Source organism: Anaerovorax odorimutans, assembly GCF_024459955.1.
GTDB classification, from domain to species: Bacteria; Bacillota; Clostridia; order Peptostreptococcales; family Anaerovoracaceae; genus Hominibacterium; species Hominibacterium odorimutans_A.
In genome coordinates, this window is record NZ_JANFXK010000003.1 from 172,825 (window position 1) to 230,495 (window position 57,671).

General features: G+C 45.7%; 48 protein-coding genes and 2 CRISPR repeat arrays (2 of these 50 only partly in view). Of the genes, 7 read left to right on the forward strand and 41 right to left on the reverse strand.

Going from position 1 to position 57,671, the window contains the following annotated elements; genetic code table 11:
• Nucleotides 1-22: a CRISPR direct-repeat array (repeat unit 31 nt); it begins 341 nt to the left of the window's first position.
• 843 nt (nt 23-865) lie between these two features.
• From cas2 to NE619_RS04445, 11 genes are all read right to left on the reverse strand, one after another.
• On the reverse strand, nt 866-1,156 hold the full coding sequence (gene cas2, locus NE619_RS04395) for a CRISPR-associated endonuclease Cas2 (protein WP_256131152.1): 291 nt from the start codon (nt 1,154-1,156) through the stop codon (nt 866-868).
• Nucleotides 1,157-2,155: a type I-B CRISPR-associated endonuclease Cas1b gene (gene cas1b / locus NE619_RS04400; RefSeq protein ID WP_256131153.1), complete on the reverse strand. Its 999-nt coding sequence runs from the start codon at nt 2,153-2,155 to the stop codon at nt 1,157-1,159.
• 15 nt (nt 2,156-2,170) lie between these two features.
• Entirely contained in the window at nt 2,171-2,659 is a 489-nt protein-coding gene (locus NE619_RS04405) for a CRISPR-associated protein Cas4 (RefSeq protein WP_256131154.1), read from the reverse strand.
• A complete protein-coding gene (cas3, locus tag NE619_RS04410) occupies nt 2,656-5,187 on the reverse strand; it encodes a CRISPR-associated helicase Cas3' (RefSeq protein WP_256131155.1) in 2,532 nt (843 codons plus the stop codon). The genes NE619_RS04405 and cas3 overlap by 4 nt, the downstream gene beginning before the upstream one ends.
• A gap of 57 nt (nt 5,188-5,244) precedes the next feature.
• On the reverse strand, nt 5,245-5,970 hold the full coding sequence (gene cas5b, locus NE619_RS04415; protein WP_256131156.1) for a type I-B CRISPR-associated protein Cas5b: 726 nt from the start codon (nt 5,968-5,970) through the stop codon (nt 5,245-5,247).
• 9 nt (nt 5,971-5,979) lie between these two features.
• Nucleotides 5,980-6,951, reverse strand: a complete 972-nt coding sequence (locus tag NE619_RS04420; RefSeq protein ID WP_256131157.1) for a type I CRISPR-associated protein Cas7 — start codon at nt 6,949-6,951, stop codon at nt 5,980-5,982.
• A gap of 2 nt (nt 6,952-6,953) precedes the next feature.
• The gene (locus NE619_RS04425) at nt 6,954-8,735 is read right to left on the reverse strand and encodes a type I-B CRISPR-associated protein Cas8b/Csh1 (protein ID WP_256131158.1); all 1,782 of its coding nucleotides are present in this window, start codon (nt 8,733-8,735) and stop codon (nt 6,954-6,956) included.
• 2 nt (nt 8,736-8,737) lie between these two features.
• Nucleotides 8,738-9,445 (reverse strand): CRISPR-associated endoribonuclease Cas6, encoded by a 708-nt coding sequence (cas6, locus tag NE619_RS04430; protein ID WP_256131159.1) that lies wholly within the window; start codon nt 9,443-9,445, stop codon nt 8,738-8,740.
• A 126-nt stretch (nt 9,446-9,571) separates the two neighbouring features.
• On the reverse strand, nt 9,572-9,787 hold the full coding sequence (locus NE619_RS04435; protein WP_256131160.1) for a DUF3791 domain-containing protein: 216 nt from the start codon (nt 9,785-9,787) through the stop codon (nt 9,572-9,574).
• 229 nt (nt 9,788-10,016) lie between these two features.
• The gene (locus tag NE619_RS04440) at nt 10,017-10,493 is read right to left on the reverse strand and encodes a DUF3990 domain-containing protein (protein WP_256131161.1); all 477 of its coding nucleotides are present in this window, start codon (nt 10,491-10,493) and stop codon (nt 10,017-10,019) included.
• The gene (locus NE619_RS04445; RefSeq protein ID WP_256131162.1) at nt 10,490-10,717 is read right to left on the reverse strand and encodes a DUF3791 domain-containing protein; all 228 of its coding nucleotides are present in this window, start codon (nt 10,715-10,717) and stop codon (nt 10,490-10,492) included. The genes NE619_RS04440 and NE619_RS04445 overlap by 4 nt, the downstream gene beginning before the upstream one ends.
• 546 nt (nt 10,718-11,263) lie before the next feature.
• A CRISPR array of direct repeats spans nt 11,264-12,612; the repeat unit is 31 nt; unit sequence GTTTAACAGTAACAAGAAGTTGTTTTTAAAT.
• 196 nt (nt 12,613-12,808) lie between these two features.
• Here NE619_RS04445 and NE619_RS04450 point away from each other — a divergent pair.
• From NE619_RS04450 to scfB, 3 genes are all read left to right on the forward strand, one after another.
• Nucleotides 12,809-13,057: a hypothetical protein gene (locus NE619_RS04450; protein WP_256131163.1), complete on the forward strand. Its 249-nt coding sequence runs from the start codon at nt 12,809-12,811 to the stop codon at nt 13,055-13,057.
• Between the two features lie 328 nt (nt 13,058-13,385).
• Complete coding sequence (gene scfA / locus NE619_RS04455) at nt 13,386-13,532, forward strand: six-cysteine ranthipeptide SCIFF (protein ID WP_148395035.1); 147 nt, start codon at nt 13,386-13,388, stop codon at nt 13,530-13,532.
• A gap of 101 nt (nt 13,533-13,633) precedes the next feature.
• Complete coding sequence (scfB, locus tag NE619_RS04460) at nt 13,634-15,007, forward strand: thioether cross-link-forming SCIFF peptide maturase (RefSeq protein ID WP_256131164.1); 1,374 nt, start codon at nt 13,634-13,636, stop codon at nt 15,005-15,007.
• On the opposite strand, the gene recQ is transcribed toward scfB, so the two are convergent.
• On the reverse strand, nt 15,008-16,837 hold the full coding sequence (recQ, locus tag NE619_RS04465; protein ID WP_256131165.1) for a DNA helicase RecQ: 1,830 nt from the start codon (nt 16,835-16,837) through the stop codon (nt 15,008-15,010). It abuts the gene before it with no gap.
• Nucleotides 16,838-16,984: 147 nt separating this feature from the next.
• Here recQ and NE619_RS04470 point away from each other — a divergent pair, with 147 nt between their 5' ends.
• Nucleotides 16,985-17,758 carry a CehA/McbA family metallohydrolase gene (locus NE619_RS04470; RefSeq protein WP_256131166.1) on the forward strand — a complete coding sequence of 258 codons (774 nt, stop codon included), beginning with the start codon at nt 16,985-16,987 and terminating at the stop codon, nt 17,756-17,758.
• Nucleotides 17,759-17,873: 115 nt separating this feature from the next.
• On the opposite strand, the gene NE619_RS04475 is transcribed toward NE619_RS04470, so the two are convergent.
• The 7 genes from NE619_RS04475 to murI all read right to left on the reverse strand — a co-directional run bounded on the left by NE619_RS04475 (nt 17,874) and on the right by murI (nt 26,748).
• Nucleotides 17,874-18,803, reverse strand: a complete 930-nt coding sequence (locus NE619_RS04475; protein ID WP_256131167.1) for an MBL fold metallo-hydrolase — start codon at nt 18,801-18,803, stop codon at nt 17,874-17,876.
• Nucleotides 18,804-18,808: 5 nt separating this feature from the next.
• Nucleotides 18,809-19,696 carry an EamA family transporter RarD gene (gene rarD / locus NE619_RS04480; protein WP_256131168.1) on the reverse strand — a complete coding sequence of 296 codons (888 nt, stop codon included), beginning with the start codon at nt 19,694-19,696 and terminating at the stop codon, nt 18,809-18,811.
• Between the two features lie 112 nt (nt 19,697-19,808).
• Complete coding sequence (locus NE619_RS04485; RefSeq protein ID WP_256131169.1) at nt 19,809-22,256, reverse strand: ABC transporter ATP-binding protein/permease; 2,448 nt, start codon at nt 22,254-22,256, stop codon at nt 19,809-19,811.
• A 2-nt stretch (nt 22,257-22,258) separates the two neighbouring features.
• On the reverse strand, nt 22,259-24,496 hold the full coding sequence (locus tag NE619_RS04490; RefSeq protein ID WP_256131170.1) for an ATP-binding cassette domain-containing protein: 2,238 nt from the start codon (nt 24,494-24,496) through the stop codon (nt 22,259-22,261).
• 553 nt (nt 24,497-25,049) lie between these two features.
• A complete protein-coding gene (locus NE619_RS04495; protein ID WP_256131171.1) occupies nt 25,050-25,235 on the reverse strand; it encodes a hypothetical protein in 186 nt (61 codons plus the stop codon).
• Between the two features lie 71 nt (nt 25,236-25,306).
• Nucleotides 25,307-25,924: a hypothetical protein gene (locus NE619_RS04500; protein ID WP_256131172.1), complete on the reverse strand. Its 618-nt coding sequence runs from the start codon at nt 25,922-25,924 to the stop codon at nt 25,307-25,309.
• A complete protein-coding gene (gene murI / locus NE619_RS04505) occupies nt 25,921-26,748 on the reverse strand; it encodes a glutamate racemase (protein WP_256131173.1) in 828 nt (275 codons plus the stop codon). Before murI ends, NE619_RS04500 begins: the two co-directional genes overlap by 4 nt.
• A 138-nt stretch (nt 26,749-26,886) precedes the next feature.
• Between murI and pepF the strand changes: the two genes are divergently transcribed.
• From pepF to NE619_RS04520, 3 genes are read left to right on the forward strand one after another with little or no spacing between them, the layout of a single operon-like run.
• Complete coding sequence (pepF, locus tag NE619_RS04510; RefSeq protein ID WP_256131174.1) at nt 26,887-28,686, forward strand: oligoendopeptidase F; 1,800 nt, start codon at nt 26,887-26,889, stop codon at nt 28,684-28,686.
• 2 nt (nt 28,687-28,688) lie between these two features.
• A complete protein-coding gene (locus tag NE619_RS04515; protein ID WP_256131175.1) occupies nt 28,689-29,498 on the forward strand; it encodes an NAD(+)/NADH kinase in 810 nt (269 codons plus the stop codon).
• Between the two features lie 21 nt (nt 29,499-29,519).
• Nucleotides 29,520-30,410, forward strand: a complete 891-nt coding sequence (locus NE619_RS04520; protein ID WP_256131176.1) for an RluA family pseudouridine synthase — start codon at nt 29,520-29,522, stop codon at nt 30,408-30,410.
• A gap of 21 nt (nt 30,411-30,431) precedes the next feature.
• On the opposite strand, the gene NE619_RS04525 is transcribed toward NE619_RS04520, so the two are convergent.
• The 22 genes from NE619_RS04525 to NE619_RS04630 form a co-directional block, all read right to left on the reverse strand.
• The gene (locus tag NE619_RS04525) at nt 30,432-32,174 is read right to left on the reverse strand and encodes a putative bifunctional diguanylate cyclase/phosphodiesterase (protein ID WP_256131177.1); all 1,743 of its coding nucleotides are present in this window, start codon (nt 32,172-32,174) and stop codon (nt 30,432-30,434) included.
• Between the two features lie 4 nt (nt 32,175-32,178).
• Complete coding sequence (locus tag NE619_RS04530) at nt 32,179-33,228, reverse strand: cobalamin B12-binding domain-containing protein (protein ID WP_256131178.1); 1,050 nt, start codon at nt 33,226-33,228, stop codon at nt 32,179-32,181.
• A gap of 152 nt (nt 33,229-33,380) precedes the next feature.
• Complete coding sequence (locus tag NE619_RS04535; protein ID WP_256131179.1) at nt 33,381-35,063, reverse strand: APC family permease; 1,683 nt, start codon at nt 35,061-35,063, stop codon at nt 33,381-33,383.
• Nucleotides 35,064-35,149: 86 nt separating this feature from the next.
• Nucleotides 35,150-35,527, reverse strand: a complete 378-nt coding sequence (locus tag NE619_RS04540; RefSeq protein ID WP_256131180.1) for an ArsR/SmtB family transcription factor — start codon at nt 35,525-35,527, stop codon at nt 35,150-35,152.
• A 15-nt stretch (nt 35,528-35,542) separates the two neighbouring features.
• Nucleotides 35,543-36,196, reverse strand: coding sequence for a nitroreductase family protein (locus NE619_RS04545; RefSeq protein WP_256131181.1), 654 nt, complete (start codon nt 36,194-36,196; stop codon nt 35,543-35,545).
• An 866-nt stretch (nt 36,197-37,062) separates the two neighbouring features.
• On the reverse strand, nt 37,063-38,436 hold the full coding sequence (locus tag NE619_RS04550; protein WP_256131182.1) for a sigma-54-dependent transcriptional regulator: 1,374 nt from the start codon (nt 38,434-38,436) through the stop codon (nt 37,063-37,065).
• A complete protein-coding gene (locus NE619_RS04555; RefSeq protein WP_256131183.1) occupies nt 38,429-40,399 on the reverse strand; it encodes an ATP-binding protein in 1,971 nt (656 codons plus the stop codon). Before NE619_RS04555 ends, NE619_RS04550 begins: the two co-directional genes overlap by 8 nt.
• A complete protein-coding gene (locus NE619_RS04560) occupies nt 40,400-41,821 on the reverse strand; it encodes an APC family permease (RefSeq protein ID WP_256131184.1) in 1,422 nt (473 codons plus the stop codon).
• 95 nt (nt 41,822-41,916) lie between these two features.
• Nucleotides 41,917-43,359: an APC family permease gene (locus tag NE619_RS04565; RefSeq protein WP_256131185.1), complete on the reverse strand. Its 1,443-nt coding sequence runs from the start codon at nt 43,357-43,359 to the stop codon at nt 41,917-41,919.
• Nucleotides 43,360-43,499: 140 nt separating this feature from the next.
• On the reverse strand, nt 43,500-44,849 hold the full coding sequence (locus tag NE619_RS04570) for an aspartate aminotransferase family protein (protein ID WP_256131186.1): 1,350 nt from the start codon (nt 44,847-44,849) through the stop codon (nt 43,500-43,502).
• 239 nt (nt 44,850-45,088) lie between these two features.
• A complete protein-coding gene (locus NE619_RS04575) occupies nt 45,089-46,534 on the reverse strand; it encodes an APC family permease (protein WP_256131187.1) in 1,446 nt (481 codons plus the stop codon).
• Between the two features lie 401 nt (nt 46,535-46,935).
• The gene (locus NE619_RS04580; protein WP_256131188.1) at nt 46,936-47,412 is read right to left on the reverse strand and encodes a flavodoxin domain-containing protein; all 477 of its coding nucleotides are present in this window, start codon (nt 47,410-47,412) and stop codon (nt 46,936-46,938) included.
• 31 nt (nt 47,413-47,443) lie between these two features.
• Nucleotides 47,444-48,721, reverse strand: a complete 1,278-nt coding sequence (locus tag NE619_RS04585) for a chloride channel protein (protein WP_256131189.1) — start codon at nt 48,719-48,721, stop codon at nt 47,444-47,446.
• Between the two features lie 11 nt (nt 48,722-48,732).
• Nucleotides 48,733-50,247, reverse strand: a complete 1,515-nt coding sequence (locus NE619_RS04590) for a Mur ligase family protein (protein ID WP_256131190.1) — start codon at nt 50,245-50,247, stop codon at nt 48,733-48,735.
• Nucleotides 50,244-50,966, reverse strand: a complete 723-nt coding sequence (locus tag NE619_RS04595; protein WP_256131191.1) for an aspartate/glutamate racemase family protein — start codon at nt 50,964-50,966, stop codon at nt 50,244-50,246. Before NE619_RS04595 ends, NE619_RS04590 begins: the two co-directional genes overlap by 4 nt.
• Nucleotides 50,967-50,990: 24 nt before the next feature.
• Nucleotides 50,991-52,196, reverse strand: coding sequence for an ATP-grasp domain-containing protein (locus tag NE619_RS04600; protein WP_256131192.1), 1,206 nt, complete (start codon nt 52,194-52,196; stop codon nt 50,991-50,993).
• Between the two features lie 57 nt (nt 52,197-52,253).
• On the reverse strand, nt 52,254-53,360 hold the full coding sequence (locus NE619_RS04605; RefSeq protein WP_256131193.1) for an ATPase: 1,107 nt from the start codon (nt 53,358-53,360) through the stop codon (nt 52,254-52,256).
• 148 nt (nt 53,361-53,508) lie between these two features.
• Entirely contained in the window at nt 53,509-53,760 is a 252-nt protein-coding gene (locus NE619_RS04610; RefSeq protein ID WP_256131237.1) for a cysteine-rich small domain-containing protein, read from the reverse strand.
• Between the two features lie 45 nt (nt 53,761-53,805).
• Complete coding sequence (locus NE619_RS04615; protein ID WP_256131194.1) at nt 53,806-54,642, reverse strand: DUF975 family protein; 837 nt, start codon at nt 54,640-54,642, stop codon at nt 53,806-53,808.
• Nucleotides 54,643-54,764: 122 nt separating this feature from the next.
• The gene (locus NE619_RS04620) at nt 54,765-55,118 is read right to left on the reverse strand and encodes a DUF4190 domain-containing protein (RefSeq protein WP_256131195.1); all 354 of its coding nucleotides are present in this window, start codon (nt 55,116-55,118) and stop codon (nt 54,765-54,767) included.
• 170 nt (nt 55,119-55,288) lie between these two features.
• Nucleotides 55,289-56,413: a 4-hydroxybutyrate dehydrogenase gene (locus NE619_RS04625; protein ID WP_256131196.1), complete on the reverse strand. Its 1,125-nt coding sequence runs from the start codon at nt 56,411-56,413 to the stop codon at nt 55,289-55,291.
• 62 nt (nt 56,414-56,475) lie between these two features.
• Nucleotides 56,476-57,671, reverse strand: the 3' portion of a protein-coding gene (locus tag NE619_RS04630; RefSeq protein ID WP_256131197.1) for an acetyl-CoA hydrolase/transferase family protein. 121 nt of this gene lie beyond the right edge of the window; 1,196 of the gene's 1,317 nt are visible here — the last part of the coding sequence; its start codon lies beyond the right edge, outside the window — the gene reads right to left on this strand; its stop codon occupies nt 56,476-56,478.

Below are 57,671 nucleotides of genomic sequence, written 5' to 3' on the forward strand. Positions count from 1 at the left end.
CAACTACTTGTTACTATTAAACCATCCATTTCTCACCATTCCTACCAACCTAAAATCCTCAAACTGCTCTAAAGGAGCCCTTTCTCACACAAATTTCCAGGCGGACCTTTCGTTCTCAATATGCTCCGATTGATTCAAGTGATTCCTTGGTATTTCAAGGCCTCTCCAGTTTTATGCAGCTTTGCCACTTGGTAAAACTCGATTGGCATTGTTCAAAGTACAAATTGATCATTTTATGCAGCTTGCCATAATGCAATACCCTTCATGTAGCACTTCTATATCATATACATCATCTGATATTTACCAATTAAGTCGGCTTCGCTACAAGGTTGAATATACGTGAAACTTACTCGACGTGGCTCGTAAGTTATAACTTGCGAACTGTCTGGCAAGAAGATGGCCTGGCTCTTTTTGCTCTGAAATTGGACCAGAGCGGATAAAACCTGTGGGTTTGCGGGTATTACGGATTTGTTTTTGTGAAATTTCCACTTAAAATTGACCAGCAACGGTAAGAAACATTGGAAAAAGATCCGCTTTTGCCTATTTTTTAAAATAAAAGATCCGGAAACAATTTAGTGCGTTACAATGTGAAATCAGATAAAGATTTCTTCTTGGCTGAACGCAGTCCGAATGCAACTGAAAGCAGAGAATGGTTTTGGTTTCGCGACCAAATTCCAATTTTACCAGCAAATCCCACAATCATTGTCCCTAAAGACGATATTCACCAATTCAACCGGCTTCGCCGAGAGGTTGAATATACGTGAAACTTACTTGGCCTAGCTCGTAAGTTATGCCCTTGTGACCAGTTGAGCTGGCTTTGCCGCAAGGCACAGAATGGTGAAAGACGCTCGACCTGGCTCACAGCTTATAGAATCAGCGCCTCACCTGTCTCATGATCCGACTTCCCCAGCGTTTCCTCGCCGAACACATTATCGTTCATCAATTTGATAATACAAACAAAATCCTCATTCTCATCAATTACTTTTTTCAAATCGTTTCGCAGAGCAATGAATTTTGATGGCGTCATTTCGCCTCGAAACACAGAAAATTGAAAATGAGACAAATACTTTTTACACACCTTGAAGACTTTCTGAACGCGTTTTTCTCCCACATCATAAAATACAAAAGCGTAATTGTAATTCACAGATTTCTTCACCTACATTCCCTCCTTCAGCGAAAACGGCACAAAATCTTTTCCCTCCAAAATATATTTAATCAGCTTATAACAGTCCAATTTTATAGCGGTCCGATAGCTTACCTTCCTATTCAATTTTCCGTGATTAAAAACCCCATCAATCCTTGACTCGAAGGCCTCTATAAAAATTTTACGTCCTTCTTCATTCAACAAACAATAGTTCACCTTTTTATCAAAGTGCTTCTGCACTTGTATTTTTCGATTATTGACCAGGTCGAAAATTGTTCTGTAAACGATGACCGGCTTAAAGACCTCACTGATATCCAGGCTCAACGAAAACCTGCCTTCGGATGGTTCGTGGAGAAAACTGATTCTTTGATCCAGATGCGTCCGATAAATAGCAGAGATCGTTTTTGCATATAAAAGAGAATTTCCAAAAGAGATCATTGCGTTAATCGGATTATCAGGTGGCCGTTTGACTCTTTTATTCATCACAAAATCTTCCGGAAGAAAATGTTTGAAATCTCCATAGAACCTGGCCCATGCTTCACCCTCCGCAGCCATCAGCTGTGGAACATCATCTGCATTTTCAACCTGACGTAAAAAATCAGTCCTGAGCCAATCGACGGTCTGCTTAACTTCACTTTTATTGTGCTTATAATAATGATATAACACTTCTTGCAAATTAACTCCGATTCCTGCGACAAAGGCTTTTGCGACAATAAGCCTGGAGGTTTGAAAACACTCAACCTGCTTCACAAGCAATTTTCCACTGTTATACTGATTTCGGGGATAAAAGGTTCCGCTATAACCTTCATAATAATTAAAAAAATGAACAACAATCGAATTTTGCGCAAGAAAATCGAGCAGCTTTGAATTGATGGAAACCTCAGCCATACAATAGATTTCTTTTGTGTTTTCAACCGGTATGTAAACATTCTTATCGCCCTTTCGAAAACACAGTGAATTATCTTTTCGAGTCAGCTCTCCCATAGACATAATGTATCGGGTACTTCCCATTTTACAGCCTCCTTATCAAATAAAACAATACTCGTAGTAGGCGCACTTACTGCAATGTTTCTTTTTTACAGCAAGCGGCACCTCATTCTGTCTGATCAAACATTCAATTTCTTTCACATACTGCTCAATTTGTCGTTCATCAGCTTCAGTCAATTCATAAATCATCGTTTTCTTGTTCTGTTTGTTTTTCTCCACAAACTCCAGCTTCCCTTTTCGGATAATTCCTTTTTGCTTCAACACCCATAAGTAATAGAGCAATTGCCACTTGCAAGCTTCTTCATCCGCATCCGATTTTTTAATTTCCGTCAGATATTCTGATGTCAGTTTATCAAGCTTTATATTATCAATCGCGATTTCCGTACCAGCGCTTTTATCAGCCTTTTCCTCATGAATCGCTTTTCCAATCTTTACTTCTTCGCTGTTATCTTCCAGGTTCAACCTGTTCCCATGCAAATAACACTGTCGCTTGCAGTGAATATAATAATTCATCAATGTTCCGTTCATTGGACAAACAGCGCTCCTTCCTTTTTAAACAAGTCCATATTCAGCTTTCCATTTTCAAAATACTGCTCCCCGTCTTCGATATAATATAGTTCTCCAACATGGTCATTTGTCAGGAAATCAGCCATTTTGTCAATTTCATATATGAAAAAGCTCATTTCGCTGCGAGCAATGGAAAGATGGTACTGCTTTTCAGCATAATCCATTTTCTGATCTGCCAGCAGGGTCTTGTACCGTTCCCAACAACCCTTGCCATCTAAAATACGGCCATCCTCCAGCACAATCCGGCGATTGAAAAATACGGACACCTTCCAGTCTTCCTCATCGATCAGCTTCATCCGTTCCTCCACCTTGGGAAATTGCAAAAACTGAACATCTTCCGAAAAAAACAGCGGAAGATTGTCATCATTACAGGCGTTATTCCACTCATCTTTCAATCGCTGCAGAATCGGTCCGTAATACTGCGAAAAATCTTTGCTCTGTAAAATTTCTCGCATGGCTTGACTTTTCAATGTAAATTCCCGATTTCTTCGTATATCGTTTTTATAAATCTTATCCGCTGAATCGAGATCAAAAAAGAAGGCTTTTCCCAATCGAAGACAGGAGCGGTTGAGCCTTCCCAAGAACTGCTCCTCACTGTCCAGCTTGGAAATATCTTTATATCCGATATCCATATCAATGTCCACTCCCGCTTCAATTACTTGCGTTGCCACAAGAATCACATTTTGCTCTGTTTCTGCCTTAATGGAAGCAAGGATACGTTTTCGCTCGGCCTGATTATCATCGCCAGTGATCAAAAATATTCGCGTGTCAGATGGTTCCTGCTCCTGCAAAAATCCATAAAATTTGTACGCGGATTTCTTATTGATAAATTCAACCAAAACTTTGGTCGGTTTCTTCATCTGTGATCTCATATGATTAAACAGCGTTTCAAAGGTTATGTTTTCATCCAGAAGTTCATAAGAAACCTGGACACGATTTTGAAACAGGGGATTGGAAAAATATTTAGCTCTGTCTCTGACCAGCCTAACCACATCTTCGGCTTCGTCCGTTAGATATGCAAGATCCGGTAATGTCGCTGACATAATGATCACCTTAATATCCAAGAGTTCTGCAAAAGCTTTGAGAAAGATAATGATTTCCGACCAAATAAGATTTTTGTAGCTCTGTATCTCATCCAAAACAATGACACTCCCCGCAAGCTGCATAAATCCAAAGACATCCTCTTTCTTTTCCCCAAACATGGTTTGGAACAAACTCACATGCGTAGAAAGAATAAACGGATAATTGAGGAACTGTCGATTCAGCAAAGATTTTTGATAAAAGTCCTCTGCGGAGTCCGTTTCTTTTTCACCTTTGATCGGGGTAATCGAATTTATAACAGCTATTTTTTCCAGGATGCCTTTTGCATCACCAAAGGTAGCAAGCAAAGTGTCTAAATTTTGTTCTACCAAAGTATTGAAGGGATAAATGTAAAAGATTTTTCGCCGGTATTCATTGAGCATCTGAAAGCTCAGATTCATAGCAGCGTTACTTTTCCCGCTTCCTGTTGGAGATTCCAGAAAATAAATAGAACCATTTTGGGATTCAAAAAAGGCTTTTTCCGCATCCAAAAAAAGTTCGTTCCGCAGTATATTGATGTCGGTTTGGGTAGAAAAGCTGTTGACCGTTCCATAAGACTCCTTTTCATAACATCTGATTTTTTCGGTCCTGGCTGCTCCTTCGTAAGCTGCTTTTAATTTCTCCACTTGATCGAAATCGCCGAATTGCTTTATCCTAACCCCGTTCCCATACTCGCTTGTCGCATAATAATCCGAAGCCACCAGCAGCGAATAGACCAGCCTTGCATAAATGAACACACCGATCTGCTGCTTCCGATTGTTTCCCCGCACAGCCCGTTCAAAAAATTTCGGACAGCTTTCGCTTTTTCCTTCTGACAAAGAAACCAGCCCTTTATAGCTTTGGATTTTTCCCTCAGAAAGTTCGCCAATCAGCTCGCACGCCAGACCGCTAGGAGCAAAGGCATCGGAAAAATCCTGAAGGCTTGCAAGGTCGCTATGGTGTCGGGAAATTACATACGCATTTATATAAATAAGCCCTTTTAATAATTTCTGCGCGCTCTTTGAAAACCCTTTCTGTTTCAGCAGCCCTAAACAAAAATCCAAATAAATTATTGCAGAGAGCAAAGAGTGGTTTGTACCACAGAGAAGTTTCCCCTTTCCTACAGCCGAGTTTTCCATTTTTTCTCTCTGGAAACCAGGATTGCTTTTCCCCACATCGTGAAATAAGATCGCATACCGCAGCAATCGTAAAGCAAACGCAAGGATCTCCGAATTTGTAGAGGAAAAATAACATTTCCACAAGTTGTCCAGCGGTATTTTCATCTGTTTTTCTTCCAGCAGACGTTGAAAATAGGCTAAACACAAATTGCTATGCTCTTCCAAAGTCTCTTTTTCCTGATTATAGCCCTTACCATTCGGAATGTGAGCATACAGCGGCACATCTAACTTCAGCACTTCATCAATTCCCATTATTCTGCCTCCATAGACGGGCAGGGCTCACCCAGATCAGGTGCGCCCTGTCAATCATTAAAAGAATACAATATGTTTTCCCTTTACATCGTATATCTCACAGCTATATTCCTCCACCGGAAAATTGGAAAAAAAGAATCTTTCCAATTGATATTGATTGGAGGTTTCGTCCAGTGTCAGTGGTAAAAACTCCTGATACAGATATGGATATTCGGAATCTCCATCAAAATCCAAGACCACGGTTCCGTTTGGGAACAAGCTGTCAATTCGCTCCTCTTCCATGTCTTTTACCGGCTCTGCCCTGCAAACCTCAACACAGCGAATATCCGCTGGATGATCGTTGCTGCCCAGATATGGAAGGTATATGCTTTTTCTGTTCAAAAGAGATTCTTTAAGTTTCAGGCTTTCCTCCGTATCCAGTTTCACATAAATATCCCAGCAAGGGTTTTCCAGCCATTGTTGTTTAACAATCAAGTTTCCACCCTTTTCATTGGATGCATACCCTACGGAGTTATTAAAACTCTGTATTTTTCTTGAAAAGCTTCCGCGACCTTTTTCATCCGGCGCGATGGAAATCCTGAGGCGCTTTAGTTTCCTGTAAAACTCCGGATTTATATCGCTCTCTTCCATCTGCCGATAGCCGCCATAACCCAAAACTGCTCCAAAAATTCCTAGAAGCGCCACTTTATGTATGTTGCCATAGGTAAAATAGTAGTAGCTATTTACTTCCGGTTTTTTAAAAAAGGCGTCCTTTCCTGATAAGGTAAATTTTAAAATATCCATAGCCTACTCCTAAATTTCATTTTGGGTAAAGATATTAAACAATTTCGCTCCCTGGATGTCCTGATTCAATTGGGTGGTGTAGGGGTTATAATAAATCTCAACCGCTTTGGTTTGTTTCTTTACCTCATTGAGCAGCTGGCTGCAATTCAAAGTGATCAAATTCTTATCCTGCCCCTTTTCAAACTGAACAAATTCCGCCAGATTGGGCAAATACAAATCCTCTTCCGTTTCTACAAAAAGTCCGAATTCGTTTTCGCATCCCGCTTTGGAGTTGGTGGCAAAGGATGTGGTTGCCGTCAACGCGGTTTTTTTGAAATTCTGGTAATCCTCATCCGTATAGCCGTCGGTGACGCCCAGTTCCACAAATCCTTTGTAGGCCATAGGGTTTATATTGAAGGAGTAGAAATAATGGGCCTCATCGCTGACAATTTTCGATCCCAGAGTAGAATTCTTTGCTTCTTCGCCTTCTTCTGCTTCTTTTCCTTTTTTCTTGGCTGACTTTTCTTTTGCTTTCGGATCCCGGAATGGTGAAAGGATCGGCTGCTCAAAGGCCTGTGAGTTATCATATTTGTTAAACCCCTGACCGAATTGAACGGCTCCGGCAATAGATATATTGTTATCCGCCTCAGCAAAGGTCGCTCCGAAATTTTTAACGTCAATCGCCTTGAAAAGATTGGAGAGAACGATTTTGGCATCCTTTTCTTCCTTTAAATCTTTTACATCAAATAATTGTTCATAACGCTGTTTCAAAGTCTTTGGAATTAACCGAACTCCATTTTTATCTTCATCAAAGCACATGGACTTAATGTAAAGTACCTTTTCTCCTTGGTCTTCCCACATTTTTTTCATCGGGTATTTGAAGGCCTTGTCGCTGCCAAATACCTGACCTTCGCTGGTCGTTTTCGGATAGCCGGAAAAATCCGCATTCCAATTTGCCATAACTGCCGAAACACCTAAGACACCGTATACTCGCTTATTCATTACTATTTACCTCCTTCTGTCTTTGCCTCATTCTTTTTCTCTTTATCTTGCTTTTCAAAGAGCACATTGTCCTCCATAAATCCTGCTGCAATTAAAATACGATTAATGTCTGGTGAGATGGGCTCATATCGAACAACTCTGCTAAACAGACGACTTGCGTAAATTTCCCCAATTAACATATTATATCCATATTTTTCTAGAAGCCGTATCAATTCTTGTTTTATCTGTCGGTCGTTGTTCATATTTATGAATGGATGGATAAAAGACCGTGACTTCTTTGCGGCCTTGCTTTTAGCCATAAAATAGGAAACCAACTGTCCAACCGCGAAATAGTATTCCTCATCACTAGTAAAATCCCACTCTCCTGCTTTCTTACGAACAAGTTCTTTTATCACATTTTCAAGCTTCTCCATTGTTCCCTCCATTTCATCTTTTTCCGTAAAGTAGTCATGTAACGACCACCTCAAATTTAACTGCTTTTTAGCTTTTTTAAAGAATCCCTCGGTTATTGAATGATAGATCATTTCTTCAGAAACCCGATCTAATAGTGCGGCTACATCTGTCCCATCCTTTGTATATAGCCAGGAATGGAGCCGTTCCCGTGCCATCAGCAGATTGTTTGACAGAACTCCGTCTTTAATCATAAGATCGCCCGGATCTGTAAAGTAATTGCTGCGAAGGCAGTTATTGAAAAGGATTTCATCAATCAATGCCTCTAAATCGTTCCGCTGATTAATCCGACAGTCCTCATCCTTTTCATCTACCTTTAGAAACGCCTTATAGGAAAAAGGACGCTCTAAATTGGGGCTGTGATAGGCCACGGTCTGAAAGTCAAGTATGGCTACTTCATTTTTTTCTTTACGCAGTCTCATATAATAGCCTGTGGTGGCCCTGTCCAAAGATTCACCTGGCCGCAGACCTTTGATCGTTTGTTTGGTGGTATCAAAATAGATATCATATTTGCCGACAGAGACCATACACATGAGATAATCAAAAAACTGAGCCTGCATCAAAACCTCTTCTCTATTCAGCAAATACGGCAGTTCTATTGGGCCTCTTTTCCGATTGGCCAAATAAGGTTTTTTTGAATTCATTCCCATATTGTCGTTGGGAAGGCCAAAAGTAGTTTCATCGATTTCAAGGTTAAAATCATTGTTATTGTAAATGTTGACAGTATTATAGCGTTTGCTCTCCTGTTTATACAGTTCTTTTGTCCGTATTGGATCCTCCAGCGCAAAATATAACTTGAGATAATCTTTTTTCTCCCAATCGATGTCTAAGGAAAAAATATGTTCTATGATCCAGCCTTTAATTTCATTTAGAAGCTGAGTATCGACAGTTCCCAAGTCCTGCTCTACTTCCATGTATAACGCTCTGCTTTTGGCTTTTTTATATTTCTGCGTTGGATCTTCCAACGTTTGAAAATATCCTTCAATGATTTCTTCCTTTAATTTTCCGGCTTTTACACTTTCTTTTTTTACAGCAAAGGACAGATAGTTGTTGCTGTGGATAATCTTTCCAGAATCCATCGGCTTGTTCATCTCAATGAGTTTACTGTAATAATCAAAGAAACAAACTTCCCTGAACTGGCTGTGATCACGGCCCATCAATGTTTTGCTCTTTTTATCATATCGTATATCAAATGGTTCCTCTGCTCTAAAACCATCTGCGGTTTTACGTACGATAATGTAGGTGCCGTCTTTTGGTACATAATTATCCAGTATATAGGCTTCCCCTTCCTGTTTAAAATTTTCCCGGAAAATCTCTATGCAATCTTTTAGCAAAGCTACACCCCCTTTATCGGACGATAGTTCACATATCCGGCGCCGCGCGATCCCATTTCTCCCAATCCTGTTGCCAGGGCCAAATAGGCCAGGTTCTGAGCCGGTTGATTATCCGCAATTTGCATCTCTATTTTATCTCCCAGCAATTTGATACCTTTATAAGGGAATGCAATCGGCTTATTGTTTTTCAGCTCAAACCGGGTCCAGAGGTCAAAATCTTCTTCTAATTTTTCTTTCAGAAAGAAATTCCACTTTTTTATTAGATTGACAAAGATTCTCTTTTGATAAGCCTGAAAGCCAAAGTTGTTTTCTTTCCAGTAGTTTCCTTCTTCACACTTTATGATTACCGGGTTTAAGGAGTATAACTTCTCGATTGGCTTTTGGGGAATCGTCCAAACTTCTGCTATCAGTCCTTTTAATTTGGATGTCTCTATATGCGGGAGAGTTTTCACCAGGTACTCTGCCAGGTCTGCATCCAGTGTTCTGAGCGTAAAGGTGCGCAAAGTATCCTTTTCGTAGATTCCACTTTTGCTGATGGGACACAGGGATGAAAATGAATATTGCTTATAGTGATTCTCCTGGTGGTATTGTTTCCAGCGTTCATCAGCGCACAATGCTTTGTCTACAAATTCTGCAATTGCCGCTAAGGTATAGGGATATGGAATGTTGTCCAATAAATACAAACGCACTTTTATAGATATGACTTGCACTATGTATCACTTCCTTTCATATTTTTTACAAGATTCGATCCTTTCAGTGTATATTTATGTTAGCATAAAAGTTCTATCCAGTCAATCATATTTTCATTTACTTATTCTTGATATATGTTTGTGCAACTATTTTTGTTGCTTTACATATTCCCGCTGCAGCTCTTCCACTAAATATATATCGCTTCTGCAATGCATGTCAGCTATTCCCTGGCTCATTTCCTGATAAAGATCGGAATGATAAAAAAAGTCCAGAGCTTCTTCTTTAGAAATATTTTGTGATGATGCAAACGCCGCAACGACTCTTGCATATTTACGCTGTAATAATACCCTGTTTGCCTTCATCAAAGTTCCTCACTTCGTACTTCTAACTTATAATTACTTATTCTTGATTAGTAATTGTAAACACAAACTTACATCTCATGTTAAGGTTCAAAAAGTCTCTAATTTCAGTTACTTATTCTTTTTAAATACAACTTTTGTTACTTTTCATATTCTTTTTGCAGCTTTTCCGCCAAATATATAGCGCTTCTGGAACTGCCCCTGTCCTGCATTAATATTTTGTCTGCCTTCATCAAAGCTCCTCACTCCCCAGAAAGATTAGATGCTTGCGTATCACATCCTGGCTGCAAAAGCAGACCTGCAAGTTCGGTCTTTCGTATTGCAATCTTCCTATCGCTGCCTGTTTATCAATCAGCTGTTGCAAATAGAGTTCGATTGTGTCAAAGACTTTATCATTGGCAACTCCGCCTACAACTATATCATAACCCTGCACCGGCTGTCCACTGCGGCACGCCACAATGTAATCAAGCCACTCTTCTGTATAGCCCGAAAAGCGTTTTACAGAAGGTCCATTTTCCAACAGTGTATTGTCGCAATCGTAAATAGTGACGATTGCAGAATCGCCTTTTCTTTTATATCTGGATGCCCAACGAAACGCCTGCTCCCGGACTGGCGTTGTATAAAAGCCTCTGCCAAAGTCAGTATTAGATCGTGAAAAAGAAATATCCGGCGTTTCAATGACCCTGTTAGAACCGTGGTAAAGAATCATGAAAGCACTCCCTCCTGTTTCATATAGGAAACAATATCATTCACAATATAATCTTTGCCCTGTGTATGCAGAATCCCAAAACAGGGAATTATATAACTCTTTAAAATATCGCTTTTTCCCCTCAGCAAATCGTATGCCGCATCGCCTCGAATCCCGAGTCTTTCCGCAACGTTTTCGATGCAGAAAACAGCAAATTCCAACTGCTCATCGCTTATTTCTTTCATAGCTGCCCTACACCTCCCTCAAACCATTGCCTAAATAGCTATTTTTAAATTACTTGGGCTTTTTGCAGATCGCCGCAAACTCTTTTCTTTAATAGTGACGACACCTGTATTATAACATATTCGCTTTATATTTGTAATTATAGATGGGGTTTCATGTAATGAAATATAATCAAGTTTTCTCTATCTTTGAATCATGTTCATATGAGATTTTTTATAAATTTTTCACTATTTTCTACTTTACAGCAACGCCGCTTTTGATTAGGAAAACAATATACGATTCTAACCGAATTTGTATCGGCGTTGCCGAAAGGTATAGAAGAAGTGAAACTTACGTTAACGCCATTTCCAATCGAAAAAATAGTATAGCTCTAGTTTTCCCAAGCTATATTTGTAAACCAATACCACAAGTGTTGAGATTTCAACATTATTGCTTACTTATTATGATTTTTACTTCTGAGAGTATTTGGCTGGTAAAAATATGCATCTACGTTGATTTTTTAAGGTGTTCTGTATTATAATAATTAGGAAAAGCTGAATATTCCGATGGTTTAACAGTAACAAGAAGTTGTTTTTAAATTTTTGTCAAAACGGTACAGATCATATTTTTTCATGTTTAACAGTAACAAGAAGTTGTTTTTAAATTTGATTATACGAATCCAAAGGTGCAGGAAATGGCGTTTAACAGTAACAAGAAGTTGTTTTTAAATTCGGCTTTTTGATGCGCAGTCACAACCGGTATGAAGTTTAACAGTAACAAGAAGTTGTTTTTAAATATGAATTAGATTTCCTGTTTGGGCAGGTGGAAGTTGTTTAACAGTAACAAGAAGTTGTTTTTAAATAAAAAAGTTGGAAGGGATTAATGAGAAGGCAGGAGTTTAACAGTAACAAGAAGTTGTTTTTAAATACATAGCCAACAAGCTTTGTGGGTCTGCATATGTCGTTTAACAGTAACAAGAAGTTGTTTTTAAATATCTTTTCTCGAACCATTTTGCCGCCCTGATCTAAGTTTAACAGTAACAAGAAGTTGTTTTTAAATTTTGCTTGCTTACAGTGAATTTATTTATAATATGTTTAACAGTAACAAGAAGTTGTTTTTAAATAAGTTTTTCCAATATCTGGATATGGGGGGTGCTTAAGTTTAACAGTAACAAGAAGTTGTTTTTAAATTGGATAAATGAAGAATATATGGTTGACTGGAATGAGGTTTAACAGTAACAAGAAGTTGTTTTTAAATAAATATCCTCCTGTTGCTCTGGTGATAAATTTTCTAAGTTTAACAGTAACAAGAAGTTGTTTTTAAATGAATATAATTGGTATCGTGAAAATATCGTTTTTGTGTTTAACAGTAACAAGAAGTTGTTTTTAAATATCCCTTGCCGCATTTTGTGTAGTCTTCGTTCCAGTTTAACAGTAACAAGAAGTTGTTTTTAAATTCGTAATTGGCGCTGTAATTGGCATACTTCTTGCGTTTAACAGTAACAAGAAGTTGTTTTTAAATTTGTTCTCCTTCCCCGCTCCCGGAAAGGAGCGTTTTGTTTAACAGTAACAAGAAGTTGTTTTTAAATTCACTAACATAACCGTCGGCCATAATGCCATGTAAGTTTAACAGTAACAAGAAGTTGTTTTTAAATTGTTGTGCTGGAAGGCGAGTGGAAGGAGTTGGCAGGTTTAACAGTAACAAGAAGTTGTTTTTAAATGGAAAAGCATTGCATAGAGTCTCCCGGTCTACTGGTTTAACAGTAACAAGAAGTTGTTTTTAAATTCCTCTCTGATCTTTTTTGCATATTGCAGAATTTTGTTTAACAGTAACAAGAAGTTGTTTTTAAATGACGTATTATCTACATTTCCAAGACCAACCTGATCTGTTTAACAGTAACAAGATTTGTTTTTTAAATTAATCACACCAACGGCGATCCTTCTGATCGCATTTGAGTTTAATAGTAATCAGAATGGTCTTTCAATGAAGAAAATAATATAGCTTGTAACAACAGGCAGAGCCAACTCATATAAAAACAAAATACCTATTGTTATTTTTATCAACACGTAGCGAAAAATCAGGTTCTTGTTGACCTTTTTTCAAGGATACAGAGCATGGTGGAACAAAAACTCAAGCAATATGCGGATTTGAACAGGAGCAACGGCCTTCAATCCTTGGAAATACATCAACAACGAATTCAAAATGAACCGGATGTTGAACAAATATGCATATTGCTAAAAAATCTGCGACTAGGGTGTCTTTTGCCAGTCAATGGTGGCGAGATTTATCCAGAGAATCAGAATTTGGTCGCAACCCCTCAGTTATTCCCTGCTGTAACCGCATTGTATGGTACAGAGTACTAGAATACGTGAAACTTACTCGACGGGGCTCGTAAGTTATCTTCCAAACACAAGCCGGCAGCACAAATTTTCATTTTCTACGGTTTTGAGCGCCCGCAAATCCACAACTTTGCGTAACTTTGCGCCGATTTTTTCGAAAAGTCACCGCATTGCAGCCTGCCGATAACTTCTTAATCTAAGATTCCCGGCTGCAGGGGCATGAATGCGAGCAGCGCCACATTCAACAGCACCTGCCGCACAGCCACCCTTTACAACCGCACAAAAATATGTTATCATTGCTCATGTTGAATACATAATTATGAACATATTGAACAGAAAGGTGGAATTCCAAGTGAAAAGAATTAAGACTTTAGTATCCCGCGATCTTGCAAAGTCCGCTAAGACAGGCGGCTGCGGCGAATGCCAGACATCCTGCCAGTCCGCAAGCAAGACTTCCTGCAGTGTTGCCAACCAGCAGTGCGAACAGTGCAAGAACTAGTACAGAGATATTCGGCCCTGCCGAATCTGTAGAATTGCGATATTGCTGCATTTCCTTCTGGAAGGGATGCAGCTATTTTCTTGTTACGAAAGGATAAAATTATGATCCATCAATATAAAATGAACGGCTACAATATTGTGCTAGATGTGAACAGCGGCTGCGTCCACACAGTAGACGATGTAGCCTACGACATCATTGAACTTTATGAGAATATGCCAGCAGCAGAACTGATCAAAGTCATTACTGCGCGCCACGGCATCACGGCCGATGAAGTCCGGGAGGTCATTGACGATCTGGAAGCCCTGAAAAAAGAGAAAAAGCTATATACGGAAGATATTTTTGCCGGGCAGGCAGATCTGTTCAAAAAACGCCAATCCGTTGTAAAAGCTCTCTGTCTCCATGTCGCCCACGCCTGCAACATGACCTGCGGCTATTGTTTTGCCGGCAAAGGCGAATATCACGGAGAAAAAGCGCTGATGAGCTATGACGTGGGCAAACGGGCGCTGGACTGGCTGATTGAAAACTCCGGTTCCCGTCAGAACCTGGAAGTGGACTTTTTCGGCGGTGAACCCCTGCTCAACTTCGAAGTTGTAAAGCAGCTAGTCGCTTACGGCCGCTCCCGGGAAAAAGAATGCGGGAAAAAGTTTCGCTTTACGCTGACCACCAACGGAATCCTGCTAAATGATGAAGTCATTGAGTTCGCAAAAAAGGAAATGAGCAACGTGGTTATCAGTCTTGACGGCAGAAAAGAAGTCAACGACAAAATGCGCCGGACTCTGGACCTGGGCGGTACTTACGAAGCAATCCTGCCAGCCTTTAAAAAGCTGGCGCAAAGCCGGGATCAAAAGGACTATTATGTCCGCGGAACCTATACCCATTACAACACGGATTTTGCCAGCGATATCCTGCACATGGCCGATCTGGGATTCAAGGAGCTTTCCATTGAGCCGGTGGTGGCACCGCCCGATGCTCCCTATGCCCTGACCGAATCCGATCTGCCGAAGCTGCTCAGCGAATATGAACGGCTGGCCTGTGAAATGCTGGAGCGCAAACGGGAAGGAAAAGGCCGCGATTTTACCTTCTACCACTATATGATCGATCTCACCGGCGGACCGTGTATCGTAAAACGGATATCCGGATGCGGCGTTGGCACCGAGTACATGGCAGTAACCCCTTCCGGCGATTTTTATCCGTGCCACCAATTCGTTGGCGATGAAAAATTCCTTTTAGGAAACATTTATGACGGTATCACAAACGGCGCTGTCTGTGAAGAGTTCCAGGGCTGCAATGTCTATTCCCACGACGAATGTAAGGATTGTTTTGCCAAGCTTTACTGCAGCGGCGGCTGCGCTGCCAATGCCTATCACACTACAGGCTCCATCACCGGGGTCTACGAGATGGGCTGCGAGCTGCACAAAAAACGGATCGAATGCGCGATTATGCTGAAAGTGGCGGAAATGTGCGAAGAGCTCTAACTATTTATAGTTTTTTATCACTTCCAGGAACGCCTGCCCGTACTTTTTATACTTGGACTCTCCCACCCCGGAAACCGCCAGCATCTGCTCTTTGGTTTCCGGCATCAGTGCGCACATTTCCTTCAAGGACTTGTCGGTGAATACCACGTAAGGCGGTACGCTCTGGGTTCTGGCGAACTTCATGCGCAATTCCCGCAGCTCTTCGAAAAGCTGCGGGTTTTTAATATCGTAATCCACGCGCCTGCTTTTGGCCGGCTTCTGCGCAGGCTCTCTATCCTTAGCCACCTTCATAGTCAGAGTTTCCTCTCTGGCTAAAATCCGGCGGGCATTGGGTCCCAGCCGCAGTACGCTGTACCGGTCGTCGGTTTGCTCCAGATAATCGTTTATCAGCAGAAAGTCCGCCACTTGCCGCAGATAATGGACGGATTTGTCCGATTCCATACCGTAATAATCGTTTTCATCCAAATAATAGCGTCTGATTTTCTCCGTATTGTTTCCGTGAACCGCATCGATGATTACATTGAGGCCGTATCGCTGACCACAGCTGTCCACACAGCCGATCAAATGTCTGGCGGTTTTTGTCACATCCTTTTCCTCAAACTGAGTCAGACAGTTGATGCAGTTGCCGCAGTAACCCTGGGCTTTTTCACCGAAGTAACCGAGTATGTAGCTGCGAAGGCAGTCATTGGTATGACAGTAAAAGGTCATCTTTTTCAGACGCATCCTGTCCCTTTCCCGAATCAGTTCCCGCTCTTCTTCGTCGATCTCCTCGTTTTCACTGTCCTTCTCAATGAAAAACTGATTGGTAATCACGTCTTTGCCTCCATAAAGAAGGATGCAGTCCGCCTTCTCACCGTCCCGGCCGGCCCGGCCCGCTTCCTGATAGTAACTTTCAATATTCTTGGGCATATTATAATGAATGACGAAATTAACATTGGATTTATCGATTCCCATGCCAAAGGCATTGGTGGCCACCATGATGGGCTTTACGTCATAGATGAAATCGTCCTGGTTTTTTCGCCGCTCCTCATCGGAAAGGCCCGCATGATAGCGTGTAACCGCGACCCCTTCCGCATCCAGGCGCTCGCAGACCTCTTCCACCAGCTTGCGTGTCAGGCAATAGATGATCCCGCTCTTACCGGGGTGCGTGTCGATATAATTCTTGACAACGCTGTATTTGTTCCCCGGTTTCTGTACGGAGAAAAACAGGTTTTTGCGGTCAAAACCAGTGGTCAGCACAGTAGGATCTTCCAGCTGCAGGATACGCACTACATCCTCCCTCACCTGCCTGGTGGCGGTGGCGGTAAAAGCACTGATAACCGGCCGATAGGGAAGCTGCCGGACAAAGTCCAGGATCTTCAGATAGCTGGGGCGGAAGTCCTGCCCCCATTGGGAAACACAGTGGGCTTCATCGACCGTAACCATTGCGATCTTTACAGACTGGGCAAAGTCCAGAAACTCTCTGTTCATCAAACGCTCCGGCGCTACATAGACAATCTTGTACGTCCCCTGCTTAGCCAGGGTCAGAGCCTTGCGGTATTGTCCAGGAGTCAGCGAACTGTTGAAATAGGCACCTCGAATACCTGCTTCTTTAAGTGCCGCCACCTGGTCTTTCATCAGTGAAATCAACGGAGTAATCACCAGAGTGATGCCTTCCATCATGATTCCCGGAAGCTGGTAGCAAATGGACTTTCCCGCTCCCGTAGGCATGATGCCGAAGGTATCTCTTCCCTGCAAAATGCTTTCGATTAGAGTCTCCTGCCCTTCGCGAAAGGAATCATAGCCAAAATATTTTTGAAGTAAAATCTGTTTTTCGTCTTTTATATCCATTACGTCCCCTTTTTCAAATTTACATTTTATTCCATAATACACGAATATTTCTTGCCTTTCAACTGAAAAATCACACAATCTTAATTGAAATCTGCGAAGAATAGGTTTATAGTTAAATAAGTAAGAGAAGAAAGCTGGTGTTGCACATTGAAATTTGATTTACATTGTCACACAAAAGAAGGCTCCATTGATTCAAAAGTAACATTGGAGCGATACGTCGAATTACTGAAAGAACAGGATTTCGACGGTTTTATGATCACCGACCACAACTCGTATAAGGGCTGCAAAGCCTGGGACAAAATAAAGAATCGGCCTGAATTCACAGACTTCGTGGTTCTCCGAGGCGTAGAGTACGATACAAAAGACGCCGGGCATATCCTCGTAATCATGCCCGATAATCTGTATCTGCCGATTTTGAATGTCCGCGGCATGACTCTGCGGCGGCTTTTGAAAATCGTCCATCGCTTTGGCGGAATACTGGGCCCTGCCCATCCATTCGGAGTCAGAAGTTCCAGCGCCATGTATTTTAAAAAGATGAACATGGAGCTGTTCGAACGTTTTGATTTCGTTGAAACCTTTAACACCTGTGAATCCTCAAGATCCAACGAACTGGCCCTGCAACTGGCCGAACGTTATGATCTGCCGACCTTCGGCGGTTCCGATGCCCATGAGGAGCGCTATGTGGGCATGGCCGAAACAGTCACCCATGATGTGATCACATGCAACAACGATCTGATTCATGCGGTAAAGGCCGCCCATCCATTCTATTCAGGAGGGATTGTCCGCGAGTATACGGTCAAAGCCAAGTATAAGGACCACTGGACCGGAGTCTGGGGCTACAAGCTCTACAACCGAGGTTTGGCTAAGCTGATCTCGCCGTACCGCAAGTATCACCATATGAAATTACCGTTTCGTTCCTAGTAAATACCAATGCCTGTCATGCGGCTGTCTTTTTTCGGACATGGAACCGAAAAAGCAGCCAGAAAGGTATTGGTATTTTTTTGTAAAGCGGTCTGGCCTGACGCCCTGTCCTTCCTTAGTCCAGGCTTTTTAACAGCACCTTTACGATATTCTTCGAGTTAATCATAAAGGCTTCATAGGGCTGCTCCTGTTCCTTGATCGGATCCCAGTATTTGGCTGCGTACTGCCGGAAAATTTCATCCTCGGAAAGGCCCTCTTTCACCAGGCCGCGCAGATACACCCTTTTATTTTCCACTTCCTTTTCAAAGAAGTTCCAGTAGGTTTCGTTGAAATCCTCCGGGATCATTCCAAAATGCGGTAAAACGATGGTTTTAGGACCGTATGCTTTACATTTTTCAAAGGATTCCATGGCATCCTCATAGCTTTTAAGAATCGGCGTATGGACGTAATCGATCTTTTCCAGAATTCCCGTGCTTTCACTGGCAAACATCATACCCATGGGTTCCAGAACAAAGGTCAGAGAGCAGTCCGTGTGTCCTTTCGTTTCCAGTACCACAAATTTTTCATTGCCCAGAGAAATCTCATCGCCTTCTTTGATTACCTTTTCCACTGCCAGTCCGTCGGTAATGATCTCCCTTTGGGATCCGGGCTCATATTTGTCGCGGGCAGTCTCCCCCAGATCCTTCATCAGCTGGCGTGCTCCGGGACGGATCAGAATGGACTGTGCTTTTTCCGCACCATAGACAACAGCTTCCGGATAGGCCCGTTTCACATAAGGCAGTGCTCCGATATGATCGTAGTGGCTATGGCTCAGCAGGATATAGTCCAGCGTTCTGCCGGAAAGCGACTGCCGCAGGTTCTCCACCAGCTCGTCTCCGCAATAAGCCATCCCGCAGTCCAGAAGCGCCGTTTTCTCACTGCCGCAGATCAGGATCGCTTCTCCGCCGTGACCGGCCGTCACTCTATGTATGCCTTCCGGAAATCCAAACCGATCGTGTCCGGTACCAAATATATCAAAAAAGTCCGTTTCATGTTTCTTATTCAATGTCATCACCTCTTACTTTCTCTATACTCGCCCAGACTGAAAACCGCCAGCCCGATCCAGATGACGGCAAAGGACAGGAACTGGATCATATCAAACGGTTCTTTCAGCAGGAAAATGCCGATAACCAGTGAAATGGACGGGGAAACGTATTCAAGAATTCCTAAAGTTACCATGGGTATCTTATTGGCCGCTGCCGCGAACAGACCCAGAGGAACCGCTGTAACAAAGCCCACCATCAGCAGCAGAACATACTGGTATGGCTCTCCTGTGCCCAAAGCACCCTTTCCTGTCGCTTCCAGATAAATGACTACTACCAGGGCCGCGGGCGATAAGAACATGGTCTCATATAAAAGGGACAGCAGCGCCGGAAGTTCGATACTCTTTTTAATGGCCGCATAGATGGCAAAGGTCAGGGCCAGGCCCAGCGCAATGAAAGGCACCTCCATAAAATGAACCAGAATAATTACCACCCCGATGCAGGCCAAAAGGAATGCCACCAGCTTGTGCCGCGTCAGTTTCTCCCTGAAAAAAATAATGCCGAACACGCAGACCATCAGAGGTTCTATGTAATATCCGATGCAGGTCTGGATTACGTGGTCCGCATTGACAGCCCAGATATAGATGCTCCAGTTGGCGGTAATCAGGACGCCCGCTATAAAATACTTGAGCTTGGCTCCGGGAACCCGCAGCGGCTTTTTAATTTCTTCCATGCCGAAGATTTTCAGGGCAGCAAAAAAACAGACCACCCCTACCAGAAAAATTCGGTAGAATATGATCACGGATGATTCAATGGGCCTCAGCGCCTGCCAATAGATGGGGAGCACGCCCCACAAGACAGAACAGGACAGCGAGCAGAAAAGCCCGGTCCGGTATTTCTTCTTTTCCTGATCCATTTCCGTTTATCTCCGTTTGTTTTGCTGAAATCGCACGAATCCATCATACCATTTCGAAAAAACAAAAGCAAGCGCAGGGCTTGCTTTTGCCTATCAGTATTCTTTTCTGAAATCAATTAATATCCGTTCTGCTGAGAATGGCTGCCGGACGTTTTCTCATGGTTCTGAACACAGGCAGCAATCCGAAAATGAGGTTGAACCCATAAAGGAGTATCACGCACAGCCCCATGACCGTCGGCGTCACCTGGAACATGTCGGAGAAGATCGAAAAACCGGCGAGTTTTTTCAGTATGTAGGCCATGAAGAGGAATCCCGGCATGCTGGCTATAGTCGTGATAGCCAAAATCTCACCCAGGAACATCTTGTAAATATCGCTCTTCTTTACTCCGATCGCCCGATAGACCCCGACTTCCTTGACCCGGGAAAGGAAGGACGCACGGATAATCAGAAAGATTTCGATAAAGGAAATGGCCAGCACCACGCCTGCCATGACCAGTGCCGAACGTACGGAGGACCATGTTTCTTTCTTATAAGCTTTTTTGCTGTCCGCATAGATGTCCTTTACATTTACCTGCTCTTCCTGAAGAGCCACTATGGCTTCGTCCTTATCCTTCGGGCTTGCCGTAATGTTTGACTTGGTTTTAATCAGGTTATATTTGATCGTATTATTGTTGACCAGCATAAAATCACTGTTTTCTTTATCCGTATAATATCCCACTACTTTCAGCTTTTTGTCGTTGACCTTCTCGGCGATTTCCTTATTGAGAGGCATCTCTTCCTTATGGCTTTCGCTGACCAACACCTCATAATCCTTGGTAGGCCAGCTGCCCTTTTTCAGTTCCACGGATTTTTTCTTCAGCTTATAATCCAGCAGAGTGGCTTCGCTGCCCTCATCATCGCTGATTCCCGACATTTCCTCTCCCATGCTGTCTTCTGCCTTTGCGTTTGCCAGCAGATTGATGAAGATCTTCTGGTCCGCATAAATGCAGGGGCTCTGGCGGTCTGTAATACCGACGATGGTCATATCGTTCATCTCCGGAACAGTAACCTTTTGATCCAGGAAATCCTTTGCCTCGCCGAATCCTGCCATCTTCGTCTGCTGTTCATCAATGACTCCTTTGAGAACCATTTTATCCACTGCGATCTCTTTCTTATTCTCCGGCAGGCGGCCATAGGCCAGATCCGATTCATTCAGCTTCCCGTAAGAGGACAGCGAACCGCCAATCATTGCGGAATTATCTTGAAGCTGAAAGTACTGATCGTATGGCATGGATAGGGATACCTTAGAATCTCCCGGCATAATATAGTCAAAGAGCCCATTTTTTTCATACTTTTGATAGCTCTTTACACTGACGTTTTTTCCCACAATGGTCACATAGGACTTGTCGGCGGTCACAAACTCATCGTCCGTAACGTGAAGCACGCCGAAAATATGGCTGACGCCGTAAGTGATGAACATAGCGGCGATGAGAAATCCCAAAAGCAGTATTTTTTTCAGGATCGGATAATTGAACACCGTTTTGAAGCCCCGCTTGAGCATTGTAAAAGGATTGAGTATGGACGTATATCTGCGCCGTCCTCTGGGCGCCAGTTTTTCCAGATCAAACTTGTTTTCCAGAGACTCTTCTTTCGTCATTTCCCGATAGTGCTCATCCACCATTTCAATACTGGAATTTTCATCTACAATCTCCAGCCGGTCCTTGGATTCGTCGGTACGGATGTATATGTTTCCGTTTTTTACGACAATATCCAGTTTCAGCGGACTCTTGCTGTCGTTATAGAAATCAATGTTATACAAGTCCGTTTTCAATCGTTTGTGATCCGAAATGTCTTTCAGATAGATTTTATTTTCCAGCCGGTAATCCAGGTTATTGGCATGCTGGTTTTCTTCGTCGGAAATCACTTCGCCGTCGCGGATGCGGATGATTCTGGATGCGTAAAAATCGGCCAGCTTTTCCTCGTGGGTAACCAGAATAACCAGGCGGTCCTGGGAAATGGAGCGGATGATATTCATGACTTCCAGGGTGTTCTTGCTGTCCAGATTTCCCGTCGGTTCATCGGCTATAACGATCGCCGGATTTTTGACAATGGCTCTGGCGATGCCCACCCTTTGGCGCTCGCCGCCGGAAAGCATATCCGCGTATCGATTTCTGTACCGGTACATGCCCACCTTTTCCAGCACGTAATTTACTTTTTCTTCGATCTCCTTTTTATCTTTGACGCCGACCATTTTCAGCGCAATGGCAACATTGTCGAAAACCGTCATGTTATCCACCAGATTATAGTTCTGGAAGATATAGCCCACATTCAGGTTACGGATCTGATCCACCTTTCCGGAGCGTCTGCGGGTGATTCTCTGGCCGTTGATGAAGATCCTGCCGCTGCTGACCTTGTCAAGGCCCCCGATGGCGTTGAGCAGCGTAGTCTTTCCGCATCCGCTGGGACCCAGCAGCGCCACAAGGCCGGTCTGCTCCATTTCCAGGGAAGTGTTATTGATTACATGGATCGCGTTCTTTTTGCGTTTGTTAAAATATTTGTTTACATGTTCCAGTTTTACCATGACTACGCCTCCTCTCTAAACGATCCCATTGCCGTCTTTTTAAACAGATTTCTTGCGAATTTGCCGGAAATCAGATAAGACATGACAAGGAGGACAGCGTAAAGGATTATATAATCCGTCACTTTCAGATATTCGATCAGGGTTTTCAGATATTCAACCCGGATAACATCGTAATTTACCAGAAGAACCGCGATTAAAAACAGTCCGAAGGCGATATTGACAATGGCGAACAGCTCCACATCCAGAATTCTGCGGATATTCTTTTTCGCCAGTCCCAGCATTCTCAGAATGCTGAAATAGGAAACCCGCGATCTCAAAATCAAGCGGATAACAAAATAGGCGATAAAGAATACGGCAAAGAGTATGATGACAGCGATCGGCACCTGCACGATCGAGGTCAGATCATTGGACATATCATAGATTGTATCTTTGACAGCCAAAGTCTCATAGCCCATGTTATTCAGCGCGGCGACCGTACTGTCGATTTCCTTCATATCCTTTACATAAACAGTACTCTGATAATTTTTCGCTTCAAAGAGCTTGTTGTAATCCGCTTTATTGATATAGATGGCGCCGTCGTTATCCTCGAAATCCTTGATGCCGGTCTTGGCGGTGAAGTTTTTCTTATTATAGGTATCCTTAACTTTCAGCTTTATGGATTTGCCATAAAAAATATTTTTAGCTGAAATAGTAATATCCTGCCCTGCAGCCTTTCCCTTTTTATAGTATCCGTTCAGCTCTTCGGAAACCAGGCAGTCGCCTTTTTCTACGTTGCTGTTGGCTACGGGCCGGTACATCATGCCGCCCATATCATAGGGAAGGACCGTGTCCCCTGCTGTGGTCTTTACCTGACTTCTGTAGCCGTAGGTTTCCCGCAGCAGCTTTTCAATACGGCTGTCCTGCATGTAAATATTGCCTCCGTAGAAGGACATGTCATTGGCCAGTTCTTCATAAGCCACGCCGACCACCTTCACCTTCATTGTCGTTTCCGTAGGCGTCATAATCGAAAAAGTATGATCGATAAGTCCATCTACGTTATCGGATCTCAGATAGTAATCCTCGGAGGGGCCGCTTATAACTACTTCGTTTTCCTTTTCCGGCAGTCTCCCATGTGCCAGCTTTCCCTTGAAATCGCTTAGCGATCTGGGGAAGGCATCATAGGCAAAATCATTATTCTCAAGACCTTCAATATAAATACTGTTATCCATCAATATATCTTCACGCACCACAGACTTGACGTTTTTCGCAGCCCGCAGCTTTTGGTAGTCCTCGTCTGTGAATGCCTTTCCGTCGGCTTTTTTCAGTATGATCCGATCCTGGCTGTAATTCTGGAAATAGTCGTTATACCCCATTTTAGCCGCTTCATCGTCACTCTGTTTAAAGGTGGTGTATTCCGAAGTGACCGCAAGCACTACAAAGAGAAACACCACTAAAAGCAGCAGGAATTTGGGAATGATGTTGAAGGTATTTCTCAGCCCCAAACGCAGCTTGCTTCCTGCGGAAATATTCCCTACCGGGATATCCTCCTGCTGAACCGGGCCGGCGAAGTGAGTCTGCCGCAGCTGCTCGTCTTCTACGATTTTTCCGTCGTGCATTTTGATCTTCCGCGTGGCATAAGGCGCGAACTGATCGTAGTTATGGGTAACGACGATCACCAGTTTGTCCTTGGATATTTCGCTGAGAAGCTGGGTAATCCCTTCCGCGGATTTACTATCCAGGTTTCCGGTAGGTTCGTCGGCCACGACAACAGACGTGTCCTTGGCCAAAGCTCTGGCTATGGAAACTCTCTGCTTCTGTCCTCCTGACAATTTGGAAACCTTCGTTTTGGAATATTCGCTGAGACCCACCCGCTCGATGATGGCGGGAACCTTCTCCCTGATCTGGCTCTTTTTATAGCCGTTGATCCGCAGGATCAGCTCAACGTTCTGATAAACGGTATAACTGTTGATTAGATTGAAATTCTGAAAGATATTGCCGATATACTTTTTTCGGTATTCTTCAAAGTCCGCGGCCAGATAATGACTGGTCTCCCGGCCGTTTATGTAAAGCTCTCCTTCTTCGTAGGAGTCCAGCCCGGAGATCACATTGAGCAGAGTGGACTTGCCGCTTCCCGACTCTCCTGTGATAACAACAAATTCGCCTACGTCAAATTCAAGATTCACCTTGGAAAAACCGCTGGCGATCATGCCTTTGCTGTAATAGAATTTGGATACGTTTTTTAAGCGAATCAAAAAATTCACCAACCTTTCTTCTATTGATACACTACGCTACACTATCTTATTACTTTACCATAACGCATCGGCCTTGTCATCAGCTGTTTTGGGAAAAATGGTCTTTGCAGAAGGTTATAATAATGCTAGATCTTACATCTACTTGCTTTCCTTCCCCAGCCCCTTTAAGATAGATTCAAAAAAATTCCAATTATCATTTTATGTTCCAGATAGCACTCTGTGGTCATTTTGCGAACACACTTTTTTAAAATTGTACAGGAAGTTCAAACAATTTTGCGTGTTTTTAAATAGAGATGCGCAAATTCATCTGCACATCTGTCAATATAGAAGCAAAGTAATAAGTTTAGAGGGTTGAATAAGTTTACTTTATGTTCCTGTCCGCTGAAAAAGGGTCCGTACGGAACATAAATTGCGGCTTTTTCAAATTTTCTCTCCATCCGCAGCTGCAGATCTCCAGCATTTAGCAAGTTGCCTCTTTTCTCCCGGCTCCCGGAAAGCAGCCGTGGAAATTGCAGGCAAAAAAATAACCGCGCCGTTTTACTGGCGCGGCATTCTCCGCTGCTTAGAACAGGCCGCCGAACAGACCGCCTTTTCCGTGACCGTTGTTATTGTTACAGAAGAGTAAGTATACCAGAATTAAGATCCAGATGATATTTCCGCTGTTATTGTTGTCACAGCAGCATTCCTCAAAGCATTTTTCCTTGCAGTCCCGCAAACATTCCCGTTCGCAGCATTCTCTTTCATCCATAAAAAAACCTCCATAATACAAATTGTTTAATTCATACTATGCAGGTCATCGGCAAACTGTGAAAACTGTGATTAGTGGAGTTTTTCAGGAGTGAACACATAGTCCGTGTACTTCAGCTGAGGATCCTCTTCTTCGTCCTCATCCTCCGGTTCCTCTGCCAGATCGTCCGCCGCCAGATCAGCAAAAGACATACTGTACTGGTCCATCTCAAAATCCAGCGCTTCATCAAAAATATATTCGTAAGATTCCCCGCCCAGCTGTTCCACACGGGAAAGAGTCAGAGCGTCCCTGAGGGGCATACCCTTCTCGCGTCCGCCTTCTCCGATCTCACGGACCCATACCACAGAATCCAGCGAGTACCAATTGCGGAAACGGGTAAATTCATCGGCCAGAAGCACCAGATCGCTGTCTTCCTCAATATTGCGGGACATGCCGATCAAAGCCATTTTCACCGAGTCCAGAAGCGTATAGAGTTCCACTGTGTCCTCCGGCACGGACTTAAGCATTTCTTCAAAGTAATTCTCTAAAAGCTCCCCCAGAATTTCCATCTCCACGCCTTCAAACAGCTGATAGACCGCTTCCGGCAGAATTTCCGCGTCCGCCTCCACAAGATCTGCGAGATTTTCAAAATACTCAAATTCGTCCGCGCTTTCCAGCTCCAGAAATTCCAACAAGGTTTCAAAATTCATTTCTTTTCCTCCACTGCTTCCAGTTCCAGATTTTTAAACTTTACTTTTATATCTTCCTCATGGAAGATCCTCTCAATCATATTGACAAAGTTCTCAGAAAGGTCGCTGGCATAAAAAACGTTCTCAAATTCAAAGTCACCGGCCAGCATATCTTTTTCTCTGAGAATTTTCTCAATGCTGTGAATGATCTCTTCCGAAGGATTTATGATCCTGAGAGAAGGATAAATCCGTTTGATGTTGGAACGGATCAGAGGATAATGGGTGCACCCCAGCACAATGGTGTCCAGTCTGTTTTCCAGAATAAAATCATCCATATAATATTTGATGGTCAGGTCCATGATATCGTTTTGTATGATTCCTTCCTCGATGAGCGGAACAAAAGCGGGACACGGAGTCTCATAGATGTCCATCTCGTCATTGAGGCTATGTATCTGCTCTTTATAAGCGCCGCTCTGGATCGTTACTTTCGTTCCAATAATCCCGATCTTATTCATGGTAGAACAGCTCCTGACAATTGTCTCCGCCGCCGGACGAATGATTCCCACCACAGGCACATCGGGAAACCGTTCCTGCAGTTCCTCCAGACAGGTCGCGCTGACCGTATTGCAGGCAATGACGATCATCTTTACATTGTTCCTCACAAGAAAATCCGCGATCTGCATGGAAAAGCTTTTAATCGTAGAGGTGGCCTTGGAACCGTAGGGCGTCCTGGCCGTATCCCCAAAATATATGATTCGCTCCTTGGGGAATGTCTTCATCAAATTTGGGATGCAGGTCAGCCCTCCAAGTCCCGAGTCAAAAAAACCTATAGGTCGATTATCCATCCTGGTGATTTTCCTTTCCTTTTTGTGGTATAATAAACGCATTATGTATAATACGCTTTATTATACGCCAAAGTCAAGAGACTCGCAATGCGCTTACCGAGATTTTTCTCGATACAAATTTATAGGAGGCTAACAAATATGAGTGACAAATCACTGAAAACGAGGGATCAGATCGATCAAAAATACAAATGGAACATAGAGGACATGTTTCCTGACGAAGGGACTATCGAGGCCGACATTAAAGAGGTTCTGGCTCAGACTGAGAAATACGGCCGCTTTGCCGGACATTTGACGGAAAGCGCCGATACGCTTCTGGCCGCGTTTCGCGAACGGGACGCCATCTGGCAGAAGCTGGAGAAGGTCTTTGTTTATGCCAGGATGCGCCGCGATGAGGACAACCGGGAGACAAAATACCAGGCAATGACTGACAGATGTCAGAGCATTATCGCTCAGGTTTCCGCCGCCATGTCCTTTTTCACGCCGGAGCTTTTAGACGCTTCTGAGGATACCCTCCTCTCATATATTGAAGAAGAGGCCGGACTCAAGCAGTACGAATTCGTGATCCGGGACGTGCTGCGGGAAAAGGAACATGTACTTTCTAAGGCAGAAGAAAACATCCTTGCGCAGATGGGCGAAATCACTGGCGCTACCAACGATATCTTTACCATGCTCAACAATGCGGACCTGAAATTCGGAACTATCACCGATGAGGACGGCGACAAGGTAGAACTAACCCACGGCAACTATATCACTTTCATGGAAAGCCATGACCGCAGAGTCAGAAAAGAAGCCTACGACCACATGTACGCCGCTTTCAAATCCATGATTAACACCATCGCGTCCGCTTATAATTACAATACGAAAACCGATGTCATCAGCGCCCGCATTCGTAAATACGGCTCTGCCCGTCAGGCTGCCCTTTCCGGCGACAATATCCCGGAAGAAGTCTATGACAACCTGGTCAAGGTGGTTAACGATAACCTTCCTACGGTCCACCGCTATATGGAAACCCGTAAAAAGCTGCTGGGCGTAGATCAGTTGCAGATGTACGATATCTATGTACCCCTTGTGGAGCTGCCCAAGAAAAAGATCCCTTACGAACAGGCTCTGGATATGATGCGCGAAGGTCTGGCGCCGCTGGGCAGTGAATATATCCAGCGAATGAACAAAGGAATCAAAGCCGGCTGGATCGACGTTTATGAAAACGAAGGAAAGACCAGTGGGGCTTACAGCTTTGGCAGCTATGACAGCATGCCCTATATCCTGCTCAACTATACGGATACCCTCAAGGATGTCTTTACCATTGTCCATGAAATGGGACATTCTATGCATTCCAGCTATACCCGGGAGGCTCAGCCTTATATCTACGGCAGCCACTCCATTTTTACCGCAGAAGTTGCTTCCACAGTAAACGAGTCTCTCTTGATGCGTCACCTTCTGGACAAGGAAACGGACCCGCAAATGCGCAAATATCTGCTGAACCTGTATATTGAAGAATTCCGCACTACCCTCTTCCGCCAGACCATGTTCGCCGAATTTGAACATCTGACCCACAAAGCCATCGAGGATGGTCAGGTATTGACTGCGGAATGGATGTGTGAAGAATACCAGAAACTCAATGATAAATATTTTGGCCCTGCCGTGGAAAAGGATGACACCATCCGTTACGAATGGGCGCGCATTCCGCATTTCTACAATGCGTTCTATGTTTACAAGTACGCCACCGGCTATTCCGCCGCCACGGCCATATCCGGCAAGATTCTGGCGGAAGGGGCTCCTGCGAGAGATGCCTATATTGAATTCTTAAAAACCGGCGAAAGCGATCATCCCATCGAGCTGCTCAAGCTGGCAGGCGTCGATATGAGCACGCCCGCGCCAATTGAGCAGGCCATGGAAATTTTCAAGGGTCTTGTGGATGAATTTGAGAAGCTGGTATAAAAATGAGAAGCATTAACGTATTTACAAACGGCACCAATCTGTCGCAGAAAACAAAAGAAATCCTCGTTGAAAAATTTGAAAAAAACGGCTTTACTGTCCGGGAAGAATATTCCCCGGACAGTGAGCTGATCGTATGTATCGGCGGTGACGGAGCGTTTCTCCAGGCCGTACATACCTACGATTTTCCGGCCAGTCCTTTTGTGGGGATCAATACCGGCCACCTGGGATTTTTCCAGGAAGTGGCACCGGAAGACCCGCAGGAGCTGGATGCGTTTATCCGGGATTACCAGGCTGGAAAATACACATTGCAGCAGCTCAATACGGTACAGGCTACCGTCACCACACAGGACGGAACAAAAGAGGTCCATCGGGGACTCAATGAGATCGTCATCAGAGGAAACCATTCCTATTCGGTCCATCTGAATATCTCCATCGGCAGCAGTCCCATTGAAAAGTTCAGCGGCGACGGCATTCTGGTAGCCACCTCCGCAGGCAGCACAGCCTACAACTATTCCCTGGGCGGGTCCATCGTAGATCCCCGGATCAAACTGCTGCAGGTGACCCCTATCGCGCCTATGAATACCACTGCGTATCGGTCCTTCACCTCCAGCATCCTCCTGCCTTCGGAGCTGTCCTTAGGCGTGGTGCCGGAGATTTCCAAGAATAACCGCATCTTTCTCATGAACGACGGAATCGAGCACGCATACACCGCTGTCCGGGAAATCAAAGTAGAATTTTCCAAAACCATCATTAATCTGCTGCGATTCGAGTCTTACGATTTTTGGGACAAGGTTAAAACAAAATTTTTATAATACACATATTCAGGGAGAACTATGAGCCAATTCAAATATATTGTTACAGAAGAAGATAAAGACTTAGATGTGAAAGGCGTACTGCGTCATAAATTCGACTTTTCCGCACGTACGCGGGGCAAGATCAAACGGGAGAAGCTGGTTTATCTCAACGGAGAGCAGACAGCCGGATGGCTGCCAGTAAAAACCGGCGATGTGATTACCATAGAGTTTCCCCGGGAAACCAGCAATTTTATTCCTGAGGATATTCCCATCTCCATTGTCTATGAGGATGACAGCCTGCTGATTGTCAACAAGCAGCCGGGTCTTGTGGTCCATCCCACCAAAGGACATTCCAACCATACCCTGGCCAACGGCATTATGAAATACATGCTGGACAGCGGCCAGAACTACAAAATACGCTTTATGAACCGACTGGATATGGATACTTCCGGTCTGGTTGCCGTGGCCAAAAATTCCCACTGCCAGGCCAGTTTTATGAAACAGAGTCAGGCCGGTCTGGTGGAAAAGCGCTATCTGGCCATTGTCAAAGGGCTTGTAGAGTCCGACACCGGAACCATCGACCTGCCAGTGGGCCAGCCGGATCCTGAGCGCGTGGAACGCGCCGTCGTGGAAGGCGGAGCCCCGTCTCTCACCCACTATAAAGTAGTGGAACGTTTTCGGGCAGGCTTTTCCCTCGTGGAGCTGGCCCTTGAAACAGGCCGTACGCATCAGATCCGCGTCCATATGGCCCATATTGGGTATCCCATTGTCAGCGACCATCTGTATGGTGAAACCAACCCGTTTCTTATTGAACGCCAGGCGCTCCATGCGTTCAGGCTGGGTCTTTCCCATCCGGTCACAGGAAAACCTGTCACCTTTGAAGCGCCGCTTCCCCAGGACATGGAGACACTGCTGGAAAAGCTGCGTTAAGGGAACGTTCAAACTTTAGCCCTATGCATAGATGCCGGTTAAATAGCGCAGAAACGCCTCTCTGTGCATAGGCTTGCCGTACAGATACCCCTGGGCGTACTTACAGCCCATTCCCTTCAAAAGATCCCTCTGCTCCTCCGTCTCTACCCCTTCTGCGATTACCTGCAGCTTCAGTCTGGTGGCCAGATCAATGACCAGCCGCATGATTTCCCGCCTGCGCATAATATTCTTCCCCGGTTTCAGAAATTCCATATCCAGCTTCAAAATATCGATGGGCAGCTCCGATAGGGTATTGAGCGAGGAGTATCCCTTTCCGAAATCATCCATCTCAATGACAAAGCCAATCTGTTTCAATTGCCCTATGACAGCAAGCAGCTGGTGGGAATCCGCCACATAGGCTGATTCGGTTATTTCCAGATGCAAATCGGAAGGATTCAGATGATAGTTCGCCGTAAGCTTTGTCAGCACGTCCGGCAAATCTCCATGGTAGAGATCTTTTCTGGAAACATTCACCGATATCGGCACAAAGGAGCCGAACTTGTTTTTCCACATCTCTATGATTTGACAGGTCTTATCCCACATAAACCGATCCAGATTATAGATGAAATCGTTTTTTTCAAACAGCGGAATAAAATCCGCAGGCGATATCATTCCGTATTCCGGATGATCCCAACGCACCAGTGCTTCGGCCCCGATCAGTTTTCCCGTGCCGATTTCCACTTTGGGCTGTAAAAACACCTGAAAATTCCCCTGCTGCAGAGATTCTTCCATGGTGTCGATAATTTTCTGCTCCCGCATCATTTTTTCGCGCAGAGAATCATCGTAAAACGCCATCTCCCGGTCATAGATTCCCTTGATACTGTCCGCCGCCAAAACAGCCCGATCGCACATCCGAACGATTTCCATTTCCCTGTCTTCAACCGCGTAAACTCCGATTTTGATCTGAAGACGCATGGGCAGAGGATAAGTCTCTTCAAACAGAGCCATCTTTTTTCTCAAGATACCATAAAACTCCTCCGACCGGCGAACCATGGCATAGAACTTATCGGCCCTGGCTCTTGCGAATAAAGCTTCCCCTTCTGCGGGAACGCTCTGCAGAAAGTGGGCCATTCTGACCAGCAGCTCATCCCCCTGGGGAGCACCAAAGGCATCATTTACAATTTTAAATCGCTCGATGTCCACAGCAACGATATCAAAATCCTGCTCCGGCTTTTCCCTCAGCAGCTTTTTCGCATTCTCGAAAAACGCCGTCTGCGTAAGAAGGTTGGTCAGCGGATCCCTGCCGAGAACATCAATCGTACTCTTAGCCTCGCGGGTTTCCTCCAAAAGCTGTTTCAGTCGTTCATTGGCCCGCGCCAGCCCTCTCTGATAATTAATCAGTTGATTGTTGATCTTTTGGAGCTGATCGTAGTCAGAAGGTTTCCCTTTATCCGCATGTATTTGGGCGGCCGCCGAAAGGTACAGCTCCATCAGCCTGGTAAGCTGTTCGTTCTCTTCAATATCGCACAGCAGAAAAAGAATCCGGTCGCCGACGTTCTTTGCCGCCGCATAGGCGTTCCTTTGTCCCTCTCTGCCTGCGTATTCCGCACAGACAGAAACAGAGACCACCCTGCCATCGCTTTTTTCCAGCAGAGCGCTCTGCTGCTCCGTCTGTTTGAAAAGCTGTCCCACATTCTCAACTCTGACGGCCAGCTCTGAAGGAATGCTCCCCATCACCCGGTCAACATTTCCATATATGTCACATACTGCAATATATCCTAGCATATCCTCATCCCATTGCCTTATCTGCCCATTTTACAAGGTCCCTGGCATCCTTCGTATAAACGTCAACTTCCCATTCTTCCCATATGTCATCGGTATGCGAAAAAGCATTGCCGCCGACAGCCAGCCGCATATCAGGAAACCGCCGGCGTGCCTGCCTGACAGCCTCCCTGCAGTCCAGCAGGTGCTGCGGCAAGGTTACCGAAAGCGCAAGAAGATCCGGCCCGCTTCGTTTTGCCTCCGAAAGAATGGAATCAATAGGAACTTCGGCCCCCAGATAGATACTGTCCCACCCATCGTACTCGAAGAGATCCGCGACCATCCGTGCTCCCATTTCGTGCAGCTCGCTTCCGACACAAGCCACCAGAACCTTTCTGCGTTTTCTCTCCTGCCTGAAAATAACCGGATAGAACTGAGCCAGCGCCAGCTGAGCAGTAGCCGTACAGTAATGCTCCTGCGCCTCCGATATCGCATACTGATGCCACATGTCACCCACTCTGCGCATGGACCCGGCCGTAATGTCCACATAGATGTCCTCCAGGGGGATACCTCTTTTTCTGTATTCCGAAACCAGAAAGATTGCATCCCGGATTTGGGAGCTCAGAAGGCAGTCTAATAACTCCTGGATTTCTTTTCCATAGCTATCCTCTGTATCATTGCTTGCGCAACTGCTGTTTTCATGCTCCCTTCCCGCCGCAGCGACAGCTGAGCGCATCCTCTCCTGCAGCTGTTTCTGCTTTCCGGGGCCGATTCGCTTCCCGGCATACGCGCCGAACATGTCATAGCCCTTCAAGATCAGATCCTTTATCGCTTCTGTGGTCCGCGAGGGCATCCGCGGGCAGAGCAGCCGGTAAAACCAGCCTGTGCTGTATGTGAACAGCTTATTATCCTCCAGTTCCAGGGCGGCGCAGATATCTCCCAGATTACATGCGATCGCCTGACGTATATTCCTTTTCGCAGGTTCATCCAATTGTGGCATTTGTTGAAACAGCTGCCGAAAAATCTCATTTGCTATACCTTGAAGTTGCGGGTCGTTATCCAGTTGCAGCAAGCTCATCTCCAGTCTCCTTTTTAAACAGCAATTATATTCTGCATCACAAATTATAAATATTATACAACTTTTATCCTGGAATGAAAAGAAAAGAACGGTGATTCTGTCTGCCAGAACACCGTTCTTTTCCGTAAATAAGGCTTTAAAGAGGTATAGTTCTAATCCAGCCTGTTTTTCTTAGGCTCCAGCTTAAGACTCAGAAGCCCCAGCACTACACCGATAACGGCAAAGATGATCGCTGCGATCCCGATTGCGTGGATCATAGCGTCGAAATTGCCCAGGAAGCCGTTTCCATATGTTTCCTGATAATATTCAGGACCCCAATCGCCTTCGTACCATCTGAGCCAAGGTCCCGCCAGACCGCCCATTACAGCAAAGCCCAGGAACATACCGCACATCTTCCTCAAATCACCGACTGCCAGCTTTGTTTTCGTATTGATCGGAAATCTCTGCGGATCTTTTTTCGCAAGACCGCCGTACATCCACTTCCAGATCACGTACAGCACCGGACCGGATACAATACCGATCATGCCGCCGATGAAATAATCCGTGCCGTTTAAGAAGAACAGCAGCAGAGCAATGATGATCGGCATGATACAGATGAAACAGAGGAAACCATATCCGCCGGGGATTTTAAATTTGTACTCCTCCTTCGGTATCCGCTTTCTGAGAATCATTGCTGACAGATATACCATGATATAGGATGCTACCAGCATAAATACGTCCACAATTACAACCTGCGCAAAACCAAACTGACAGAGGATAAGATTAACGATTCCTACCGACAGTACGGCTACGTAAGGAACGCCGTGTTTCTTGTCGCATTTGACCATGATCGGCGGGGCCAGATGATCATCAGCCAATGCGAAGAAGCCCCGGGAGCCGGAAGCAATATACGTATTGAAAATAGAACAGTTTGCTACTACGGCTACGATTACAAAGAACACGCCGAATGCCGGACCCCAGAAATGTTCGGCTACATCTGCGTATCCGACAGTTCCTGCTTCTGTTCCCCACTCTTCCCAGCGGCCCAAAGAACCGATACTTGCCGCAGTAGGTAAAATATAAGTGGCCATAATTAAAGGTACGGTAATTATGGTTGCCCTTGGAATAATCTGAGGATTCTTCACCTCGCCGGCGATGGTAGACATGGATTCGTACCCTGAATACATCCACATGCCAACCGCAAGTCCGGCACCTATGTAGTATACCCAGTCTCCGAAAGCAATGCCATGTACTCCCATGATTTCTCCATCCGCGGTAAACGGTACAAACGGATTATGATCCATATTGGTAAATCCACATACTGCGATCATAGCGAAGGCCGCAATAACGAAAATGGCCAGAATTGTACTTACAACACCAACATCCCTTATACCTCTGATATTGATCCAAATAAAAAATACGATAATCACGACTTTAATGATTAATTCCGTAGTCGAAGACAGGTTCCAATGTCCCGCAATGTATCCTCCGGCCAGAATGACATACAGGGAATTATCAATATAAATGGATACGGTTCTCCACCAGCCGGCCTGGAATCCCCAGAACTCGCCCAGAGCCTCCTGAACCCACTTATAATAACCGCCCTCCTGCGGCCTCACTGAACCCAGCTCCGCAGCTACCAGCCCGAACGGCATCCCCCATACGAACGGCAGAACGATCAGCATAACAATCGTCAGCCCGGGTCCGGATTCCGGAATCATTTCTTCTATCCCATAGCAGCCTGCGGCTACCAGACAGAAGATCATGAACACCACGGTCGATGTTTTTATATCATGCTGCTTTAGCCCATGTTCTCCAACATCTACCATAGCTGAGCTTTTCTTCATTTCGCTCATGCTAACACCTCCTTACAAAATTACAATCAGTGTTCATTAAGTTCATCCTAATTATAATCCTTTTTCAGAAAATTCGCAATTGTTAGTTATTTAACAGAAAATGCGTTTTGTTCTGGAAGGGGCTGCTTTGGTATCATTGCGGTCAGATTTCTTGCTCTAACGAATACATCCACAAATCGGTCAAAAGTATCCAAATCCGGGGCATAGTAATAGTAAATCTTTGTTCCTTCTTTTCTAATCTTCAATAACCCGGCATCTTTTAATATCTGAATCTGATGCGATACTGCCGGTCTGGAAAGATTCGTTTTTTCTGCGATCTCCTGCACGCGCATCCCGTCACACCTGCCGGATTTCATCATGATCAAGAGTAAATATTGTCGTGTCTCATCGCCTATTGCGGTCAGCACCTTTTGAAATGACTGAAAGTCTTCTGCCAATTGGTCAATTTCTTTCTTCGCGTCCATGAATTCCGTATCTCCTTATTCACACTTATGTCCGGATGCGGCTTCAAAATGATACTTAACGATCCCTAAATCTATAAAGGCAAAAGACTTATTCTCCGCAGTAATCTTTGCGGACTCTTCCTTTAACTCAATATGAAACCTCTGCTGATTTGTAGCTGTCGGCGCAAGAAGCGCAGCCTCTACACCGGACGCATACCATTGCGGCATGTTATTTGATATGTTTGAAATCTCCGATATAGATTTGTTCTTATGCGCTACGCCTTGATTAGCGCCATACCCCAGCGCAATTATAATTACCTGTTTTTCATCCGTTTCCACCTTTGCTACACCTTTACCATGCGTAAATCCAACCCAGCAAGTATTTAATCCAAGTTCCTGGGCCTTCAATACAAGTTGTTCGCCATAGTATCCTGCCTTTTCATCCAGATCTGGATCTGATTTCTTGCCAACGATTGAAATATAGTTTGCGCAATTCTTGAATTTTGCGACTTTTGAAAAGAACGCTTTAAAACACCTAGGCTCATCATATATAATCTGAATGTTAAGCCCGCTCTTTTTATTGCACTCTCTGGCTAATGCATTTAATACTTCACGTTTGTCATCCTCGATCCTCTTATCAGTATACTGACGAACACTGTGGCGACTTCTTATAATTTCCAAAACTTCCATAAAGCAATCTCCTTTTGTTTATTTGTTTAATCGGATTATATCATTTCGTTAACAAAAAACAACATCCGTAAAGTAAATCAAGATGGACCCAGCATGTCACTAACGTTTTATTAAAGTTCGGACCAACTCGACCGGTAAATCAAATATAAAACCTGATGCTGACGCTATTTATCTTAAAACGCCAGGCCGAGAAACATACTGGTAACTATTCTTATTTTTTTCGAAAAGTTACGCACTTTTCAACGTTCCCGCGGCCTCCCAACCAATCAGCAGCACAAACTTTCATTTCTTCACAGCCCCAACCCCTCTCAAACCCACAACTTTGCGTAAACGCACCCCCTTTTTCAAAAAAAGTTACCACATCCGCCCCTCCAAAACAAAAAAGGGCGGATGCTCCCCCAACCAAAGCCTCATTTTCCCAAAGGCAGAACCCCTTTTGCGCAGGCAAACCCCGCAGCGGCAGCGTATCGCAAAGCGATACAACGCTGTCCGAGAACCTTGCCGAAGCCTCCCCCACACATCTCCCAAAACAATCCGCATCCGCCCCGCCAAAGCAAAAAAGGGCGGATACCCTCCCCAACTAAAGCCTTACTTTCCCAAGGCAGACCCCCTTTTGCGCAGGCAAACTCCGCAAGCCCGCAGGTCGCACCACAACCAAACGCAATCTGAGAACCTTGCCGAAGCCTCTCCACACATCTCCCAAAACAATCCGTATCCGCCCCCAGGGCGGATGCTCCCCCAAATCAAAGCCTCATTTTCCCAAAGGCAGAACCCCTTTTGCGCAGGCAAACTCCGCAGTGGCAGCGTATCGCAAAGCGATACAACGCTGCCCGAGGACCTTGCCGAAGCAAAAGGGGTTCTGCCTTCTACTTCAGATCATACTCCACCAACTTATTAAACAACTGCCGCCTGGATATATCCAATATCTCCGCAACCTTATTCATATCCTTCGGGTAACGTTCCAAAAGGCCTTCGATATATTCCTTTTCCACCTTGCTGCGGTAATCCCGCAAAGAAACCGTATAATCGATTTCCGCTGCTGCTGCAGCCGGGCGGTAATTCTGATTCTTGACCACATCCGATGGAAGGTACTCCTCGAGAATTTCCCCCTTTTCCGAAAGAACCACAAGCCGCTCGATAATGTTTTTTAATTCGCGGACATTGCCCGGGTAATGGTATCCGTTGAGCAGCTCGCTGACTCTCGGCTCGACATTGGATATGACCTTATTCATTTCCCTCTGGTACTTATCGAAAAAGTATTCGATGAACAGCGGAATATCTTCCGGGCGATCGCGGAGCGGAGGCAGTTCCAGAACAATGGTACTGATCCGGTAAAACAGATCGTCTCTAAAGCAGCCGTCGCTCATATCCTGCTGTAAATTGTGATTGGTCGCCGTAATCAGGCGAAAATCCACATTGATGGGCGTGCTGCTGCCCATCCGGTAGATCTGCTTGTTTTCAATAGCCTTCAAAAGTTTTGCCTGCAGATTGATGGAAACGCCGCCGATCTCATCCAAAAACAGAGTTCCGTCGTTGGATGCTTCAAAGAGTCCGATCCGACGCTTGTCCGCGCCGGTAAAAGCCCCCTTTTCATGGCCGAACAGTTCGGATTCCAGAATGGATTCCGACAGAGCCTGACAGTTCAGTTCCATAAAGTTAGCGTCACACCGCTTGCTCTTTTGATGGATAAAGGAAGCCAGCACCTCTTTTCCTGCCCCGGACTCTCCGAGGATCAAAATATTGGAATCGCTTTGAGCCGCCCTCTCCGCCAGTTCCAGCATCTGCCGGTACTTTTTATTCTGGCTTTCCAGCATGAACTTTCCATTGACCTTCTCCTTGAGAATCGCATTATCTCTGCGGATTTTCTTTGTATCCCGGATTTTGCGAATCTCCAGAAACAGCTCTTCCGGATCTCTTCCCTTAGTAACATACGTATACGCTCCGGCCTTCATGGCATCCACGGCTTTTTCAATGGTCCCGTGGGCTGTCAGCATGATTACTTCCGTATCGTACTCCCGCTTCTTGATCTCTTCCAAAAGCTGGCGCCCGTCCATCACCGGCATGCACAGATCCGTAATCACCAGATCAAAGGGCTTTTTCTCCAGTCTTTTCACCGCTTCCTCACCGTTTCCGCAGGTATCCACCTTGTAGCCCTTTCCGGTTAGAATCATTTTCAGCACATCGCAATAGTCTTTTTCATCATCAACTACTAAAATATTAAAATTATTACCTTTACTCAAGATTATCTTCCTCCGTTCTGATCGGCAGAATCACCTTAAAGGTGGTTCCTTCTCCCACTTTGCTGTCAACTTTGATTTCTCCATTCATCTTTTGCACTTCATTGTATACGATGTAGAGGCCCAGTCCGTTTCCTTCCGTCATACTCTTCGTAGTAAAGAAAGGATTGAAGATATCTTTTATGATGTCTTCCTCGATTCCTGTTCCCGTATCCTGTACCTCCACATAGAATTCATCTTCTGTCCGATAAATCTCTATGGTCAGCTGTCCCATCTGGTCCATAGCATCAATGGCATTGGACACCAGATTAATAAAAATCATGTCAAAGGATTCCACAGCCATTTTCACCTGAAAATCCTCGCCGCACCGGACAAAGATGCCGATCTGTTTCTTTTTCATCATTCCCTTGTTGAGAGAAATGACTGAGCTGATATGTTCTTTTATATATACTTCCTGAACCTGCTTCTTTGATATACGGGAAAAATTCAACAGATTGTCGATGATGTTCCCCGCCGTATCCACGGATTTTTCAATAACCTGTACGGCCTGTGACTGGGATTCTTCATCCTTCATGTTTTTGAGAACATAACAGTAGTTGCGGATCACTCCCAGAGGATTGCGGATTTCATGGGCTACGCCTGCCGCCAGCTGGCCTACTGCGATCATCTTATTATCCTGCAGCATCTGGCGCTCAGCCATTCTCTCCCGCGTCACATCACTGGCCATGAAGAGCAGTTTTTCCGTTTCCCCCTTGGGATTCAGTATCGGAAAAATATTCACTTCTAATATGTGATTCTTCAATGTAAGCTCCCTGGAAGTCCCCCTGCCCGTGTCCCTGGTATCCGCCAGCATTGTTTCCAGGGTTTTCTCCAATTCAGACGGCAGCTCCAGCGCTTCGGCAATGGTACTCCCCATAACCTGGCGGTTCACATATCCAAGAAAGGCTTTATTGATATCCAGAATGGCCCCCTCTGGAGTCAGCTCGGCCATGTAATAGGAAACGCCGTTGAATGTAGTCTGCATCTCCTGTTTACTGGCTGTCAGCTGGTTCATCCGCTCTGTCAGCTCATTGTACAAATTCTTATTGGATTGGTAATAAAAGAAGAAAGCACAGAACACTGCGGCAAAAACAATAATCAGAAGCGCGGCGGCGTCCTTATACCTGCCTTCCTGCACAAGCGGATCTCCAATCCCAAACCAATGTTCCTGAGCCCGTCCCATCAGAACTCTGGTATCCGCATTTTTAATGCATTGATTCAAAATACTGTAGAGCGCATGATCCTGATTGTCCGTCATAATGCATACATTGCTCTTATACAGACTGGCATACATATCCACGTATTTATCGGCAATGCCTCTGCTGTCCAGCGCGGCTACTATAGCCGACTGATCTCCGATAATGCAGTCCATCTTTTTCTTTTCCGCCACTTTTATGGCCTCGTCAATGGAATCCACTTCTTCCAGTATGATTGCTTTCCCGTCATAGGAAATTGTTCGCTTTTCCTCGTTTGTAAACTGCCCCTTGATGCAGACGCCGGTGAGACTTTTTTTGGACAAACTGCTCCCATGGTTTACAAACAGAGTGCCGGTTATCTGAAACAGAGGCGCGGTAAAATTCACTTCATCAATCTGTGCCCGAAGCTCTTCGTCCACAAGGACAATCTCAGCATCCGCCGCTTCCTGCCCTTTTTTAACCAGCCTTATCCCCAGGCCCGACGGTGCCATTATAGATTGGATGTATTCCTGCAGGAAACCCTTTTGCAGATATTCCAGATCCTCCGATACGGCCAGTACCGCCTCTTTCTTTTCCTTGATATAATGAAGCTCCATCTGGTTCAGCGGCAATTTGCTGCTTTTATCGGGAGAAATGCGATAGGAATCTGAGGCTGCGGAATAAAAGACCATTGCCAGAATCGCCGCCAGAAGAATAACGACAAATGTCACTTCTTTTCCTCGTTTTTTCATCTATTCTCCCCTCCTCGCCAGCTTTTCACCGAAGATCAGAAGTTCTCTTTCCTGCCTTCCAATCTTGCCGAATTCTCTTTTGGCCAGAGCAGCCATAACGATTCCCAAAAGCATCCACACTCCCAGCAATATCATTTCATCCAGAGAATTGGCGTTTGTCAGAGTATCCTGAACATAAATAATGAAATAGAGGATTGCGATAACCGTAATGGAGATTCCCAGCGGAAGTCCGAATTTAACCTTAAAAGGTCTGGACAGCTGCGGTTCTTTTATCCTCAGTATCACGAAAGAAAGGCATACCCAGCAGTAGCCGAACAGCGAACAGAAGGCGCTGATATCCACAAACCAGATCAGTGCGTTCTTTCCCAGCAGCGGCGCTGCGATACATACGCCTCCCACCAAAATCGTCGCAGTCCAGGGTGTCTTATATTTAGGGTGGACCCATCCAAATATCTCCGGCAGCATCTTAGCCCGTCCCATGGCAAAGAGCAGCCGGGTCGCTCCCATAAAAAATCCGTTCCAGGAAGTCAGCACTCCCAGCACGCCTCCAAAGATCAATATCGTACCCAGCGTATCGTCACCATAGGCGTAAGCGATCACATCCGCGGCAGGGATCGTCCCCGACATGCGGATTTCCACAGGCGCTGACAGAGCCAGACCAACGATGATAATCATGTAATAGACAACGCTGAAAATGATGCAGACCAGAACCATCTTTCCGATTCCCCTGGGCGGGATGTTCATTTCTTCCGCGGACTGCGGAATCACGTCAAAACCGATCAGCATGGCGGGAATCATCAGAAACACATAGATAAACCCATCCAGTGAGCGAAAATTATCGCCTATATTGTCAATACTGCCGAAGGTAAAGCCTCCGAACAGCAGCATCAGGGCCACGATCATCACCGCAGCGGTGGCCATAACCTGAAAGATAATGGCCGGCCTGGTGGCAAAGAGATTCAGCAGCAGCATGATAACCGCCCCGATCATACCGATAATGGCCCAGGAAATATGTACCGTATATCCGGCAATGTCCCAAAGAGGCAGAAATTGTCCTACCGGGAACATCGCATCCAGCGCCGTAGCCAGCGCGATGCCTTCCCAGGCGGCAACTCCCAGATAGGCCAGCGCCATGACCCAGCCTACCATCCAGGCGGCTTTGGCTCCCATCGCTCTGTATACGTATACCACTTCTCCGCCGGCCAGCGGCAGAGCGGAAGTAAGCTCTCCGTAGGCTCCGCCGACCCCCATAATGATAAGGGCCCCAATTATAAAGGCGATGATCGTTCCCCAGAATCCTGCCTGCGTCAGCCAGGTAGTGGCGAGCATGACCCAGCTCCAGCCCACCATCGTACCGAAGCCGATAGCCAGAATGTCCGTCCGTCCCAGAACCCTGCTCAAACTGTTGCGATTATTTTCCATACGGTTCTCCGTGTCGTTGATTATAATAAATAAGGCAGCGGGCTTTTGCCCACTACCCTATTATACTTAATTTCGCTTGCTATTGAAAGGAATAACTAAAATCTCTTGTAGTCGTCTCCAAACATCTGGTATTCAACCTCTGCCTTGGAAGCTTTACCGTTAGCAGAAACTTTATTGGCAATAAAGAGGATGATTCCCAGTACGATCCATCCGCCTACCAGTGCCCATTCGATGCCTGTCAGAGGTGTCGGGCTGTAGATCGGCAGATAGAGGGATGCCATGAACAGCGCAACTGCTACTGCCAGCACGCCTACCAGCATTCCGCCCTTGATCTTGAACGGTCTGTCCAGTTCCGGCTCCTTCTTTCTGATAATCAGGAAGGACAGGGATACCATGAAGTACGCTACTACCGTACCGAAGGCAGCTGCGTCTACGAACCATACCAGAGCGCTCTTGCCGAGCAGCGGTGACAGAATTGTGATAACGCCTACCAGCAGTACAGCTGCTGTCGGAGAACCGTATTTCGGATGAACCTTACCAAAGATAGCCGGCAGCATGTGAGCTCTTGCCATAGAGAAGATAACTCTGGACGCGCCTACGATAAATCCGTTCCAGGAAGTTAAGATACCGCACATCGCCGCGATAATCATCAGCTTGCCGAATACCGGATGTCCCAGTGCGTATGCAAAACAGTTGGCTACAGGAACCGCGTTCGGGTCGTTTACAAATCCGGTCCGGATCGCTTCCGGTGCGGAAAGGGCAACGCCCAGGATCATGATCATGTACCAAGCCGCAGCCATGCTGATGGCAATAATCATAACTTTACCGATCTTGTTCAGCGGCATATTCATTTCTTCAGCAGCCTGCGGGATTACGTCGAATCCTACGAACATAGCAGGTACTGCCAGAACTACAGCTACAAAACCTTTTCCGTCTGTGAAAGAAGGAATCATATTGCTGATGTCGCCTTTGATAGCGCCTGTGCAGAAGAACGCGATACCGCCGATAGCCATAGCGATTGTCGCAGTTGTCTGGAATACAGCGGAAGCCTTTGCTCCTCTATAGTTGATAAAGGTCATGATAACGGCGCCAATGCAGCCGATCAGCAGGAACATTCCAGTAACGTCCGATCCCTGAACCGTGTAAAGTGTACCCAGATCCGGCAGAATGCCGCCGAACAGGAATCCCAGCGCGTTGGAAAGCGCAGGTCCCTCCCAGGCCGCTACGCCTAAGTATGCCAGAGTGATCATCCATCCTGTAAACCAGGAAGCGTTGTATCCCATCGCTCTGTACGAGAATACCAGCTCGCCACCTGCCAGCGGAAGGGCAGGTGTCAGTTCTGCGTAGGTAAGGCCTACGAATATCGCCATTACGCCGCCCAGCGCAAAGGCCAAAATTGCTCCCACAACTCCTCCGTTGTGTACCCATGTGCCTGCCAGCATGATCCAGCCCCAGCCGATCATTGTACCGAAAGCCAGTGCCAGAACGTCCTTCATGTTGAGGGACTTCTGAAGTTCTTGTCTTCCTCCTTGACTCATAATTACTCTCTCCTTTGTTCAAATACAAATTATAAAATATGATTGCTGGAGGCAGGCGCAATCAAACTGCGCCCTGCCTCAAAATAATTAATCTTCGTGTATGTTCGTTTTTTCTTATTACCGCGGACAATAGTAATTGATTATAAGCATTCCTTGATTGCTTCTTCGTAGATTTCAAGACCAGCGTCGATCTGAGCGTCTGTTACGCACAGAGGGCACAGGAAACGAATTACGTTGTTGTATGTACCGGCTGCTTCCAGGATCAGACCCTTCTTAACTGCTGCGCTTACGATGTTGGCTACCAGATCAGCTGCCGGAGTCTTCTTCGCTCTGTCTGTTACGAATTCAATACCCATCATGCAGCCTGTTCCTCTGATGTCGCCTATTACGTCATACTTTTCTTTCCATTCGTTGAACTTAGCTGTGCATTTTTCTGCGATTGCTCTTGCCTTTGCCGGATAGTCTTCTTTTGTCATAACGTCGATTACCTGCAGTGCCGCCGCGCAGGATACCGGGTTACCGCAGTATGTACCGCCGATGGTTCCGGCTGTTACTGCGTCCATGATCTCAGCGCTTGCTGTTACTGCTGACAGAGGAAGTCCGCCTGCGATGGATTTCGCTGTTGTCATGATGTCAGGAGCGCATCCTGCTTCTTTGAAGTATTCGGACGCGAACATTCTTCCGGATCTTGCCCAGCCGGACTGTACTTCGTCTGTGATCATCAGGATTCCGTTGTCGTCGCAGATCTTTCTTACTGCCTTAACCCATTCGATCGGAGCCGGAATGAATCCGCCTTCGCCCTGTACCGGTTCGAATACGATAGCAGCCGTAGCGTCTTTCGGTGTTGCTTCGATAAAGACTTCTTCCAGCTTGCCTACATAGAATTCGATGGCTTCTTCTTCGCTCATGCCTTCCGGTCTTCTGTAAAGGTTCGGGAATTCTGCCCGGTAGATGCCGTCAGGGAAAGGTCCCATGCCGATGGCATATGCTTTCTTAGCGGTCATGGCCATGGTCATCTGCGTTCTTCCGTGGAAAGCGCCTGTGAATACGATGATGTTCGGTCTTCCGGTAGCGCTCTTAGCAATTTTTACCGCGTTCTCGTCAGCTTCCGCTCCGGAGTTTACGAACATGGTCTTTTTCTTGTCGCCTTTTACCGGCACGATTTCGTTCATCTTTTCTGCCAGCTCGATGTACCTCTCATGCGTTGTGATGTTCATCATTGCATGGAAGTATTTTTCGGACTGCTCTTTTACAGCGTCGATCAGCTGAGGATTGCTGTATCCGATGTTCAGTACGCCTACTCCGCCAACCCAGTCTAAGATCAGGTTGCCGTCCACGTCTTCGATCATTGCGCCTTCTCCGCGTTTAATAACCAGCGGATATCCGCACTTAATCGCGTTTGGAATCGCGGCCTCTCTTCTGGCAATGATTTCCTTTGCCTTAGGGCCAGGCAGCGGAGTCACGATTTTAGGTAGTGCTTCTCTTAACATTTTGTTCCCTCCTTCGAGTTTTCTCTATGAAACCTGATCCGTATTTCGGCAGGCCTCACGATCATATAACTATGTTTAATAAATACAAGAACCATGCCATAGTTAAAAACTTAACATATATTTTCTGTCGAAAGCCGGCGGAAACTGTTGAAATTTACACACCGGCTAAATTTTATTTTTCTGAAAATTGAACGATCACATTTTTTCCGTTACAAGCAGTCCGGAAATTTTTTTCCGAGCTAGAATCTCTTATATTTGTCACCAAACATCTGGAATTCAATTTCAGCCTCGCTTGCTTTGCCGTTTTTGCCGAATTTGTTGAAGATAAACAGAATGATCCCCAGGACGATCCATCCGCCCACAAGACACCATTCGATCGGTTTTAACGGCGACGGGCTGTAAATCGGCAGATACAGGGATACCATAAACAAGGCTACCCCTACGGCCAATATGCCGACCAGAATTCCTGCTCTCCTGACTTTGAAAGGACGTTCCAGCTGCGGCTCTTTTTTCCTGAGAATCAGATAGGACAAAGATACCATGAAGTATGCCACAACCGTACCGAACGCCGCTGCGTTTACAAACCAGCTGAGAGCGCTCTTTCCAAGCAGCGGTGAGAGTATTGTGATAAGGCCTACCAGCAGAATCGCCGCTGTCGGAGATCCATACTTAGGATGAACTTTTTCAAATACTTTCGGCAGCATGTGCGCCCTTGCCATGGAAAAGATTACTCTGGATGCTCCTACGATGAAGCCGTTCCATGATGTCAGGATACCGCACATTGCCGCGATAATCATAATCTTTCCAAATACGGGAGTACCCATCGCATAAGCCCAGGCGTTTGCTACAGGTACGCTGTCTGGGTCTGCGTTGTAGCCTGCAAGCACATCTCCCGGAGTGGATAATGCCGTTCCCAAAATCATAATAATATACCATGTGGCTGCCATAACAATCGCGATGATCATTACTTTACCGATCTTTCCCAGCGGGATATTCATTTCTTCAGCAGCCTGCGGGATTACATCAAACCCTACAAACATTGCAGGCACTGCCAGAACAACAGCTACAAACCCCGTTCCGTCTGTGAACATCGGCTGCATGTTTTCCAGGCTTCCGGTCGCCGTTCCCGATACGAAAAAAGCGATTCCTCCGATTGCCATGGCTATGGTCGCCGTTGTCTGGAAGATGGCGGAGGCCTTGGCTCCTCTGTAGTTGAGCACCGTCATGATGACTGCTCCCACACATCCGATCACTAAAAATATCCCTGTTACTTCCGAGCCCTGAAGCTCGTATAATGTACCTAATTTAGGAAGCAATCCGCTGAACAGAAAGCTAAGCGCGTTTGCCAGCGCCGGACCCTCCCACGCGGCTACTCCGATGTAAGCCAGGGTAATCATCCACCCTGTAAACCAGGATGCGTTGTAACCCATCGCTCTGTAGGAAAATACCAGTTCACCGCCGGACAAAGGCAGCATTGGCGTCAGCTCCGCATAGGTCAAACCTACAAAGGTCGCCATTACTCCGCCCAGCACAAATGCTAAAATGGCGCCCATAGTTCCGCCGTTTCCTACCCAGGACCCGGCCAGCATGATCCAGCCCCAGCCAATCATCGTACCAAAAGCCAGCGCCAATACGTCTTTCATGTTCAGAGACTTTTGAAGTTCCTGTCTTCCTCCTTGACTCATAATGATTCCTCCTTGAAATACAAATAATTTAATAAGTTCACTAAAACAACTGTCTCCTCGTAAATTGTTCTCGTGTTCTCCATAAATTACCTGAACAAGGCGTTTTTATGGCAGTTCCTTTTTTTGCGGCATTACCTCCCTCCCGTTAAAATTTTTATATTTATTGCACTTATATATATGTACAAGAACCGTGCCATCATTAAAAGTTTAACAAGCTTCACCCGTATTTCCCTTGCGGCGGAAGGGAATAAAGAATCTGTTAATTCTGACATCATTCGCCGCAAATAGAAAAGTCGGAAAAAAATTTCCATTTCTCCCCTTGGGGTTGTGGAAACTTTTTTCCGACTTTATCCTGAATTGTTTTTCTATTCCTGCCGCAATAGATTTATGGTCAATATTCCTTATTTTATCTTTTCAGCAAATTTATTGATTGCTTCTGAGGAAGTATGCAGCTTTGTGTTTTCAGAGCGCTTTCCTTTTTTGGCGACCATTTTCATAATCAGCTTGTCAAATCCTTTTTGATCTTCCAGGGAGATCTCGCCGCCGAAGCTGCCCGTGGCGATGGCCTTTTTCAGCAGTTCTTCGGGGATGTTCTTTTTCAGATACGCGTCCGCCTGATTTACGAAACAATTGCAAATAAAAAAAGCACATTTCTTTCTCATCAGCGTTTCTTTATTCTTTGCGATAAAATTCCTGGAGGATTTATGAATCAAACCCATCCGTATGCTTCCGCCCACAATAACACAGTTATATTGGCTCAGATCCGGCTTTTCCTTCGTCAGATCGCACAAAGTCGCATCATCCACAAGCGCCTTTAAAATTTTGGCGCATTTCGCAGTAGTTCCGGTCTTACTGGCATAAGCAATCAGTACGTTCATAATACCCTCCTTGTTCTTTTGTTGTCTTTTTCTACATAGATTCTGTTTTTCCTTTTTTCTTTAATATTCCAAATACTGGCACTACGCTTCCCGCGTAAGCTGCCGCTGCCATCGGGATAATAATCGTGATTGGAAAGCATAAAAGCAGCACACCGATGACCGTAAGCGGTTTTCTCATAATATAACCACACAGTGCAGAAACGCATACCGCCACTGCGAATACCGGTTCTGCTCCTGTAATCATGGCCATTGCGAAGCCCATGCAAACCCCTGAAAAAATAACCGGGAAAATGTTCCCGCCTCTCCATCCCAGGTTAACGCATAAATTGATCAGGATCAGCTTGACCAGGGCGGTCAGAAACAGTACCGCAAAGCTCTGCTGCTGCCAGACTTCCATCATTTCACTCATTTCATGCTCCCCTGAGAACATGGTCCAGGGAAACAGCGTGCCCAGCGCTGCCAGAAAGAGACCTGCCAGCATGCAGCTGATGATTCTGTGTCCGATGATTCGTTCACCCAGCGCAGAAGTAATCCGGTTGCAGAGCATATACAGCATCCCGCACAGAATGCTGATGACCGCGAAAACCGGAAACCATTTCCAGTCGGAAAAGGTGATGTCCACATCACGTCCGAATCTGGCAATGCCCATGCCTCCGCCGAAAAGATGGCTCAGACCGCCCATAGCGCCGAGGGCTCCTATGACCGCCGCCACATAGACCATTGTTTTGGCCTTTTTCATCTCCAGCTTTTCAGCGGGCGCCTTTTGCGGTTCTTCATCCTCCAGATCCTTATTTTCAAAGTTGTTGGCAATGCCTACAAAGGGAGAATTGAAAATAACGCCGAGCGTTGCCGCAATACCTGCCTGTGCCAGTTCCTTTACCTCCGCGCCCTTATATTTCAGTCGGTCGCCGATCCAGCAGCAGAGACCGACGATGATTCCCGTAAGACCGGCTTCCGGTCCCAGACTGCCGCCGAAAATAAGCGGCAGCAGTGCCGATACCGCCAGTATATGCAGCCGGTTGTACGGATATGTTCCCTTTTGCTTGAGATCCGCCATAACGCCTTCCAGCGTATCGGGAAGGATGCCGAATTTTGTCTGCCAGAGTCCGATGATAAGTCCGCCCAGCAGACAGGCAATAAAATTGTACACCACAGGATGTCCGAAGCTTTCAGGTATTACATCCCATACAAGATGAATCCCCAGATTCATAATCCTGAGCAGCGCCCAGACCACAGCTCCCGCGCAGGCCCCTAAACAAAGGGAAAACAGGGCGAAAACCCCCAGACTCCTTTTTGTAATTTTACCCATGTAATGTACCTCTACTTTTCTGCTAAGAAAGTTTCTACATATTCCACATCGGACGGGGTATCAATATATTGCGTTCCCCTCTTCTGTCTCGTTTCTCTGCCCTTGCCGGTAATCAGGATCACCGTATTGTCATCCGCCGTTTCTATGGCCTGGCGAATGGCGTCCTCCCTGTCCACGACGATATTGCACTCGCAATCGTACTCCTTTACATGGCTGGCAATTTCCTCTGAGATCTTCATAACCGGCTCTTCACCTGCGTCCTCCTCAGTGATATAAACCTTGTCCGCATATTTGCCGGCAATCTCGCCCAGTTCTTTTCTCCGTCCCAGCGCCTTCTTTCCCGGGCACCCGAAAACGATCGTGATTTTCTTTCCCGGGTATTCCTTTCTGGTGGAGTTGAAGAGAGACTCAAAGCTCATCTGATTGTGAGCGTAGTCCACGATCACGTCCAGACCGCCGCTCCTGCTGGTATAGATCTCCATTCTGCCGCTGACGCGGGCCTTTTTCAGACCTGCCTTGATGTATTCCAGGGGAATGTTCAGCCCATAGGAAATGGCAATGGCAGCCAGAGCGTTTTCCACATTGAACAGGCCGGTCATGCCGATCCTGAATTCTTCATCAAAGCTGTCGCATTTTACTTTGAAAGAAATGCCCCGCTTGCCCGGTTCCACATCATAACCGCAAAGGTCGGCTTCCGGCTTCAAACCGAAGGTTATAATCTTTTCTGCTTTTCCTGATGCCGCTTCCATTGCCATCTTAGCATATTCGCTTTCCAGATTGATGCAGGCGATCCGGCACTGGCCGAAAAGCACCATTTTGGCGGCTAAATAGTCCTCAAAGCTGGGATGCTCCACATCGCTGATATGATCGGTGCCAATGTTCAAAAAACACCCCACGTCAAAGGTGATGCCGTAGGTGCGGTCGTATTTGAGAGCCTGGCTGGAAACCTCCATGGTCAGAAACTCAATTCCGCTCCGTACCGCGTTATCGTAATGGCGGTGAAGATCCAACGCTTCCGGAGTTGTCAGATGGGACTCTTCATTGATGATGCCGTCATAGTTGTCGATTCCTGAAATTACCGCACTGATTGGTTTTTTCTGATCCCGCAGATATTCATCCAGAATGTACTTCATAAAATAAGTAGTGGTCGATTTTCCTTTGGTTCCGGTGATACCGGTTATGGTCAGTTCTTTCCACACCTGATTGTAAAACAGATCCGCCAGCAGCGCCATCGCCCGGCGCATGTTATTTACAATGATATACGGCGCATCCGGCGCTTCCTTATCGTACTTCACTTCGCTCACGTAGGCGAAGGCCCCTTCTTCCAAAGCGCTGAGCAGATAATCCACGGTAAAGTGGGCGCCTTTGCAGATGAACAGGGTATCGTATTTTATATCCTGTGAATTAAAGGAAACGTAGTTCACTTTCTTTTCCAGCATCTCTTCCGGTATGTGTGTCTCGGCCACCATGCCGTTATCCTCCAGCAGCTCAGTATATTCTTTCAGCAAATGCAGCCTGTTTATCATTTATCATTCCTCCTGAGTTTTTTATCGCAGAGCACGATGGCCTCCTTTGCCATTGCCTCCATAGCGTCCACAAAATAATCGGATAGTTCATATTGTTCTTTAAAGCAGGAAAGCTCCGTGCAGGCCATGATTACACAATCGCATTCCTGGTCCCGAAATTCTGTCTCCACGGTCTCAAAGTCATCGTAGTCGATCGGACCGCCGTCTTTTATCCCATCATATATGATTTTCATGACCCTTTTCTGGTTTTCCGGTGAAGGTATGATGGGAACCAGCCCGCGGGCTTCGCATTCCTTTTGATAGAGCCCCATTTTGACCGTTCCGTCAGTCGCCATGATTCCCACTCTGGCGCCCTTTCCATGAGTTTCCTCAATCTGCCTTGCCGCGGCCTTTATCATATTGACCAGCGGAAGGCTGGTCTTTTCCTGCAGCTCATCTATGAGCACATGACAGGTATTGCACGGTATGGCAATATAATCGGCCCCGCTCTTTTCCAGCGTCTCCGCGTCCTCTGTGAGTCTGGTGAGCAGATCATCCAGCTCATCATCCATGATGGCCTGAGTCCGGTCGGGCATGGTGGCATGGTTGAGAATCACCATGTTGATATGCTCCTGATCCCTGTGAGCCTGCGTATTTTCAATCATCATCTTATAAAACAGCTGTGTGGCGAGGGGTCCCATTCCCCCGATCACGCCTAATACCTTATTCTTATCTTTCATCCCATTTCTCCATTTTTTAATTGCTTACAGATCGTAATATTTTTTAAAGGCGGCATGGTGCCTGTGCATGTTTTTAAACACCCTCAGCCTGCGCACCAGGCTCCGGTCCGGTCCGTAGATCAGCGGATTGGAAACCTTCCCCTCAGCTATCAGTCTGCGCATCTTCTCCCTGTATTCTTCCGGCCGGATGTAGGTAAAGGCCACCTTTTTCGGAACGACCGTAAACATATGCTCGTTCTCCACAGCCTTAAATTCCAAAGGCTTATCCAGGATATGATCGTCTACCAAAAGCTTGGCGATATTGGCTCCCGCACCGGTCACATAGTAGTTGCTTCGACCTTGTCTGGTGTTGATTTCGAACACTTTGTATTTACCATCCCGCTGATCATATTTAATATCAAAGTTTGAAAAGCCCACATATCCGATTTCCTCCAGCAGCGCCTTGAACTGGCGCATGATTTCTTCATTTTTTTCTGTAATGATAACGGCGTGATTCCCCAGGCCATGAGGCGTGTGCTCTTCCAGAAGAACATGTCCCAGACACATCATTTTTACCTTGCCGTGCTTGTCCGAATAATTGGTCAGCACCCGCATATATGTGTCGTCGCCGGGTATGAAATTCTGGATAATCACAGAATCGGCATAGCCGGAGCCGTAGATATCGGAAAGTACGGAAAGAGTCTTTTCCCAGGTTTCTTCCTTGTAAACCTTTTTCTGCGTTGGATACGGATGTCTCCAGTATTCGATTCCATTGGACGGTTTGATGATATACGGTCCTTCAAAGGGCGCTTTTACTTCAAGTCCCATTTCTTTCTTGTGCACATAGGTAGTCGGGTAATCCACTCCTACCTTTTCGCACATGGCATAAAATTTCTCTTTGTGGATCAGATCGTTCATGAGGTCAATATCAATATACGGAGCGATGACGTTTTCCGCAAAGTTGTCCTTATTCTGGCTGGCCAGCTGGACATAGCTGTCGCCGCAGCCGATCAAAAGGACGGTCTCATCCTTATGGTCCGCTGCGAACTCGTTAACCAGCCTGAGGAAAGTCTCCTGTTCATCCGCTTTTTCATTGGCCTTATAATCTATGATCTTGCTGTCCATGCAGGGTCCGGTGGGATATTTTCCGTAAGCGCTGGAAACGATCCCATATTCCTCGTGGAAAGCCCGGGCTACGCTGCATACATTTATATCTCCGGCAAAAAGTAATGGTACGAATTTTTTATCCATCGTGTTCTCCTCTTTTACTCTGTAGTCTGTTAAAAAGGCGCAAAACCTTACCTTATATTATAATACGTTTTTCTCAATTTTACCAATGATTTCATCCCTGAGCGCATCTATTTTTTTGAAGTCCATATTTGGTATATAATAGCTCTCCAGACGATCGTGTTCTTTCTTGGCCCTCACGATGCATTTTGTCGCTTCCTTAATCAGTTCGGACATTCTTCTGCTGCAATCCGCCAGCATTGGTTTCAGTTCTTCCAGTCTGGACCAGCTTATGATGTCATTCATATCGATCAGATGGATTTCCTCTTCCCTTTCCCACGGTTCCAGATCATGGTATTGATTCAAAGAAAGGAATGCAGTCTTCATCTGCGGAATCAACAGATGCTCCAGCTTTTCCCGCGGCTTCATCGGACAGTAAAAGGCTTCCACGTCCATACCCCTGTAAATGGCGCTCTCGGCGACGATATTCAAAAGTCTGGCGTTGCTCAGACCTACAGGTCCGGTAATCATATACAGCTTATCGTAGCCCTCAATAAGCGACTCCAGGTGATGCTGTACGCCCTCCGGCGTGATGGCGCTGGCAAAGTATTTTTTCATCTGTCCCGGATTGAGCGCGATCTCTTTATGGGACAGCTCGTCGCCTACGATCCCTGCTGCGATCTTGTACAGCTCCCCGTCTTCGATGGCATCTTCATACGCAGTTGCCAGTGCGTCCGCAAGGGCACCTGCGGCTTCCAGGTAATTGTACCCATAGCCGAACCAGTGTTTGATCTTATGGTTGCTTTCCATTACGTGGCTCTTGCATTTTTTCAGCGCTTCCCCGTTCCAGAATTCTCCCAGATGCACAATGCTGTCCACAGCGCCCGGATTGACCGGATCAACCACATGGGGACTGGTAGCGTCTATAATGGCAATTTTTTTCTGTTTCAGCACGATCCCATCCAGAGAAGCGGCATCCGAAGAACACCACATGAAGTCCACGTCTTCACCCTTTTCAATAAAGTGTTCGCCGATCTTTCTTATGAACGTCGATTTTCCCACTCCAGGACCACCTTTGAGACAGATGATACGGTTGGCCTCCTGCTGTCCAAGTATGTACTGATAGTAGGAAAAGAAGCCTTCCGGCGTATTTCCGCCCGGATAGATATGTCTGATTTTACCGTTCAATATAAAATTCCCCCTTTTAAGTTTACCTCTCCTATACTATGCAAAGGGGGCCCATCCATGTGACAAAAAGAAAACGGCAAAGGCTTTTGCGCTGAAAACTTCGTTTCGCAAGGCCCTGCCGTTCTTCTATTTCAGAATATCACATCTATCACTCGGTATCTTTTTTCGTCAGCTCCACAATTTTGGAAAAGTTCTTCATTATGTATTCATAGCCGCCGGGGCTGTGGGGAATCGTGCAGTCGCTGCAGTCCTTAATTCCGTTCTCCGTATAATTAAAGTTTCCCCCGCACTCATCGCCCAGAGCGTAGAGCGGACAGTAACAGAAGAGACAGTTGAACTGTTCCGTATCCGCTGCTTTATGGCACGGAAAGAATTCGCAATCCCGATGGCTGAAAAACATATAGTTTTTTTGTTCCTGCTTCTGTTTCAATCCATAGCCTCCTTATTAATACTGTCCCGGAGTATAGGTATTGATCTTTGCGTCGTTCTGAGCATTGGCCCGCAGATTGCCCCTGAGAATGTCGTAAAACGCCGCCTCTGTCGCCGTTACGTAGGCCGTTACCCAGCAAATTGCCAGTCCCAGAATCCAATTGATAACAATCATCATGGTCGAGCCTCCTCCGATAAACACGCCGAGGAATCCGCTGACAACCCCTATACCAAAAGAAGTCAGCAGTATCCAGCCGATAAAGGACAGCTGCAGGCAGAAAAATTTCGCTTTGTTTCCATGCATCAGCCACTTACTCTCGTTGATGCATTCCATGACGCCTTTGTCCGGATCGTCGGCCAGAATGAAGAATGCCTGGCTGTAACGGAGCATCGCAATGATTCCCGGAACAATGAACAGCAGCGTCCAGAGAAATGTGAACAAGCCGATCATGAACATCAGGCCCAGGGCTTTGAAAAATTGTTCAAACCCGGAAAACACCTGCGCCGCGTCCGTAGATTTTGCCCGAAAAAGATTGATAAAGAATATCGTCAGACCCAGAGTAAAGGCTCCTGTCACCAGAAACACATATACGCCGGACATAGCGGAAATTTTCTGAGCCCCATAGCTGATCCCCTCTACCACGTCCATTCCGTAAGAATTGTTGTAGTAGAGATTATTGTATAGCTCGCCCAGCGTCCTGCCGAACAACTGGTCCAGAATCAGTGCCGGAAGTGAAATGCAGACCTGATAGATCAGCACTGCGATAATGGCGATCTTCCACTTCCCTGCCAAAGCGTTCCTCCCAAGCGCCCGCAGGTTTGAGCTGGGCTCCAATACGATTATATTATTCATTTTTTGTTTTTCCTCCTCATTGAATGTCGAAATTAAATGTCAAAGATATCCTTTACAATATTACGTTTTAAGTTATCACAGAATATTTGCAGTGTCAAGGCTGACCGCGCAATCTGCTCTTCTTATAGTACGAGGACATACAGGATTTTTACTACGGAAACTACCAAAGCAACAATCGAGCAGACAAGCCCTACCGTGGCCATACCATTGCCGCCGTAAGCGGTCTTTTTCGCTTCCGTTCTGGCCTGGATGCCGAAGACAATGCCCACCGCGCCCAGAACCGGAGCCGCGAAAACGAACAGCCAAATAAAGAGGATGCTGAGAACCCCCAGCGTAAAAGCAATTACCGCCTTCTCGCTCATGGCCTGCCTGTAAACAGTCCCTTTGGCCTCTTCTACTTCTTCAATAAGCCGTTCCACTTCTTCATTCTCATTGACAAGATTTACATCTTCATTGGTTCTTTTTTTGTCTTCCATGGTCTCACCCCGCTGTTTCACAAGTTGCATTAAGTTTTCTTTTTATTATTATACCATAAATCCATGCAGTCGGGTATGCATTCCATATTTCCTGTATTATACAGAAACTGCGGCACCGATGTAAAAATCGGCGCCGCAGCTGTATTCCGTTTATTCTTTTATGTTTATTTTTAGTAAAGGTTATCAAAGATTTCTTTGATTTCTTCTTCTGTCAGGAATACGTAGTTGTTGCCTAAGAGTCTCTGCTGGTTGTCAACTGTGGACTTAGCAAATGGAGCTGCCTGGTCCGGAGTCATTCCGTATTCTCTCAGCGGTTTCTTTTCGATGATCTTGCCTAAGAATTCGTCCAGAGCCGGATATACGTCAGCAGCATCGCATCCCAGTACGTCAGCAAACAGCTTGTTGGCAACTTCGATCTTGCCCTTTGGCTGCTTTCTCATGTACATCTTGAATACTTCTGTGAAGCAGATGAAGTTAGCTTCGCCGTGAGCGATGTGGAATGCTCCGCCATGTGCGTAGGACAGAGCGTGAACTGCAGCGCAGCCAGCGTTGCCGAATGCGATACCGGCATAGTTAGCAGCCAGACAGAAATCTTTTAAGAGATCTTTTCTGTTCTCAGCAGTGTTTCCGCCTCTTTCGATAATCGTTTTGTATCCGTTCATGATCATTTCGATCGCTTTGATAGAATACATTTCTGTGAAAGGAGATGCCTTCGGTGACAGGAATGATTCAACAGCGTGGATCAGAGCGTCTACGGAAGAAGTAGCGAATACTTTGTCAGGCAGTCCCTGAAGGGATTCAGGAATCAGCACAGCCGTATCAGCATAAGTCTGCTCGTCAGCAATACCCTTCTTTAAGTCCAGGGAAGGAATGGAAGCTACCGCTACGTTTGTTACTTCGGAACCGGTTCCGCAAGTTGTAGGAACTACGATCAGTTCTTTTACTCTCTTAGGAGCTACTTTACCAGTGTAAAGATCAGCTACTTTATCCGGAATCTCACAAGCTAATACTTTGCAGATGTCAACGATTGTACCGCCGCCAAAAGCAACGATTCTGTCGAAATCATACTTATCCATTTCGACTTTCATGGCGTCCATCATTTCGTCAGTCGGTTCGCCGGCACCGTACTTTTCCTGGTAAATAACCGGAATGTCGATTCCCAGCGGTTTTACATACGGGTCATACATCCACTGGTTTGTTACCAGGATGTCGCCCTTGCCCAGTTTGAATTCATCGTTGAATTCCTTGAATGTGTCAAAATAATGAATCGCAGGTACTACTCTTAATGCTTGCATAATGTTACCTCTCTTTTTTCTCTTAACAATTTAACTAACTATTTAACAATGCTTTCGCATCTTTAGAATTCGTCTTTAAATCTTTCCTTGAACTGTTCTTTCAGCTCATCCCTGAAATCAGGGTGCGCGATGTTAATCAGCTGTCTTGCTCTGTCTTTCAGAGTTCTTCCCTTCATTCTGGCAATACCGTATTCTGTTACGATATAGTCGGCGTCACATCTTGAAGTTGTAACTGCAGCGCCGTGATCGATGAACGGAACAATTTTGGAAATCTTAGTGCCGTCTTTTTTATTGGTTACGGATGGCATTGCGATGATAGCGATACCTTTGCCATCATGTGACATTGCAGCGCCGCGCACGAAGTCTACCTGACCGCCTACTCCGGAGATCTGGTTGGTTCCGATACATTCGGAAACGATCTGTCCCATGAAGTCCACCTGAACGCATGCGTTGATGCATACCAGATTCTTTAACTTGGCAACAACTTCCGGATGGTTAACATAATCAACCGGTCTCAGTTCTACCATCGGGTTCTTGTTACAGAAATCGTACAGTCTCTTTGTTCCCATCAGGAATGTAACGACCATTTTGCCCTCGTCGATACCCTTCTGGCTGCAGTCGATAGCTCCCTTTTCATACAGTTCAACAACACCGTCGGCAATCATTTCTGAGTGGATACCCAGGTTTTTCTTGTCGCCCAGCTGTGAAAGTACGGCATCAGGAATCGCTCCGATACCCAACTGCAGTGTAGCGCCGTCTTCGATGAGGGATGCGCAGTTCTTACCGATCGCTTCCTCAACAGGACCGATCTTAGCAGGCTTGCTCTCGAACAGCGGGTGTGAATTTTCAACGAAAGCATCGATCTCGCTCACGTGTACGAATGTATCGCCGAAAACAACAGGAACCTGATCGTTTACTTCTGCCAGAACTGTTCTGCAGGATTTGATAGCCTGCATGGTGTAGTCGGAAGAAACGCCTACGCAGCAGAATCCGTGTTCATCCGGCTGGGATACGGAAACCAGCAGTACATCTTCGTGGAAAATGTCCTGTCTTATGTATTTCGGCACTTCATGGAAAAATACCGGAACAAATTCGCCGTGACCCTGAGAAATGGATTTTCTCGTGCTTGGGCTTGTAAACCAGCCTTCGAATGTAAATACATCATGATTTTCCGGCAAGGAATATTCGCCCTTACCCAGTGTAACCATGTGAGATACGGTAATATCTTTATAAAGGTGCTTGTTTGCCACCATTGCGT

What these genes read in the sequence shown, in the direction of transcription:
- NE619_RS04555 (WP_256131183.1), bottom strand. Translation starts at nt 40,399, where the DNA reads ATGAAAAAACGAGGAAAAGAAGTGACATTTGTCGTTATTCTTCTGGCG.
- NE619_RS04600 (WP_256131192.1), bottom strand. Translation starts at nt 52,196, where the DNA reads ATGGATAAAAAATTCGTACCATTACTTTTTGCCGGAGATATAAATGTA.
- NE619_RS04540 (WP_256131180.1), bottom strand. Translation starts at nt 35,527, where the DNA reads ATGGACGCGAAGAAAGAAATTGACCAATTGGCAGAAGACTTTCAGTCA.
- NE619_RS04590 (WP_256131190.1), bottom strand. Translation starts at nt 50,247, where the DNA reads ATGATAAACAGGCTGCATTTGCTGAAAGAATATACTGAGCTGCTGGAG.
- NE619_RS04520 (WP_256131176.1), top strand. Translation starts at nt 29,520, where the DNA reads ATGAGCCAATTCAAATATATTGTTACAGAAGAAGATAAAGACTTAGAT.
- NE619_RS04405 (WP_256131154.1), bottom strand. Translation starts at nt 2,659, where the DNA reads ATGAACGGAACATTGATGAATTATTATATTCACTGCAAGCGACAGTGT.
- NE619_RS04610 (WP_256131237.1), bottom strand. Translation starts at nt 53,760, where the DNA reads ATGTTTTTCAGCCATCGGGATTGCGAATTCTTTCCGTGCCATAAAGCA.
- cas5b (WP_256131156.1), bottom strand. Translation starts at nt 5,970, where the DNA reads ATGGATATTTTAAAATTTACCTTATCAGGAAAGGACGCCTTTTTTAAA.
- NE619_RS04485 (WP_256131169.1), bottom strand. Translation starts at nt 22,256, where the DNA reads ATGGTAAAACTGGAACATGTAAACAAATATTTTAACAAACGCAAAAAG.
- recQ (WP_256131165.1), bottom strand. Translation starts at nt 16,837, where the DNA reads ATGGATATAAAAGACGAAAAACAGATTTTACTTCAAAAATATTTTGGC.
- NE619_RS04545 (WP_256131181.1), bottom strand. Translation starts at nt 36,196, where the DNA reads ATGGAAGTTTTGGAAATTATAAGAAGTCGCCACAGTGTTCGTCAGTAT.
- NE619_RS04445 (WP_256131162.1), bottom strand. Translation starts at nt 10,717, where the DNA reads ATGAAAGAAATAAGCGATGAGCAGTTGGAATTTGCTGTTTTCTGCATC.
- NE619_RS04565 (WP_256131185.1), bottom strand. Translation starts at nt 43,359, where the DNA reads ATGAGTCAAGGAGGAAGACAAGAACTTCAGAAGTCCCTCAACATGAAG.
- NE619_RS04440 (WP_256131161.1), bottom strand. Translation starts at nt 10,493, where the DNA reads ATGATTCTTTACCACGGTTCTAACAGGGTCATTGAAACGCCGGATATT.
- NE619_RS04620 (WP_256131195.1), bottom strand. Translation starts at nt 55,118, where the DNA reads ATGGAAGACAAAAAAAGAACCAATGAAGATGTAAATCTTGTCAATGAG.
- NE619_RS04560 (WP_256131184.1), bottom strand. Translation starts at nt 41,821, where the DNA reads ATGGAAAATAATCGCAACAGTTTGAGCAGGGTTCTGGGACGGACGGAC.
- NE619_RS04575 (WP_256131187.1), bottom strand. Translation starts at nt 46,534, where the DNA reads ATGAGTCAAGGAGGAAGACAGGAACTTCAAAAGTCTCTGAACATGAAA.
- rarD (WP_256131168.1), bottom strand. Translation starts at nt 19,696, where the DNA reads ATGGATCAGGAAAAGAAGAAATACCGGACCGGGCTTTTCTGCTCGCTG.
- NE619_RS04495 (WP_256131171.1), bottom strand. Translation starts at nt 25,235, where the DNA reads ATGGATGAAAGAGAATGCTGCGAACGGGAATGTTTGCGGGACTGCAAG.
- pepF (WP_256131174.1), top strand. Translation starts at nt 26,887, where the DNA reads ATGAGTGACAAATCACTGAAAACGAGGGATCAGATCGATCAAAAATAC.
- cas1b (WP_256131153.1), bottom strand. Translation starts at nt 2,155, where the DNA reads ATGGGAAGTACCCGATACATTATGTCTATGGGAGAGCTGACTCGAAAA.
- NE619_RS04585 (WP_256131189.1), bottom strand. Translation starts at nt 48,721, where the DNA reads ATGGGTAAAATTACAAAAAGGAGTCTGGGGGTTTTCGCCCTGTTTTCC.
- NE619_RS04525 (WP_256131177.1), bottom strand. Translation starts at nt 32,174, where the DNA reads ATGCTAGGATATATTGCAGTATGTGACATATATGGAAATGTTGACCGG.
- NE619_RS04530 (WP_256131178.1), bottom strand. Translation starts at nt 33,228, where the DNA reads ATGAGCTTGCTGCAACTGGATAACGACCCGCAACTTCAAGGTATAGCA.
- NE619_RS04450 (WP_256131163.1), top strand. Translation starts at nt 12,809, where the DNA reads ATGGTGGAACAAAAACTCAAGCAATATGCGGATTTGAACAGGAGCAAC.
- NE619_RS04435 (WP_256131160.1), bottom strand. Translation starts at nt 9,787, where the DNA reads ATGAAGGCAAACAGGGTATTATTACAGCGTAAATATGCAAGAGTCGTT.
- scfB (WP_256131164.1), top strand. Translation starts at nt 13,634, where the DNA reads ATGATCCATCAATATAAAATGAACGGCTACAATATTGTGCTAGATGTG.
- NE619_RS04535 (WP_256131179.1), bottom strand. Translation starts at nt 35,063, where the DNA reads ATGAGCGAAATGAAGAAAAGCTCAGCTATGGTAGATGTTGGAGAACAT.
- NE619_RS04625 (WP_256131196.1), bottom strand. Translation starts at nt 56,413, where the DNA reads ATGCAAGCATTAAGAGTAGTACCTGCGATTCATTATTTTGACACATTC.
- NE619_RS04515 (WP_256131175.1), top strand. Translation starts at nt 28,689, where the DNA reads ATGAGAAGCATTAACGTATTTACAAACGGCACCAATCTGTCGCAGAAA.
- NE619_RS04595 (WP_256131191.1), bottom strand. Translation starts at nt 50,966, where the DNA reads ATGAAAGATAAGAATAAGGTATTAGGCGTGATCGGGGGAATGGGACCC.
- NE619_RS04615 (WP_256131194.1), bottom strand. Translation starts at nt 54,642, where the DNA reads ATGAATAATATAATCGTATTGGAGCCCAGCTCAAACCTGCGGGCGCTT.
- NE619_RS04420 (WP_256131157.1), bottom strand. Translation starts at nt 6,951, where the DNA reads ATGAATAAGCGAGTATACGGTGTCTTAGGTGTTTCGGCAGTTATGGCA.
- NE619_RS04570 (WP_256131186.1), bottom strand. Translation starts at nt 44,849, where the DNA reads ATGTTAAGAGAAGCACTACCTAAAATCGTGACTCCGCTGCCTGGCCCT.
- NE619_RS04580 (WP_256131188.1), bottom strand. Translation starts at nt 47,412, where the DNA reads ATGAACGTACTGATTGCTTATGCCAGTAAGACCGGAACTACTGCGAAA.
- murI (WP_256131173.1), bottom strand. Translation starts at nt 26,748, where the DNA reads ATGGATAATCGACCTATAGGTTTTTTTGACTCGGGACTTGGAGGGCTG.
- NE619_RS04500 (WP_256131172.1), bottom strand. Translation starts at nt 25,924, where the DNA reads ATGAATTTTGAAACCTTGTTGGAATTTCTGGAGCTGGAAAGCGCGGAC.
- cas3 (WP_256131155.1), bottom strand. Translation starts at nt 5,187, where the DNA reads ATGGGAATTGATGAAGTGCTGAAGTTAGATGTGCCGCTGTATGCTCAC.